The sequence below is a fragment of the Actinocatenispora comari genome (genome assembly GCF_017312725.1).
GTDB classification, from domain to species: domain Bacteria; phylum Actinomycetota; class Actinomycetes; order Mycobacteriales; family Micromonosporaceae; genus Actinocatenispora; species Actinocatenispora comari.
The window spans coordinates 1-57671 of sequence record NZ_BOPO01000101.1; the positions used below are offsets into that span (position 1 = coordinate 1).

Sequence of the window (57671 nt, forward strand, 5' to 3'; positions counted from 1 at the left end):
CCGGCCGGCGCCGCGGCACCGACGAGTGCCGCGCCGAAGCCGGCCGCCGCGAAGCCGGCCGCCGCCAAGCCCGCGGCCGCGCCGACGCCGGTCGACGGTGCCACCAGCAAGACGATCCGCGGCGTCGCCGCCAAGATCGTCAGCAACATGGACGCGTCGCTGACCATCCCGACCGCGACCAGCGTGCGGGCGGTGCCGGCCAAGCTGATGGCCGACAACCGCATCGTGATCAACAACCACCTGGCCCGCTCCCGCGGCGGCAAGGTCAGCTTCACCCACCTGATCGGCTTCGCGGTGGTCCGGGCGCTCGCCGACTACCCGGAGATGAACAACTCCTACGCGGTGGTCGACGGCAAGCCGACCCTGGTCACCCCCGAGCACGTCAACCTCGGGCTGGCGATCGACCTGGCCAAGCCGGACGGGTCGCGCACCCTGATCGTGCCGAGCATCAAGCACACCGAGACGATGGACTTCCGGCAGTTCTGGGTGGCGTACGAGGACCTCGTCCGCCGGGCCCGCAAGAACGAGCTGACCATGGAGGACCACGCCGGCTCGACGATCTCGCTGACCAACCCGGGCGGCATCGGTACGGTGCACTCGGTGCCGCGGCTGACCGGCGGCCAGGGCACCATCATCGGCGTCGGCGCGATGGAGTACCCGGCCGAGTACGCGGGGATGTCCGACGAGGAGCTGTCCAAGCTCGCGATCAGCAAGATCATCACGCTGACCTCGACGTACGACCACCGGATCATCCAGGGCGCGGTCTCCGGCGAGTTCCTGAAGCGGGTGCACGAGCTGCTGCTCGGCGGCGACGGCTTCTACGACGAGGTGTTCACCGCGCTGCGGGTGCCGACCGAGCCGGTCCGCTGGGTGCGCGACACCGCGCGCAGCGTCGACGGCCAGATCGAGAAGAACGCCCGGGTCATCGAGCTGATCGAGGCCTATCGCGTGCACGGGCACCTGATGGCCGACACCGACCCGCTCGAGTACCACATCCGGAAGAACCCGAACCTCGACATCCTGCAGCACGGGCTGACCCTGTGGGACCTGGACCGGACGTTCCCGGTCGGTGGGTTCGCCGGCAAGCAGAAGATGAAGCTGCGCGACATCCTCGGGGTGCTGCGCGACTCGTACTGCCGCCGGGTCGGCGTGGAGTACATGCACATCCAGGACCCGGAGGAGCGGCGCTGGCTGCAGGACCGGGTCGAGGTGAAGCAGCCCGCCCCGTCGACCGACGAGCAGAAGCACATCCTCGGCCGGCTGAACGTGGCCGAAGCGTTCGAGACGTTCCTCGCCACCAAGTACGTGGGGCAGAAGCGGTTCAGCCTGGAGGGCGGCGAGACGCTGATCCCGCTGCTGGACGGGATCCTGCGCGACTCGGCGACCGAAGGCATGGACGAGGTCGTCATCGGCATGGCGCACCGCGGCCGGCTCAACGTGCTCGCGAACATCGTCGGCAAGCCGTACGAGAAGATCTTCAGCGAGTTCGAGGGCAACATCGACCCGAAGTCGGTACAGGGCTCCGGTGACGTCAAGTACCACCTGGGCATGGTCGGCAAGTTCACCACGCCGGACGGGCAGCACTCGACCACCGTCTCGGTGGCGGCGAACCCGAGCCACCTGGAGACGGTCGACCCGGTGCTGGAGGGCATCGTCCGGGCCAAGCAGGACCGCATCGACCTCAAGCTCGAGGGGTACACGGTGCTCCCGGTCGCCGTGCACGGCGACGCGGCGTTCGCCGGTCAGGGCGTGGTGGCCGAGACCCTGAACCTCTCCCAGCTGCGCGGCTACCGCACCGGCGGCACCGTGCACGTGGTGGTCAACAACCAGGTCGGCTTCACCACCTCGCCGGAGTACTCCCGCTCCTCGCTCTACTCCACCGACGTGGCGCGGATGATCCAGGCGCCGATCTTCCACGTCAACGGGGACGACCCGGAGGCGTGCGTGCGGGTGGCGCGGCTGGCCTTCGAGTACCGTCAGACGTTCAACAAGGACGTCGTGATCGACATGGTCTGCTACCGCCGTCGCGGCCACAACGAGGGCGACGACCCGGCGATGACGCAGCCGCTGATGTACAAGATCATCGACAACAAGCGCTCGGTCCGCAAGCTGTACACCGAGGAGCTGATCGGCCGCGGCGACCTGACCCTGGCCGAGGCCGAGGAGGCCCTGAAGGACTTCCACGACCAGCTCGACACGGTGTTCAAGGCGACCAAGGAGGCCGCCAAGACCACCAAGCAGTTGCCCCGCAAGCGCGAGCCGGAGCCGGAGCCGGTGGTCGACACCGCGACCGACGCGGCGACCATCGAGCGGATCGGCCGGATCCACGAGGAGCTGCCGGACGGGTTCGTGCCGAACCCGCGGGTGGCGAAGATCCTCAAGCGCCGGATCGCGATGGCCACCGACGGCAACGTCGACTGGGCGATGGGCGAGCTGATCGCGTTCGGTTCGCTGCTCACCCAGGGCATCGGCGTGCGGCTGTCCGGTCAGGACTCGCGCCGCGGCACGTTCGTGCAGCGGCACTCGGTGGTGGTCGACGCCAACACCGGCACCGAGTTCACCCCGCTGACCAACCTCGGCGCCGACCAGGCCCGGTTCTTCGTGCAGGACTCGCTGCTCAGCGAGTACGCCGCGATGGGCTTCGAGTACGGCTACTCGGTCGAGACGCCGGACGCGCTGGTGGCGTGGGAGGCGCAGTACGGCGACTTCGCCAACGGCGCCCAGTCGATCATCGACGAGTTCATCACCTCCGGTGAGGCCAAGTGGGGCCAGCAGACCTCGGTCACGCTGCTGCTGCCGCACGGCCTGGAGGGGCAGGGCCCGGACCACTCGTCCGGCCGCATCGAGCGGTACCTGCAGATGTGCGCCGACGACAACATGCGGGTGGCGGTGCCGACCACCCCGGCGAGCTACTTCCACCTGCTCCGCCGGCAGGGGCTGACCCCGAAGCGCAAGCCGCTGATCGTGTTCACGCCGAAGGTGCTGCTGCGGCACAAGCTCGCGGTGTCGTCGATCGCCGACTTCACCAGCGGTACGTTCCAGCCGGTGCTGGCCGACCCGGGCATCAAGGGTCAGCCGCTCGACGCGAACGGCGTGAAGCGGGTGCTGCTCTGCTCCGGCAAGGTGTTCTACGACCTGCTGGAGGCGCGCGAGCAGCGCGGCCTGACCGACGTGGCGATCGTCCGCATCGAGCAGCTGTACCCGCTGCCGATCGAGGAGACCCGGGCCGCGCTGGCCGGGTACCCGAACGCGGAGGACTTCGTCTGGGTGCAGGACGAGCCGGCGAACCAGGGCGCCTGGTCGCACATCGCGCTCAACCTGCTGGAGCACCTCGACGGGGTGCGGCTGCGCCGCATCTCCCGCCCGGCCGCCGCGGCGCCGGCCGCCGGCTCGAACAAGGTGCACGGCTGGGAGCAGCAGGCGCTCATCGAGGCCGCGCTGCCGACCCCGCAGTAACCGTGGCCGTCGGCTCCCGCCATCCGCTCGGGTGGCGGGAGCCTTCGCGTAGAGGAAACGACAGCATGTACTTCACGGATCGCGGCATCGAAGAGCTGTCCGAGCGGCGCGGCGAGGAGTCGGTGTCGCTGGAGTGGGTGGCCGACCGGCTGCGCGACTTCGTCGACATCAACCCGGAGTTCGAGGTACCGATCGAGCGGCTGGCCACCTGGCTCGCCCGCCTCGACGACCCGGACGACGACGACTGACCCGGTACGACACTCGGGTGCGCCGGCTGTGCGCCCGCCGGCCAGCCGAACCGACCGCTCGTGCGGTGCGCCGGCCGGTCAACCGAGCCGGGTGGCCGCGGCGCGGTCGGCCCTGGCCAGCGCCGCGGCGTGCGACGGCTCGGTGAGGCTGCCCGCATAGGTGGCAGCCCAGCTGAGATTCCGGTACGAGCCGAGCCCGCGCAGCCTGGCATCGGTCATCGGGCACGGCCAGGTGTGATGCGCGGACGGCTGCAGTACGTGGGTGGGCAGCCGGCACTCGCCCACGGTCCGCTTGTCGGCGGTCAGCCGTACCGTCACGGCGACCGATGCGGTGACGGCTTCGCTGGTGTCGTCCGCCGTGACGACGAAGTCCAGGCGGGCACAGCCGTCGTGGAAGCACGGCCCGGCCTGGGAGTCGCTCGCCGGATCCGCGCTGACGGTGATCTCGTCTCTCGCGCCGGACCCGGCCTCGATGGTGGCGGGCACGGTGTCGGCCACCGCGGTCACCGCCCGGTACTCGGCGCGTGCCTGGGCGAGTGACCCGACCCGGACCGTCAGGGTGGTGCCGGTGACCGGACCCGCGGTGATCAGGTCTGCGGACCAGTCGGCGGCCGGCTGGTCCGGACCGCGGTAGGCGAGGAGTTGGTGCGTCCCGGTGGCGGACACCCAGTAGACGCCGCGTTCGCAGCCGGCCGGCCCCACGAACCGCAGCGCGCTCGCCGGCACGCCGGCCGGTCGCGCCGCACCCGTGCGTACCGAGGTGCGGCCGGCCGCGGCGCGATCGGCCCGGCGCCGTGCGCAGGCGGCCGGGTTGCCGAGTCGCGTGCCGAGCCCGCCGGGCGTCAGCATCGCGAGCTGCAGGCCCTCGAACGGGGGCGGGTCGTCGACCAGCTCGGGATCGCCGGCATCCGACCAACCGCGGGCCATCCGCGCGGCGTCGGCCTTGCTCGCACCCGACGCGCGCCAGAACCCGGCATCGGCGCGGACGAGCATCCGCCCCTGGCCGAACAGCAACCGGGCGCGGTGCCCGGCGACGGTGACGGTACCGAGGCCGTCGCCGCTGCCCAGCGTGTCCAGGTCGACGGCGACGGTACGGTCGGACCACCGCCAGCTCCCGACCCAGTGCAGCATCCGGTCCGCGGACACCGCCCGGGCGACCTGCGCCATGCTGAGCGACGCTCCGCCCGATCCGCCGGTCGAGCACCCGGCCAGCACCAACAGCCCGGCGACCAGCGCACCGGTCAGCCGTCGAGCCCGCATGCTCCCCCCTTCACCAGCGTGATCCGGTGCGCCCCAACCGGTTCAGAACATGGCGTAGTTGGACCAGCCGGTGGTGATCTGGGTCTTGGTCGACCAGGTCGCATGCCCGGTACCGTCGTAGCGCCAGATCGTGCCGGCCGAATCGCGAGCGATCAGGTCCGGCACCGCGTCACCGGTGATGTCACCAATCCCGATGACCGCGTTGTACTTCGCCCAACCGGCACCGACCCGCACCTTCGTGGCGAACCTCCCGTCCTTGGTGCCGCGGTAGAACCACATCACCCCGTCACCGTCCACCGCCATCAGATCCCCGCAGCCGTCGCCGTCCACATCACCGACCCCGATCAGCTTCACGTACTTGTTCCACCCGGCCGTGAACCGCACCCCCGGCTTGAACTGCGACTTACCCGTACCGGCCTTGAAGTACAGCACTCCGGCACTGTTGCGCACCACCAGATCGTCGACACCGTCGTCATTCAGATCACCCGTCGACACGATCGCCGTGAACCCCCCATACCCCGACCCAATCGTCACGTGCTTGCTCACGCCGCGAGCGAAGTAGTTGCCTTCATCTACGTCACCGAGGTAGCCACCGACGTCGCCGGAGTTGTTGCGTACCAACAGATCGTTCAGGCCATCGCCGTCGAGGTCACCGAACGGGATGATCATCGAGTAGCCGCCCTTGCCCAACGGCCAGTACGCCTCGCTGAGGTTCTTGTGCAGCTTTCCGTCACCGTGCCCGGACCACCAGCTCGCCGTGAACGATGGGTCGGTCTTGTCGATCGCCAGCACCGACCCGCCGATGCCGTCGCACTCGTAGTCCCGGTACAGCGGCGTCGTGCAGCGCAGGTGCAGTGTCTCCGAGGTGCCCGGCACGTCCGACACTGTCGTCCCGTCGATGGTCGCCGAGACGTGGGAGTAGTACGTGCCGTCGGGCGCCGGCGAACCGTCGGGCAGCTTCCAGTCCCAGTCCGGCTGCACTCGGCGTCGGGTCGGACCACCGGTCTGCGTGAAGACCGTCTGACCAGTGGCGGCGCGCACGACCGTGACTCGCCAGCTGTCCACCGGCCGGTCGAGGTCGACCTCGTGTCCCCAGGACGGCTGACCTTCCGAACCCGGCTGGTACGAGTACTCCCCCGCGCCGGTTCCCACCAACGGCGATCCGGGCACCCCGGTCGACAGCACGTGCACCGAGTCGTCCGCCGCGACGTAGCCGACGGTGCCGCTGAACCGGTCGACCGCCCAGTCGACGCCGCGGTCGTCGGCCAACGTCGAGGCCGGCATCGAAGCCAGCCGTTGCTTCGGCGCCGCACTGTCCTGGTGCACGTCCACGAAGTCCAGCGAATCGGCGTCCCGGAACACCAGGTAGCCGTCCCCCAGCAACGCCTTCCCGGTCGGCACCGAGAACGCCGCATCCGTGGTCAGGTCGTACACGCCGGCCGTGCCGCCGCACGACCAGTACAGCCAGTGCTGCGCCACCTGCACCTCGTCGGCCGTGCAGTCGGACCCGGTCGAGATAGTACGGGTGACCGACGTGCCACGGTACGAGACCGTCCGGGCCGTGATCGTGCCGGGCCCGGTCGCCTCCCAGAACGTGTCGTGCCACAGCGCGGTGCCACCGAGTGCACCGCTCCACACCGTCTTGCCGCCGCCGTCGACGACGTACAACGTGTCCGCGGCGTCGTCCGCCACCGCGAGCAGCCTCTCGGAGACATCCATCAGCCGACCATCGGGAAATGGCAGGACGGTGTCGGGCCAGGAGGACGCGCCGTTCACCTGGGCGTGGAACGCCGTCGTTCCCGCTGCACCCGTGACTGGAACGACCGGACCGCCCAGGTATCCGTCCATCGCGTGGACGCAACGCCGACCGGGTTCACAGGCGATGGTGCCCGCCGGCAGCGTGCCACCGGCGACTGCACCGTACGGTGCCCCAGTGGGATCCGGGGCCGGCGCGATACCGTGGTTGTACTGGTACAGATCGGTCTTCGTGGTGCCAAGGCGGGGAACGTACTCGAAGTGGCGCAGCTCGCCGCGAGCCATCGCGATGCCGGCGTTCTCCGGAACCACCGGGGACAACGACCGGACGACCTCATCGACCAACTCACCGTCCGCGCCGAGGGTGAATCGATGAATCGCGGTGTGTCCACCATCCGCACCACCCGCCACCAGCACGCCCCCGCCCGCATCGGGCGTCGTCCCCGACATGGCTGCGGTAAGCACCCGGCGAGGGCCACGCCCGTCGAAGGGGAGGTCGTACACCGCATCACCGCGTTCCGCGGCGCCCGCGAGAGGCGCGGCCGCCACCAGATGACCGCCCAGCGCAGCCCACGTCCAGTAGAGATTTCCGGCGGGAAGGGTCACGCTCTTCGGCGCCGAGTCAGCACCGGCAAGGATCTGTTCCTGCGTCAGCATCCGGATGGCATCGCCCTGCCTCCAGGCCACACCCGTTCTGGTGAACTCTGTCGCGTGATTGACACCTTGCATCGCGGTGATCGAGACGGCCACCCCGGTGGCGAGATCGACCAACGCATACCTCTGCCACGGATAGGTGTCCACGTCGTAGCCCAGCAACGCGTGCGAGGCCCCGTCGACCGGAACGTATGTGGTCGGATTGGCATCCGGGACACTGCCCTCCGGCAAACCGACGAGCGGGCTGACGGTCCCGTTGGGGATGTCCAGCAGCTCCATCGACGGCGGGCTCTCCGCGACGCTCGGCCGGATCACCACGGCGTGACGGCCGGCATCGCCGACGGCCGTCACGTAGTAGCCGTCCGGCACCTGATAGCTGGAGAGTGCCGTGTCGTCTGCATGGCCCAGTCCGATCGTTCCACCGGGCGTGTCTGGGTCGAACACGGCGAACTCGTCGCCGCCAGCGGGATGTACATCCTGCTGCCTGACCCCTTCGAGAACGGGTACCCCGTGCGTGGCGCCGGTCGCGTAGTTCGTCCACAGGACACCGTCGAATCCCTGCTCCACATGCAAGAACCCAGTCTCGCCAGCAAACCAGATCTGGTCGCGCGTCGGGGTGTCCGGCAGGCCCGGTGGCACGACGGTGATCTCGGTCGGGGTGGTGGACGCGGCGGCGGGGCCGGTCGGTACGGACACGGTGCCGGCAGTAGCCAGTACCGCGGCGATGCCGGCGGCCACGAGGACGCGCAACACCTTGCGAGGACGGGTGATCACGGCACCAGCTCCCAGCTTCGGGTCGAGGAAAGTGGCACCACCGGGCAACGATGGCGCCGACCCGTCGCTCCACTGTGGAGTAACAGGCGTGGAACGGTCAGAACATGGCGTAGTTGGACCAGCCGGTGGTGATCTGGGTCTTGGTCGACCAGGTCGCGTGGCCGGTGCCGTCGTAGCGCCAGACCGTGCCGGCCGAATCGCGGGCGATCAGGTCCGGGATCGCGTCACCGGTGATGTCACCGATGCCGATGATGCTGTTGTACTTCGCCCACCCGGCACCGATCCGCACCTTCGTGGCGAACTTGCCGTCCTTGGTGCCGCGGTAGAACCACATCACCCCGTCGCCGTCGACGGCCATCAGGTCGCCACAGCCGTCGCCGTCCACATCACCGACCCCGATCAGCTTCACGTACTTGTTCCACCCGGCCGTGAACCGCACCCCCGGCTTGAACTGCGACTTACCCGTACCGGCCTTGAAGTACAGCACTCCGGCACTGTTGCGCACCACCAGATCGTCGACACCGTCGTCATTCAGATCACCCGTCGACACGATCGCCGTGAACCCCCCATACCCCGACCCAATCGTCACGTGCTTGCTGACGCCGCGCTCGAAGTAGCTGGCGCTCCCGCCGAGGTAGCCGCCCACCTCGCCGGAGTTGTTGCGTACCAACAGATCGTTCAGGCCATCGCCGTCGAGGTCACCGAACGGGATGATCATCGAGTAGCCGCCCGCGCCCAGCGGCCACACCGTGTAGTCGTAGCGCCCGCCCGCTTCGTGCAGCTTCCCGTCGCCCGTGCCGCGCCGCCACACCGTGTGGAACGTCGTCTTGTCGACCTTCATGACCGCGGCGTCGTTCAGGCAGTCGTAGGTGCGGAACAGCGTGGTTCCGCACTCCACCCACACCTTTCCGCTGCCGCCCTGCACCGGGAACTCGACGCCGCCGACCGTGGCGTACCACTGCCAGCGGTACCGGCCGCTCGGCGGCATCGATCCGTCGGCGCGCAGGCCGTTCCAGCTCGCCGTGACGTTCTGCCGGGTCGCACCCCCGGACACGCTGTACTCGACGGTGTCGACACCGGGCAGGGAGAACGTGACCCGCCAACTGTCGACCGGACGGTCCAGCTGCAGCGACTCGGACCAGCCGCCCTTGTCCGGGCTGCGGGGATAGACGTCGTGGGTGATGCCGTCGCCGCCGACGGCGGTGACCGGGGAGCCCGGTACGCCGGTGGTCAGCACGTGCACCGAGCCGTCCGCGGACACGTAGGCGACCTGGCCGCTGTAGCGGTCGACGGTCCAGGCGATGTTGCGGTCGTCGGCGACGTTCGACGCGGGCAGCGCGGCGAGCCGCTGCGCCGGAGCGGCGGCGTCGGTGTGGATGTCCACCAGCTGCAACGAATCCGCGTTGCGCAGCACCAGGTACCCGTCGCCGAGCAGTGCCGTGCCGGCCGGCACCCGGAACGACACGTCGCTGGTCAGGTCGTAGACGCCCGCGCTGTCGCCGCCACAGGACCAGTACAGGAAGTGCTGGGTCACCTGGAGTTCGTCGGCCTGGCAGCCGGAGCCGGTGCGGATCGTGCGCGTCACGGTGGCGTCGGTACGGCTGAGGGTCGACTCGGTGATCACGCCGGCGCCGGTCGCCTGCCACAACCGGCTGTCCCACAGCGCGGCGCCGGTGGCCGGCCCGGTCGCCACGACCGACAGGTACCCGAGGTCGACCACGTACTGCTGGCCGGTCGACGCGCTGGTCACCAGCACGTCGTTGCGGGAGGCGTCGACCAGCGTGGCGTCCGGTACGTCGAGGGTCTTGTCTCGGGGGGGCCAGTCGGCGTCGTCGACCTGGCCGTAGACGGTGCTCTTCCCGTCGGCGGACCCCACGAACGCCACGCCCCACTTGTTGCCGTCCACGCTCCGCACGCACGCGACGCCGTCCTGGCACCGGTTCGTGGTCGCCGGCAGCGCGCCGCCGACCACCGCGCCGTACGGGCTGCCGGTCGGGTCGCCGTCGGCGGTCAGGCCGTGGTTGAACAGCCGGAACTCGGTGCCGCCGCCGAACGCCGGGAACGCCTCGATGTGCCGCAGGTTCCCGCGCGCCATCGAGATTCCCGCGGTACCGGTCGGCTGCAGCGGCGGCAGCGCCACCACCGTGTCGTCGGCCAGGCTCCCGCCCCCGGCATCGATGTAGCGGTGCACGCCCGCGTGCGTACCGTCGGCGCCGCCGACCGCCAGCACGCTGCCGTCGGCGGCCAGTACCGGCCCGACCGACCGGACGGCGAGCCGGGTGGCGGGTTGCGGGCTGGCGGCGTCGATGTCCAGCAGCGGCCCGGAGACCGGCCAGTCGTCGTCGGGCCGCAACAGGTGGTTGCCGACCGGAACCCAGGAGCGCTGCTTGTCGCTCGGCACCGGAATGATCGCCGGCTCCGGCTCCTCCCCCGCAAGCACTGCGGCCTGCTGCACCACACCGACCGCCGGACCGACGTCGGTGCTGACCGTCCAGGACAGCTCCGTGGCCGTGAGCGCGATCTCCGGGGCAGGGCTGACACTGGACGGGATGCCATGCACGGTGGTCGACTGACCGGTGTGCAGGTCGACCAACGCGTAGAGCGCTTCGTCCTGTGCCGTCCGGTACGGCAGCACGGCATGGTTCTCGCCGTCCACCAGCACCTTCGTGTTCACCACCCCCCAGAACTGCGCGGGCAGGCCGGCGATGTGCGAGAGCTTGCCGGTCGCCAGGTCCAGCAGCTGGTACCTCGGCTCACCCTCGGTCCGGACACCACCGATCGCCGTGGTGCCGTCGGCGCCGACGCCTTCCGGCGCGAAGTCCGGCGGGCTCCGGTAGGTCGTCAGCGTCTGGCTGTCCGGGTCGGCAACCTGGATCGGAACGCCGAAGTAGCCGGCGTGGAACACGGCGACGTGGTCGCCGCCGCCGAAGTGGATCCGGTCGGCGGCCACGCCGTCCAGTGCCGGCATCGGGTGCGAGGCGCCGGTCGCGTAGTCGGTCCACCGGATGCCGTCGACGCCCTGTTGGACGTGGGCGAAGCCGGTGGCGCCGGCGAACAGGATCGAGTCGGTGGCGGACACGTCCGAGGCGTCCGGCGGTACGACGGCGACCTCGGCAGGTGCGGCGGCACCGGCGGGTGCGGCGGCCGGCATCGCGGCCGCCGGCGTACCGGCCAGCGTGGCCGCCGCGACGAGTGCCGCGGAGCCGGCCGCGAGCCAGCGGAAAGCCTTGCGGGGGCTGGGGATCACGGTGCGGTTTCCTTACCCGAGGCCGCGGTCTCGCGGCCCCGACGTCGTAGAGCCGAGACAGCGCCTCGAATCGGGCGAGGGAGCCCGGTTCGGAGCGGGTGAACCGCGGCCGTCGCCCGGGGCTGGGCGGCGGCCGCGATCCGCGATCAGAACAGCGCGTACTTCGACCAGCCGGTGGCGATCTGCGCCTTGGTCGACCAGGTCGCGTGGCCGGTGCCGTCGTAGCGCCAGATCGTGCCGGCCGAGTCACGAGCGATCAGGTCCGGGATGCCGTCGCCGGTGATGTCACCGACCCCGATGACCGCGTTGTACTTCGCCCACCCGGCACCGATCCGCACCTTCGTGGCGAACTTGCCATCCTTGGTGCCGCGGTAGAACCACATCACCCCGTCACCGTCGACCGCGAGCAGATCCCCGCAGCCATCGCCATCGAGATCACCCGCACCGATCAGCTTCACGTACTTGTTCCACCCGGCCGTGAACCGCACCCCCGGCTTGAACTGCGACTTCCCGGTGCCCGCCTTGAAGTACAGCACCCCGGCGCTGTTGCGCACCACCAGGTCGTCGATGCCGTCGCCGTTCAGATCACCCGTCGACACGATCGCCGTGAACCCGCCGTACCCGGAACCGATCGTCACGTGCTCGCTGACGCCGCGCTCGAAGTAGCCGCCGCCGTCGCCGAGGTAACCGCCTACCTCGCCGGAATTGTTGCGTACCAGCAGATCGTCGTGACCGTCGCCGTTGAGGTCGCCGAACGGAATGAGCATCGAGTAACCGCCTGCGCCCAGCGGCCAGTAGGACGTGGAGGGCCCGGCGTGCAGCCCGCCGTCGCTGGCACCGAGCTCCAGGCCGGCGTCGTAGTTCGTCGTGTCGTCGCGCATCAGCCCGCCGGAGCCGGCGCAGTAGTAGTCGCGGAACACCCGAGCACCGCACAGCACCTGCATCGTGCCGGAGGCACCGGTGAAGGGCATCGACGTGCCGTCGACCGTGCCATACCACTGGAAGCGGTAGTCGCCGTTCGGCGCGTAGGACCCGTCGGGGAGCTTCCCGTCCCAGGAGGCACTGGCGAGCTGGCGGGTGGCCCCGCCGGCCTCGGTGAAGAGGACCTCGCCGGTCGCCTTGCGGGTCAGCGTCACCTTCCAGCCGGACACCGGGCGGTCGAACGTCGCCTGCGACGTCCACGGGTACGACTCGCGGGGCGAGGTGAAGTCGCGGCTCACGGCGCTGCCGGTCGGCGGCGAGGCGGGTACCTCGGTGGCGAGCACGTGCACCGAATCGTCGGCGGACACGTAGGCGACGTCACCGCTGTACCGGTCCACCGTCCAACCTACGTTGCGGTCGTCGGACAGCGCGCCTGCCGGCAGGCTCGCCAACCGGACCGGCTGCGCCGCGGCCTCCGTGTGCACGTCGATCAGTTGCAGCCCAAGGGAATCCTGCTGCACCAGGAAGCCGTCCCCCAGCTCGGCCGGGCCGGGCGGGACGGCGAACGCGACGTTGCCGGTCAGGTCGCGGATCCCGGCGACACCGGCGCAGGACCAGTACAGCCAGTGCTGGGTCACCTGCACCTCGTCGGGCTGGCAGGGCGCACCGACCTGGATCCTCCGTACGAGGCGAGGTTCGGCGGTCGGCGACAGCTCGTACTCGGTGACGACGTTGGAGGCCGTGGCGCGGTAGAGCAGGTTCTGCCAGAGCGCGGCGCCGGTGCTCGGCGCGGTGGACACCAGCGCGTTCGCGGCCGGGTCGAGCACGTACTGGTTGCCGGTCGACGCACTGTCCACCACCACCCAGTCGCGGGACGCGTCCACGACCCGGGCGTCGGCCTTGCCGAGGAAGTAGGAGGTGCCGGTGACAGCGGCGTCGTACAGGTTGAAGACGCTGCTGTTGCCCTGCGTACCCGCGTCGATCACGGTGATGCCGCCGGCCGCACCGTCGACGCCACGCACGCAGGTCTGGTCGGTCGCGCACGGCTGGGTCGTCAGCGGCAGCAGCCCACCGTCGACCGGCCCGTAAGGGGCACCGGTCGGGTCCGCGTCCGGCGCCACCCCGTGGTTGTACAACCGCATCCGGACCTGACCGGTCACGGTCGGGTAGCTCTCGACGTGGCGCAGGTTGCCGTGCGCCATCACGAGACCGGCGTTGCTCGACTGCACCGCCGCCGGCGCCAGCACCGTCTCGTCGGCGAGCGCACCGGAGTCCGCCGGTACGAACCGGTGCACCGCCGCGCTCGCGGCGCTCGCACCGCCCGCCACCACGACGCTGCCGTCGGCGGCCTGCACCAGCATCGACACCCGCGCCGGAAGCAGCGTGTGCGACGCCGTCCCGTCGAACGGGATGTCCAGAACCGGACCGGCGGGAGGCGTGTTCGCGGCCGCGGCCGGGGCCGCGACGAGGTGATCGCCGTCCGGTAGCCATTCGTAGCTCGGGTTGGCCGGGATCGGCACCACGACCGGATCCTGGCTGCCACCGGCCAGCACCGTGCTCTGCCGCAGGACGGCGACGGCCGGCTGGCCGTCCGCGGTGGCCACGGGCCAGGCGATGACCTCCGGGGTCATCGTGACCGTGCTCGACGCGGGCAGGCCCGACACCGGGGACCCGGTGTCGGCGGTCAGATCGAGCAGCAGGTGCTGGACGGTGGTGGCGGTGCGGTCGGTCCGATAGGACAGCAGGACGTGGTCGGCGCCGTCCGCCCGCACCGCCGAGTCGAAGACGACGGTGCTCGGCACGCCACCGATGTCGCTGAGCGCCCCGGTCGACAGGTCGAGCAGCTTCATCGACGGTGGCGCCGAGCCACCGGCTGCGAAGACCACCGCGCGGGTGCCGTCGGCCCCGACCGCGACGACCTGGTACCCGTCGGGCACTGCCCGGCTGGTCAGCGACGCGCTGCCGGGCACGCCGACCGCGACGGTTCCGCCCGTTGCCGTCCCGTACACGGCGATGTGGTCGCCACCGCCGGGGTGGATGGTCGCTGGTGCCACACCGTCGAGCGCCGGCGCCGGTCGGCTGGTACCGGTGCCGTAGTCAGTCCAGGTCAGGGCAGCACCACCGACGCGGTGGTGCAACAACCCGGTCGCACCGGCGAACACGACCGTGTCCGGTGCGGTGACGCCCGGCGAGTCCGCCGGGAAGGTGGCGATCTCGGTCGGGGTCGCGGCGGAGGCGGTGGTGGGTACGGCGGAGACGAGGGTGGCGGTGAGGACCGCGGTGATGCTGGTGGCGAGAAATGCCCGAAAAGCCTTACGGGAACGCGTAAGCACGTCGTCAGCTCCCAGGGGAAAAGTCGAGGAACGATAGCACCACCGGCGGACGTTTTGGGGACAGGGAGTGGCCGGTCGACTACCGTTGTGCACCATTTGTCGTCAAGGCTGGGAATGCCGCACCGCGCCGGGCGTTGTACAACACGGCGCCGGCGCGGTGGGTCCGGCACGACGCGTACGGTCGGGGCAGCCCAGCCCGGCCCGCTGACCACGGCGACCCGAAACGACCACGGCGACCCGGCACCACCACGGCAGTCCGGAACCGCCACCGTGACCGAGTAGGACGACGGCGACCCTGCACCACGAAGACGACCCAGCACCACGAAACGGAGCGAGCGTGACACTGACCGACCTGGTACCCGGCAGCGCGGAGCCGGACGCTGTCTACGAGGCGTTCGAGGGCTGGGTCGGCGAGCAGGGCCTCACGCTGTACCCGGCGCAGCAGGAGGCGCTGATCGAGCTGGTGTCCGGCTCGAACGTGATCCTGTCCACGCCGACCGGCTCGGGCAAGAGCCTCGTCGCGGTCGGCGCGCACTTCGCCGCGCTGGCCGGGGTCGCCACCAGCGGCCGCGCCGGCGGGCAGCGCCGCGGCCGGACCTTCTACACGGCGCCGATCAAGGCGCTGGTGAGCGAGAAGTTCTTCGCGCTGTGCGACACCTTCGGGCCGGCGAACGTCGGCATGCTCACCGGCGACGCGAGCGTCAACCCGACCGCGCCGATCATCTGCTGCACCGCGGAGATCCTGGCGAACCTGGCGCTGCGGGACGGTTCCGACGCCGACGTCGACCAGGTGGTGATGGACGAGTTCCACTTCTACGCCGACCCGGACCGCGGTTGGGCCTGGCAGGTACCGCTGATCGAGCTGCGCAAGGCGCAGTTCCTGCTGATGTCCGCGACCCTCGGCGACGTGTCGAAGTTCGAGGCGGACCTGACCCGGCGCACCGGCCGCACCACCACCGTGGTCAGCTCGGCGGAGCGCCCGGTGCCGTTGACCTTCGAGTACGTGACGACGCCGCTGCACGAGACGCTGGAGTTGCTGCTGGAGGAGCACCAGGCGCCGATCTACGTCGTGCACTTCACCCAGGCGGCGGCGCTGGAACGCGCCCAGGCGCTGATGAGTACGAACGTGAGCAGCAAGGCGGAGAAGGAGGCGATCGGCCAGCTGATCGGCGACTTCCGGTTCGCCGCCGGGTTCGGCAAGACACTGTCCAGGTTGGTGCGGCACGGGATCGGCGTGCACCACGCCGGCATGCTGCCCAAGTACCGCCGGCTGGTGGAGTTGCTGGCGCAGGCCGGGCTGCTGAAGGTGATCTGCGGTACCGACACCCTCGGCGTCGGCATCAACGTGCCGATCCGGACGGTGATCTTCTCCGGGCTGACCAAGTTCGACGGGGTGCGGATGCGCCAGCTCAACGCCCGCGAGTTCCACCAGATCGCCGGGCGGGCGGGCCGGGCCGGCTACGACACCGCCGGTACGGTCGTGGTCGAGGCGCCGGACCACGTGATCGAGAACGAGAAGGCGTTGCGCAAGGCCGGCAACGACGAGAAGAAGCGGCGCAAGGTGGTGCGCAAGAAGCCGGCGCCGGGCACCGTGTCGTGGACGAAGGCGACGTTCGAGCGGCTGGTGGCGGCCGAGCCGGAGCCGCTCAGCTCGCAGTTCCGGGTCAGCCACGCGATGCTGCTCAACGTCATCGACCGCGGCGGCGAGCCGTTCCTATCGATGCGGCACCTGCTGGAGGACAACCACGAGACCCGTACCGCGCAGCTGAAGCACATCCGCCGGACGATCGCGATCTACCGGGCGCTGCGGGCCGGCGGCGTGGTCGAGGAACTGGACGAGCCGGACGAGTACGGCGACACCATCCGGGTCACGATCGACCTGCAGGCCGACTTCGCGCTGAACCAGCCGCTGTCGCCGTTCGCGCTCGCGGCCCTGGAGGTGCTCGACCGCGAGTCGCCGTCCTACCCGCTGGACGTGGTGTCGGTGATCGAGTCCACTCTGGACGATCCCCGGCAGGTACTGTCCGCGCAGCAGTTCGCGGCGCGCGGCGAGGCGGTCGACGCGATGAAGGCCGACGGCGTCGAGTACGACGAGCGGATGGAGCGGCTGGAGCAGGTCACCTGGCCCAAGCCGCTGGCCGACCTGCTCGACGTCACCTACGAGGCGTACGCCAAGGGCCACCCCTGGGTCCGCGACCACGAGCTGTCGCCGAAGTCGGTGGTGCGTGACATGTACGAGAAGGCGATGACCTTCACCGAGTACATCGGCGCCTACAAGCTGGCCCGCTCGGAGGGCGTGCTGCTGCGCTACCTGGCCGACGCGTACAAGGCGTTGAAGCAGACGGTGCCGGACTCGGCCCGTACCGAGGAGCTGACCGACCTGGTGGAGTGGCTCGGCGAGCTGGTCCGGCAGGTCGACTCCAGCCTGCTGGACGAGTGGGAGAAGCTGACCCACCCGGACGCGGTGCCGGAGCAGTCCACTGTGGACGACAAGCCGCCGGCGGTGACCGCGAACGTGCGCGCGTTCCGGGTTCTCGTGCGCAACGCGCTGTTCCGCCGGGTCGAACTGGCCGCGCTGCGCCGGTACGACCGGCTCGGCGAGCTGGACGCCGAGCAGGGGTTCGACGCCGACGCGTGGGCCGACGCGCTGGCGGGCTACTACGCCGAGCACGACGAGATCGGCACCGGCCCGGACGCGCGCGGCCCGAAGCTGCTGCAGATCGAGCAGCAGCCGCAGCGGTGGCTGGTGCGCCAGGTGCTGGACGACCCGGCCGGCGACCACGACTGGTCCATCGACGCCGAGGTCGACCTGCCCGCCTCGGACGAGGCCGGTACCGCGGTCGTGCGGGTCACCGGCGTCCGCCGCCTCGGTTACTGACCCCGGCACCCCGCGCCCGGCGGTGACCGGGCCGCGCGGTGGCGGCACGGCTCGCCGGGGCATCCCGGCTCGCGGTGGCGGCGCGGCGCAGGATCGGGCCGCCGGGGCGCCGTCAGGGCAACAGAAGCGTCTTGCCGGTGACGGCGCGGCGTTCGATCGCGGTGTGCGCCTGCCCGGCGTGCGCCAGCGGGAACGTCTGCCCGATGACCGGCACGATGGACCCCTCGACCGCGGCGGCGAACGCGCGGGCGAGCAGCTCCCGCTGCCGGGCCGGCCCGAACCGGAGGTCGCCGATGCCGTAGCTGGTCAGCTCGCGCGAGCCGTCGACGGTGGCGAACCCGCCGGCGGTGGCGGCGCCGTAGCCGAGGAACGTGCCACCGGCGGCGACCGCTGCGACGGCGGCCGTCCCGACCGCGCCGCCCACCCCGTCGAACACCACGTCGGCGCGCAGCGACGGCCAGTCGGCGGCGCCGGTGTCGACCGCCTCGTCGGCGCCCAGCCGCCGGACCAGGTCGAGCTTCACCTGCCCGCGTGCGGTCGCCAGCACGTGCGCGCCGGCCGCGCGCGCCAGCTGGACGAGCAGGATCGCCGCGCCGCCGGTACCGCCGACGACCACGACCCGCTGGTCCGGCTTGAGGCCGGCCAGCTCCGCCAGCGCCAGCGCGGTCGGCCCGTCGTACGACAGCGCCGCGGACTCGCGCAGGTCCAGCGCGTCCGGTACGTCGATCAGCTCGGCGGCCGGCGCCACCACCTGCTCGGCGTACGAGCCGGCCACGTACGCGGCGACCCGGCGACCCCGCAGCCCCGGGTCGACGTCGGCGCCGACGGCCGCGACGGTGCCGGTGAGCGCGCCGCCCGGCACGTACGGCGGGGTCACCGGGAACCAGTCCCGCGCCTGGCCGGCCCGGATCCGCGTCTCGATCACCATCGTGTCGATCGCGGCGACCTGGACCAGCACCTCGCCCGCACCGACCATCGGCCCCGGCACCTGGTGCGCCACCAGCACGTCCGGCCCGCCGAACCGGGTCGCCTGTACCACCAGCATCATCCGCTCCTTCGCCGCCGTCGAGTCGTCCCGCCCCGGTACCGCCACGTAGCCGGATCGCCGCCAGCGGCCCAGATCCGAGCCCATCCGCTCACGGTTGCAGCAGGATCTTGCCGAGTACCGAACGGGACTCGGTCGCGGCGTGCGCCGCCGCGGCGTCGCTCAGCCGGAAGACGCGGCCGATCACCGGCCGCAGCCGCCCCTCGACCGCCGCCTGGAATGCCTGGGCAGCAAGGGAAGTCACGTCGTAGCGGGCCTGCGACAGCTCCCCGATGCCGTACCGGGTGATGCCGCGCCGCGCCGCCTCCGCCTCGGCGACCGCGGCGAACTCGCCGGTCGGCGCCCCGTAGCCGAAGAACCGGCCGCCGCGGCGAACGGTGTCGAACGCCGCCGTACCGATCTCGCCGCCGACCCCGTCGAACACCACGTCCACACCGCCCGCCTCGCGCAGCCGGGCCGACCAGCCCGGCTCGCCCGGGTCCAGTACCGTGCCGGCGCCGGCCTGCCGCACCAGGTCCTGCTTGCGCTCGCCGCGCGCGGCGCCGATCACCCGGGCACCGGCCGCGGCGGCCAGCTGCACCGCGAGCAGGCCGGCACCACCGTTCGCGCCGAGCACCAGCACCGACTCGTCCGCCCGTACCGCCGCGGTGTGCAGCAGGGTCAACGCCATCGGCCCGTCGTGCGACAGCGCCGCCGCGTCGACCAGCTCCAACTCGTCCGGTACCGGCGCCAGCTGGTCGACGGCGACCACGGCACGCTGGGCGTACGCGTTGACGCTGCCGGTGTAGCCGACCACCCGGCGCCCCAACCAGTCGTCACCGACGCCGTCGCCGACCGCGAGCACGGTGCCCGCGACCCCGTCGCCCGGCACGTACGGCGGGGTCACCGGGAACCACTGCTGGCCCCAGCCGGACCGCACCTGCGCCTCGACGTACAGCACGTCGATCGCGGCGACCTCGACCACCACCTGCCCCGGTCCGGCGACCGGATCGGCCGCCTCCCGGCCCACCAGTACGTCCGGCCCGCCGAACCGCGCCGCCTCCGCCACCAACATCCGAACACTCCCCTCGGTCGTCCCGGGAAGAGTCTCGAACATGAAGCTGACTTCAAGTCAAGCAGGTGGCGTGGATCATGCTTGAGGTTGACCTTGGGTCAGGGTGCACGCTCCGGCCATCGGTACGCCGCACCGCGGCGCCGCATCGAGCCGACCGAGCACGAGGAGACACCATGTCCACCACCCAGATCGGCCAGGACCGCCCGGAACTGCGGAAAGCGCTCGACGACATCGTCGCGTCGGGCATCACCGGGATGACGCTGCGGGTGCACGACGAGCACGGCGAGTGGGCCGGCAGCGCGGGAGTGCGCACGCTCGGCGAGCCGGCCGAGCCGCCCGTCGACGGGCACGTCCGGATCGGCAGCAACACCAAGACGTTCACCGCGACGCTGCTCCTGCAACTGGTGGCCGAGGGCCGGATCGACCTGGACACCCCGGCGGCCAGCTACCTGCCCGAGTTCGCGCTGGACGGGCGGATCACGGTACGGATGCTGCTGCAGCACACCAGCGGCGTCTTCAACTTCACCGGCGAGTACTACCCCGACGGCACGGTCGTACCGGGGATCCCCGCGACCACCGCGGGCAAGGCGTGGGTGGACAACCGGTTCGCCACCTACCTGCCGGCGGAGTTGGTACGGCTGGCGTTGTCCAAGCCGGCACGGTTCGAGCCGGGTACCGACTGGAGCTACTCGAACACCAACTACGTGCTGGCCCGGCTGCTGATCGAGCAGGTCACCGGCCGCCCGGTCGCCGAGGAGATGCAGCGGCTGATCCTCGGGCCGCTCGGGCTGACCGGCACCGTGGCGCCCACCACCCAGACCGATCTCCCCGAGCCGTACGCCCACGCCTACTACCGGTACGAGGAGGGCGGCGAGCAGCACACCGTCGACGTCACCCGGCAGAACCCGTCCTGGATCTCCAGCGGCGGTGACATGATCTCGACGACCCGGGACCTGCACACGTTCATCTCCGCGCTGTGCGGCGGCACGCTGCTGCCGGCCGACCTGCTGGCCGAGATGCGCACGCCACGCCCGACGCCCATCCCGAACATGGGCTACGGACTGGGCGTGTTCGTCCAGGAGACCGGCTCGGGCGGCACCGTGATCACGCACAACGGCGGCGCCGCCGGCCACGCGGCGCTGATGTTCAGCACCCCGGACGGCAGCAAGACCCTGACCGGTTCGCTGAACTACGTGGACGACGCCGCGTTGTCGCTGGCCGTACCGTTCCAGCAGGCGACCCAGCGGCTCGTGGACGAGGTGTTCGGCGGCGAGCCGGCCGGTGCGGCGAGCTGACGGTGCCGCACCGGTCGACGCGGCCGGCAGCCGAACCGGAGCCGCCCCAGGCTCGATCGATCCGGTTCGGCTCGCCGCCCGCCCCGCTCCCGAGCGCCGCCGCCAGGCAAGCTGAGCAGATGCGCAACGGAGTCACGATCGGGCAGGCCGCCGCGTTCACCGACGTCACCGTCAAGACGGTCCGGCACTATCACAAGCTCGGCCTGGTCGCGGAGCCGGAACGGGACAGCTCCGGCTACCGGCGGTACGGGTCGGCCGACCTGCTCCGGCTGGTACAGGTGCGGACCCTGGCCGGTGCGGGCGTGCCGCTGGCCGAGATCGGGCCGCTGCTCGACGCCGACGCCGAGCGGTTCGCCGACTCCATCGCCGGCGTCGAGCGGCAGCTCACCGAACGGATCGAGGAGTTGGCCGCCCGGCGGGACATGCTGCACCGACTCGCCGACGGCAACCGGGCGCTGCTGCCCGACCGCGCCGTGGCGCTGCTGGAACGGCTGTCCGCACTCGGCCTGACCGCCGAGGAGGTCGCCGCCGCCCAAGAGGGGTGGGTGCTGGCCAGAGCGCTCGTCCCGGACGGCTTCGACGAGTACCTCGGCCACGTCGAGCACGCCCTGCACGACGACCAGTTCATCGCGCTGAGCCGGCGCGCCGCGGAGGCCGCGAGCTGGGCACCGGACGACACCCGCATCGAGGCGCTCGCCACCGCCACGGCCGACCACTACCTCGCCCATCCCGAACACCTGAAGATCGTGACCGGCCTGCAGGCGCGCACCGATGCCGCCACCCGGTACCGGCTGATCGCCGATCACAGCGAACCCCTGGCGTCGGGCGCGGCCCGGCTGGTCGCGCTCGTCGAGGACAAGCTTCGCGCCGCCGGCGTCCGCATCCCGGGCCCGGACCCGTACTGACGGCTCGGGCCGGGCCGCGGCCCGATCTCGTCGTCGGGACGTTCGACGGCTCCCCGGTGCGTTCCGGCGCGCCGGCGGGCCGGTGAGAGTTCGGGTCGGTCAGAGTTCGCTGACGCGGCCTTCCGCGACGGCGAGGCGGCGGGTGACGTGGACCGCTTCGAGCAGCCGGCGGTCGTGGCTGACCAGCAGCAGGGTGCCGTCGTAGCCGGCGAGTGCCGATTCGAGCTGCTCGATCGCCGGCAGGTCGAGATGGTTGGTCGGCTCGTCCAGGACGAGCAGGTTCACCCCGCGGGCCTGCAGCAGCGCGAGCCCGGCGCGGGTGCGCTCGCCCGGCGACAGGGTGTCCGCGGCGCGCAGCACGTGGTCGGCGCGCAACCCGAACTTCGCCAGCAGGGTACGGGCGTCGGCCGGCAGCAGCCCGGACGCCGCGGCGAACGCGTCGACCAGCGGTTCGGCGGTGTCGAACGTCTCGCGCGCCTGGTCCACCTCGCCGACCACCACGCCGGGGCCGAGCGTCGCGGTACCGGCGTCCGGCGCGAGCCGGCCCAGCAGCAACGCCAGCAGCGTCGACTTGCCGGCGCCGTTCGCGCCGGTGATCGCGACCCGGTCGGCCCAGTCGATCTGCAGGTCCACCGGTTCCAGCGTGAACCGTCCACGGTGGACGGTCGCGCCGCGCAGGGTGGCGACCACCGCACCGGACCGGGGCGCCGCGGCGATGTGCATCCGCAGCTCCCACTCCTTGCGCGGCTCCTCGACGACCTCCAGCCGCTCGATCGCCCGCTCGGTCTGCTTCGCCTTCGCGGCGAGCTTCTCGCTGCCCTCGATCCGGTACGCTTTGATGTTCTTGTCCGGGTCGGTCTGCTTCTTCGTCGCGTTCGCGACACCCTTGTCCGACCAGGCGCGCTGCTTGCGGGCCCGCGCCAGCAGGTCGTCCTTCTTGCCGGCGTACTCCTCGTACTCCTGGCGGGCCCGGCGCTTGGCCCGCTCCCGCTCCTCCACATAGGACTCGTACCCGCCGCCGTAGGTACGGATCTGTTGCTGCGCAAGGTCGAGCTCGACGACCCGGTCCACGGTGCGGGTGAGGAACTCGCGGTCGTGGCTGACCAGTACGGTGCCGGCCCGCAGCTCGGTGACGAACCGCTCCAGCCGGGCCAGCCCGGCCAGGTCCAGGTTGTTGGTCGGCTCGTCCAACAGGAACACGTCGTACCTCGACAGCAGCAGCGACGCGAGCCCGGCCCGCGCCGCCTGCCCACCGGACAGTGTGGTCATCTCGACGTCCAGGTCGACGGTGAGGCCGAGGTCGGCGGTGACCTCACCGACCCGTTCGGCCAGGTCGGCGCCGCCGAGGGCGAGCCACCGCTCCAGCGCCGTCGCGTACGCCTCGTCGGCGCCCGGCCGGCCCTCGGTCAGCGCCTCGGTCGTCTCGTCCAGCCGGCGCTGCGCCTCGGCCACCCCGGTACGCCGGCCGAAGAACTCCTCGACCGTCTCGCCCGGCCGCGGCTCCGGCTCCTGCGGCAGGTACCCGACGGTCGCGGTCGGCGGGCTCAGCGACACCGCACCGGACTCCGCGGTACCCAGGCCGGCCAGCAGCCGCAGCAGCGTCGACTTGCCGGCGCCGTTCGCGCCGACCAGACCGACCACGTCGCCGGGCGCGACGATCAGGTCGAGCCCGGTGAACAGCACGCGGTCACCGTGCCCGGCGGACAGGTCCTTGGCGATCAGGGTGGCAGTCATCGAACGCCGATGCTAGCTGCCGACCCGTCCCCGCCGGCCACCGATATTGCTCGCGCCGCCGGCCCCGACCGGGTAGCTTGCCCGCGTCGTCCCCCGCCGCGGCCCGGCACCAGCGGGCCACGACCACGATCGGAGCGTCCGTGTCGGACCGCATCACCCTGACCGCCCTCACCGAGACCGGACCGCACCCGCGGCTGGCCTGGCTCGCCGCCGACCCGGACGGGCATCCGGTCGGCTCCGCGTACCTGCGGCTGTTCGACTCCGACGGGCGGCGCCACCTGGGCGAGCTGTCGGTCGCCGTGCACCCCGCCGAGCGCCGGCAGGGCACCGGTACCGCGCTGCTCGCGGCGCTGGTGGCCGCGGCCCGCGCGGACGGCCGGCGCAGCCTGCTCGCCGAGGCGCATGCGGACACGCCCGGCGACGCGTTCCTCGCCGCCCGCGGCTTCCGCCGGGTACTGCAACTGATCTACACCCGGCTGTCGCTCGCCGACGTGGACCGGGCCGCTCTGACGGCCGAGATCGCCACGCCGCACCCCGGGTACCGGCTGGTCAGCTGGCGCGGCACGGTGCCGGACGAGCTCGCGGCGAGCTTCGCCGCGTCCCGCCGTGCGATGGACGACATGCCGATGGACGACACCGACTACGGCACCGTCGTCTGGGACGTGGACGCGGTACGCGAGGTCGCCCGCGCGGTCGCCGACCGCGGCGAGCACCTGGACACCGTCGCGGTCGCCACCGAGGACACCGGCGAGATCGTCGGCTTCACCGAGCTGGTCGTCGGCGCCGACGGCACCGGCGACGGGCAGCACTACGGCACCGGCGTACTGCCGGAGCACCGCGGGCACGGGCTCGCCCGGTGGATGAAGGTCGCCGCGATCGACCGCGCCGCGCACCGGTACCCGCAGCTGTCCGGGCTGCTGGCCGACACCGCGGCGAGCAACGGCCCGATGCGCCGGATCAACGCCGACCTCGGCTACCGACCGGCCCGCGTCAGCCACGAGTACCAGCTCGATCTCTGAGCGGTGTTAGGTCCACCACCGTGCGCGCCGCGGTGGCCGTAAATGACTGCCGGGTCGTCACAGGTCGGTGGCACGATTCGCGGTTGAGATGGCAACTTCCTTCACCACCGCCCCCGCCCCCACCGACGCACCCGGCACGCCGCCGCTGCTGCGCCGGCTGTTCGCGGGCATCGCGTTCTCCGCGCTCGGCAGCGGTATGTCCATGCCGTACCTGTTCGTCTACTTCACCCAGGTGCGGCACCTGCCGACCACCCAGGTCGGGCTGATCCTGTCCTGGATGGGCGTCGTGGCGCTGGTCGTCTCCCCGCTCGCCGGTACGTTGATCGACCGGTTCGGGCCGCGGGTGGTGCTGCTGCTCGGGCTGCTGGGCGAGGCGACCGGCATGGCGGCGGTGGGCTTCATCGACTCCAGCCTGGACGCGATCGTGGTGGCGAGCTGGGTGGCCGTGTTCAACTGCGCCACGTTCCCCGGCTCGTCCGCGCTGCTGACCCGGATGGTGCCGGTCGCGAAGCGGGAACGCGCGTACGGCGTGCAGTTCATGCTGATGAACGCCGGCTTCGGGGTCGGCGGGCTGGTCGCCTCGGCGCTGGTCGACCTGGCCGACCCGCGCACCTTCCAGTGGCTGTACTGGATCGACGCGGCCAGCTACGTCGGCTACATCGTGGTGCTGCTGACCCTGCCGCGCGGCACCGGCAAGCTCGACCCGGCAGCCGCCGACCACGACACCGCGACACCGCAACCCGGCTGGCGCGAGGTGCTGCGCGACCGTACCCTGCTGCTCGTCATCGTGGTCGGCACCCTGCTTCTGACCTGCGCGTACGCCCAGATGGACACCGGCTTCACGGCGTACGCGGTGAACCAGGCGCAGGTGCCGGCGCGCACCCTGGGCTGGGCGTTCGCGGCGAACACGGTGGTGATCGTCGCCGGGCAGCTGGTCACGCTGCGGCTGGTGTCCGGCCGCCGGCGCAGTACCGCGCTGGGCATCGCCGGGCTGATCTGGTCGGCGGCCTGGGTGGTCGTCGCGATCTCCGGCGCCTTCGTCGGCCGGCCGCTCGCGATCGTGGCGGTGGTGCTGGGGCTCGCCGTGTTCGGCGCCGGCGAGACGATCTGGGCGCCGGTGATGCCGGCGCTGGTCAACGGGCTCGCCGACGAGCGGGTCCGCGGCCGGTACAACGCCCTCGCCGGGATGACCTGGACCATCTCCGGCATCGCCGGCCCGGCGCTGGCCGGTCTGCTGATCGCCCGCGCCGACGGCCGGTACTGGGCGGCCCTGTGCATCGGTGGCAGCCTGCTCGGCGGCCTCGCCTTCCTCACCCTCCGCCGCCGCCTCACCCCCACCCAGGACGGCCTCACCCCGCCCCCGAAGGCGGCGGACACCCTGCCCTGACTGCGTCCCGGAGCCGTCCGGCCGCCAGCTTGACGGTGCCGGCTGCGTCATCGACTACCCTGAACGGGTCGGTGCAGTAGCGCTCTGTGCCACGACATGCCCCCGCCGCTACCGGAGGCGATGAAGCGTGACCGCCAATTTCCCAGACTGGATGATCCCGCCCAGGCCGAGCGGCTGGGAGGCGGACGATCTCGACCACCTTCCGCAGGCACCGCGACACACGGAACTCATCGACGGAGCGTTGATCTTCATGATGTCGCCGCAGCGGTCGTGGCACTCCCGACTGGTGGAGAACCTGACGTTCGCGCTGCGGCATGCGGCGCCGGACGGGTTCGACGTCGAACGGGAGATGACCGTGCGGCTGGATCGCCGAAGCCGCCCTGAGCCGGACATCCTCATCACCACCGCTGCCTACGACCCCGACCGCACCTGGTACGCGCCGGAAGACGTCGTCGTCATGATCGAGGTGGTGTCGGCCGAGTCAGCCGACCGGGATCGCTCCCTCAAGCCGTTCAAGTACGCCCAGGCGAGGATTCCGCATTTCTGGCGGATCGAGGATGAGGACGGCGCTGCCACCGTCCACACCTACGAACTCGACCCGATGACGAGTTCGTACGTCCCGACCGGCATCCACCGCGACCGCTTGCGGCTCACTGCCCCGTTCCCGATCGACCTCAACCTCGACACCCTCGTCCCCTAGCCGAAGGCGGCTCCGGCGCCGCCGATGACTCAAGGGATCAGCGCTGGGCGACGAAGTAACCGCGGCCACGGATGGACACGAGCACGCCGTCGTCGACCAGCGCGGTCAACGCGTGGCGCAGCGTGCCACGGGCGACGCCGAGCTCGTGCGCAAGGTCCACTTCCGCCGGCAGCCGATCCGGGTAGGTGCCGTCGGCGATCCGGGCCCGGATCACGTCCCGAGCCTGCTCCCAGGCATAGAGAGGCGAACGCGGGTCGATCATGACACCAGCGTGGACCGCATGCGCCTCGATGGAATCCAGTAGGACTCGGATGAACTCAATGGAGTTCATATGGGCTTGATTGGACAACTCGAGTACGTTCAGTGTTGCCATGAAAGCAGCAGGACCGGGCGGCGCGGCCACGCCAACCCGGTCCCCGACCGATCGCGAAGGGATCGGCTATGCGCGACGCTACAGCTACCTATGTCCTGTCCGCAGACGACATTCGTGGGCGCGAACGGGAGTAGCGGTCAGGGGTGGAGGACGAGTTTGCCGAAGGCGGTGCCTTCGGCGAGGCGGGCGAAGGCGGTGGCGGCGTCGGCCAGCGGGTAGCTGGAGTCGACGACGGGGCGCAGGTTCTGCGCGATGCAGAGGTCGAGCAGCGCGGCGAGCTCGTCCCGGGTACCCATGGTGGCGCCGAGGATCTCCAGCTGCAGGAAGAACACCCGGCGCAGGTCGACGGCGGGCAGGTGGCCGCTGGTGGCGCCGGCGACGACGATCCGGCCGCCCGGCTTGGCGCACTTGAGCGAGTGCTCGAAGGTGGCCTCGCCGACCGTCTCGATCACCACGTCGACGCGCTCGGGCAGCTTCGCGCCGGGCTCGACCGCGGTCGCACCGAGCTCGGCGACCCGGTCACGCTTGGCGGCGTCCCGGCTGGTCGCGTACACCCGGGCGCCGAGTGCCCGGGCCAGCACCACCGCGGCGCTCGCCACCCCACCGCCGGCGCCCTGCACCAGCACCGCACCGCCGTCCGGCAGCCGGCCGCGGGTGGTCAGCATCCGGTACGCGGTGAGCCACGCGGTGGGCAGGCACGCCGCGGCGTCGAAGTCGATCCCGTCCGGCAGCGGTACCAGGTTGCGCGCCGGCACCGCGACCCGCTGCGCCAGCGTGCCCTGGTACCGCTCGGACAGCAGGCTGCGGCGCGGGTCCAGGGTCTCGTCGCCACCACCGACGGCGGGGTCGCCGATCACCGCGTGCACCACGACGCGCCGCCCGTCCGCGTCGGTACCGGCGGCGTCGCAGCCGAGGATCATCGGCAGCGCGTCGGCGGACAGCCCCACCCCGCGCAGCGACCACAGGTCGTGGTGGTTGACCGAGGCGGCCGCGACGTCGACGACCGCCCACCCGTCCGGAACCTCCGGTTCGGGGCGTTCGCCGACCGCGAGGGCCGACAGCGGATCGTCCGGATCGATACGTTTCGCGTACGCGGCCAGCATGCCCCGGAGGCTAGCAGCCGACCGGGGCCGGTAACGGTGCGGATGATCACGTGCCCGGCCGGGCGGGATGCGTTCTAATGGCAGTCGTGCCGTCAGACATCGAACCGGACGAATACCCCGCACCCACCGGGCCGGAGCCCGACGAGTACCGCCGGGTGCTCGGTCACTTCCCGACCGGGGTGACGATCGTGACGGCGCTCGGCCCGGACGGGCCGGTGGGCCTCGCGGTGAACTCGTTCACGTCGGTGTCGCTGCGGCCGCCGCTGGTCGGGTTCTTCCCGGCGCACACGTCCGGGTCCTGGCCGGTGATCCGGCACGCGGGCGGGTTCTGCGTCAACATCCTCGGCCACCACCAGGAGTCGCTGGCCCGCACGTTCGCCTCGCCCGGTACCGACCGGTTCCGGGACGTGGGCATGCGGCCGGCGCCGAGCACCGGCGCACCGATCCTGCTGGGCGCGGTGGCGTGGCTGGACTGCACCATCGAGTCGATCACGCCGGCCGGCGACCACGACTTCGCGCTGGCCCGGGTACGCGCCATCGCCGCCGACTCCAGCCACCCGCCGCTGGTGTTCCACCGCGGCCGCTACGGCACCTGCGACTGACCACACCGGTACGCCCGGTTCCGGCTGGCGCCTTCGGCCACGACCTGCTAGGTTTTCTTGGCATGTGCAGGGTTTCGCTATGACCGAGCCGCCGAGTGGTGACGAGCTGCTGCAGGTACTGGCCACGCTGGCCAACCCGCACCGGTTGCGGGTGGTCGCGACGCTGGCCCGCGGCCGGGCGTACGTGAGTGCGCTCGCGCGCGAGCTCGGCATCAGCCGCGCCCTGCTGCAACTGCACCTCAAGAAGCTCGAGTCGGCCGGGCTGGTCAGCTCGGCGCTGGAGCTCTCCCCCGACGGCAAGGCCATGAAGTTCTACCAAGTCACCGCGTTCGGCTACCAGCTCACACCGACGACGATCGCCGCCGCCGCGTCGAGCCTGACCACACCGCACGCACGTACCGAGGAGGAACCACAGTGATGCGCACGCAGCGGGAAAGCAACGGGGTGCCGGCATGAGCGGGCACGCCGGCGGAGAGATCGCCGGTGCGATCGGCATCTCGCTGGTCGTCGCCTCGGTGCTGACCACGCTCATCTGGCAGTTCGGCGCCACCATCCGGGCCAGAGCGGCGCTCGCTCGGGAGCAGGAGTACCGCCGGCTCGCGGAGAAGTCGGTCGCCGCGCAGGAGGCCGCCGAGCAGCGTCTCGGCGAGCTGACCGACCGGCTCGGCGACATCCGCACCCGGGTCGACTCGCTCGACCGCATCCTCAAGCAGGTCGACTGACCCGAACCGGCGCCCGACCCGGCCGCCGCGACCACCCGATCCCCGCCGTCGAGCGGCAACTCGGCGCCGGGGGAGGCGCTCCGCACCGTCGGGCGGCCACTCGACGACCGGGGCGACGCGCTCTGCGCCGTCGAGCGGCAACTCGACGGTCGGACGGCGCTGGGCCGTCGAGCGGCAACTCGACGGCCCAGCCGAAGAAGCAGTACCTCGCCCACAGGCGAGTTCGCACGGACGCTCCCTCAACCAAAGGACATCACCTCATGCTGCGCAGACGCAAGTCGCAGCCGCTGGTCGAACGGATCGCGGGCTGGTCCACCCGGCGCCCGCTGGTCGCGATCGGGCTCTGGTTCGCGTTGTTGGTGGCCGCGGTGGCGGCCAGCGCCGCGGTCCCCGGCCCCGGCGCGCGATCCGAGGACCCGGGCGAGACCGGGCGGGCCGAGCGGGTCATGGACTCGCAGCCCGGCCACGACGCGGAACGGGAGAGCGTCCTCGTCGCGCGGCGCTCCGGCGGCGGGGAGCGCTTCGTCGACGATCCGACGCTGACCGCGACCACCGGCGAGCTGGTCCGCGCGTTGCGCCGATCCGGTGGGGCGGCGGAGATCCGTACACCACCGGCGGCCGGCCACGTCTCGGCGGACGGCCGGTCCGGGCTCGTCACGTTCCGGCTGCGCGGACCGGACGACGCCCTCGCCGCCCACTACGACGCGACCGTACGGGCGGTGCGTGCGGTCGCCGCGGGACACCCCGGCGTACGGCTCGCGCAGTCCGGCGACCGGAGCCTGACCACCGCCGTCGACGAGAAGGTCAAGCAGGACCTGTCCCGCTCCGAACTGACCTCGCTACCCGTGACGCTCGCCATTCTGCTCGTGGTGTTCGGCTCGCTGATCGCGGCCGGCCTGCCGATCCTGCTCACGCTGACCACCGTGGTCACCACGATGAGCCTGCTGTCGGTGGTCGACCACTGGATACCCATCAACAGCGCCACCTCGTCGATGCTGCTGCTGATCAGCGTCGCCGTCGGCGTCGACTACTCGCTGTTCTACCTGCGCCGGGCGCGGGAGGAACGGGCCGCCGGGCACGACGCGCCGACCGCGGTACGGATCGCCGCCGGTACCTCCGGGCGGGTGGTCGTGGTGTCCGGGCTGACCGTCATGCTGTGCCTGATCGGCCTGCTGTTCACCGGGATCGGCCAGTTTCGCGGGCTGACCATCGGTACCGTCGTCGCGGTCGGGCTGGCCGTGGTCGGCTCGGTGACGGTGTTGCCGGCGCTGCTCGCGACGCTCGGCCACCGGGTCGACCGGGCGCGCATCCCGTGGCTGGGCCGCCGGCGCACCACCGCCGAGCACTCCCGGATCTGGGCCGGGATGGCGCGCCGGGTGGTCCGGCGACCCGTCCGGTACGGCGGGATCGCGGTGCTGGCGCTGCTGTTCCTGGCGGCGCCGATGACGCAGCTGCGGTTGCAGGACGCCGGGCCGACCAACAGCCTGCCTCGGTCGGTACCGGCGGTTGACGCGGCGATCCGGCTGCAGCAGGCGTTTCCCGGTGCGGCGTCACCGACCCGGGTGGTGCTGTGGCGCGCCGACGGCCGGCAGGTCGACTCCGTCGCGCTGCGGCAGGCGATCGGCAGGTTGCGCACCCGGATCGCCGCCGAGCACCTCGCACCGGTCGCGGTGGCCCGGGTCGACCGGATCGTCGTGGTGCGGGTGCCGCTGCCCGGTTCGGGTACCGACGCGACGTCGGTCCGGGCGCTGGAACTGTTGCGGGACAAGGTGTTGCCGGCCACCGTCGGGGCGGTCCCGGGCGTCCGGTACGGGGTGGCGGGGCGCGCCGCGTTCGCGCACGACTTCGTCACCCAGCTGCGCGGACGCATCCCGTACGTGGTGGGGTTCGTGCTGGCGCTCGGCTTCGTGTTGCTGCTGCTGGCGTTCCGGTCGGTGACGATCCCACTGGTCTCGATCGTGCTGAACCTGCTGTCGGTCGGTGCGGCCTGCGGCGTGCTCACCTGGATCTTCCAGGACGGTCACCTGGGCGGCCTGCTGGGATTCACCTCGTACGGCGGGGTGGTCAGCTGGGTGCCGCTGTTCCTGTTCGTGCTGCTGTTCGGGCTCAGCATGGACTACCACATCTTCATCCTGAGCCGGATCCGGGAACGCTTCCGCGCCGGCGTCGGGGCCCGGGCCGCGGTCGTCGAGGGTACCGCCCGCAGCGCCGGCGTCGTCACCACCGCGGCGCTGATCATGACCGCGGTGTTCTCGGTGTTCGTGACGCTGTCCGCGATCGAGGAGAAGATGCTGGGCGTCGGGATGGCGGTCGCCGTGCTGATCGACGCGACGGTGGTCCGCGGCGTGCTGCTGCCGGCCGCGCTGTCCCTGCTCGGCGGCCGCGCCTGGCCTCGCCGACCCGCCACCGCGGCCGGTGCGCCGGTGCCGGACCGGGCGGCGGCGGCGACCGGCTGATCCCTGCGCCCGCGCTACCCGACGGTGGCGCGGGCGCGGTAGGCGGCGGTCTTGACCCGGTTCTGGCAGCGGGTCGAGCAGAACCGGCGGTGCGAGTTGCGGGACAGGTCGACATAGGCGCGGTCGCAGTTCGGCGCCGAGCACAGCCCGAGCCGGCTGCCGGCGTCGCCGCCGATCGCCATCGCCAGGCCGGCCGCGATGCCGGCCGCCCAGCCACGGACGAACGAGTCGTCCGGCCCGTGGAAGTGCAGGGTGTGCCCGCCGTTGCCGTTCGCGTCCAGCTGCGGCCGGGCGTCGCTGCTCCGCAGCATCGCGTTGACCAGCGCGGCGGCCCGGTCGGCGGCGCCGTCGGTCAGCGCGGCGAAGACCTCGCGGGCCTCGGCGGCGCTGGTACGCAGAGCCCTGGCGTCGGCGGCGCTGGGCGAGAAGTCGCGGCCTACGCCGAGCACCGTCTCGGCGACCACCTCGCGCAGCGCCGGCCCGGTCGGCGGCGTCACCGGCCGGCCGCCGTCGAGGCCCGGCGTCAACACGTTCACCAGCCGGACCGTGGTGGTCAGCAGCCGCTCGATGTGACTGTTGAAACGCATCTCGCTAGTCACGTAGCCTCCTCTCATGTCACTGACGTCTGAGAGTACAACAGTCACTCGCTGGCTCGTCCTGATCCGGGTCGTGAACCGGCTCGGCGCGTTCGCGATGGGATTTCTGAGCCTGCGGCTCACCCACGACCTCGGCGCGAGCCTGGCCCTGGCCGGCCTGGTACTCGCCGCCTTCGGCGCCGGTACGATCCCGTCCCGGCTGCTCGGCGGGGTGCTCGCCACCCGGTTCGGCGCCCGTACCGCGATGCTCACCGGGCTGCTCGCCTGCGCCACGGCGCAGGCCACGATCGCGCTCGGCACCTCGGTCCCGGTCGTGATCGCCGGCGCGCTGCTGCTCGGCCTGGCCTACGAACTGGTCGAACCGGCCACCCAGGCGCTGATCGCCCAGTCGGTACCGAGCGAGCGCCGCGCGTCGAGCTACTCGCTGCTGTGGGCGGCGCTCGCGGTGGCCGGCGTCGTCGCCGGCGTGTTCGCCGCGGTACTGACCCGGTGGAGCATCGGCGCGCTGTTCCTCGCCGACGCCGCGACCAGCCTCGCCGCCGCGGCAGTGGTGTGGCGCCGGCTGCCTGCCGACCGGCCGCTGGGCCGCACCGAGGTACGGGCCGCGTGGCGCGCGGTGCTGTCGGCCCGGCTCGCCGCATGGACCGCCGTCGGCAGCCTGTACGCCACGCTCGCCATGCTGGTGGTGTTCATGCTGCCGCTCGCGGTGCAGGCCGGCGGCCACCCCGCCACGCTCACCGGCTGGCTGCTCGCGACCGCCGCCGCGGCCGCGATCGCCGCGCAGCGCGTCGTCGCCGCCACCGAGCGGCGGCTGACACCGGCGACGATGCTGACCATCGGGTACCTCTCGCTCACGGCGGGGCTGCTGCTCTGGTCCGGCGGTACGGTGCCGGAGCTCGTCGCCGGCGCGGTGTTCGAGGGCGCGAGCGGCAGCCTGCTGCTCGGCACCCAGCAGGCGATCGCCTCCCGGCTCGGCCCGCCGAGCAGCGCCGCCACCGTCCTCACCGGGTACGGCCTGTCCTGGGGCGTCGGTACCGTCGTGGCGCCGCTGCTCGGCACGCCACTGCTCGCACACGGCACCGCGACGCTCTGGCTGGCCACCGCCGCCGGCGCCGCGTGCCTCGCCCTCGGAACCGTGCTGTACCAACGGATCGTGCCGCGCCGCCGGGTGGCCGAACTCGCCTGATCCGGTCAGGGCGCGCGGTGCGGCTGGCGGAGCTGGTCGGCGGCCGCGGCCCGGATCGCGGCGGCGGTGCGGTCCAGCGCGTCGGTACGCAGCGTCCACTGCTGCCAGTGCAGCAGCACGTCCAGGTGCGCGCCGGGGTCGAACTCGACCAGCTGACGTCGCCGGCGCTCCGGCCGCAGCTGCTGGTCGGGCAGCATGCCCCAGCCCATCCCGAGCCGTACCGCGGTACCGAAGTCGGCGGTGGCCGGCACGTAGTGCCGCGGCGGGTCGAGCCGGCGCCGGGTGCGTCGCCGCAGGTACGCGTCCTGCAGGTCGTCCCGGCGGTCGAAGGTGAGCACCGGCGCGACCGCCAGCGCGTCGAGCGTCGCCCCGTCCGGAAACCAGCGCCGGACGAACGCCGGCGACGCCATCGGCCGGTACCGCATGGTGCCGAGGCGGGTGACCGTGCAGCCCTGCACCGGCTGCGCCGCGGTCGTGATCGCGGCCATCACCACACCCTGCCGCAGCAACGCGGCCGAATGGTCCTGGTCCTCCCGCCGGATGTCGAAGCGCACCGCGTCGGCGAGCGGCGCCAGCGCCGGCAGCACCCAGGTGCCGAGCGAGTCGCCGTTGACCGCCAGCGCCACCACCGGTGACTCGCCCGCCTCGCCGTCGCCGGCGACCGCCTCCGCGGTCAGCGCCTGGATCTGCCGCGCCAGTCGCAGGTACGCCTGACCGGGACCGGTCACCGTGATCGGCTTGCTGCGCAGCAGCAGCACCTGGCCGGCGGCCGTCTCCAGCGCCTTGATCCGCTGGCTGACCGCGGACGGGGTCAGGTGCAGCGCCCGGGCGGCCGCGTCGAAGGAGCCCTCGTCGACCGCCGCGACCAGCGCCCGCAACTGCGGCAGGTCCACCTCCACATCAGCAATTCTAATCCACCGACAGAACGATGAACTTCACTGTTGCGCTGCCGGCGGTCAGGCTGGAACCGTGATCGTCGCCGTCGTGTCCGGACTCGGGTTCGGGCTGTCCCTGATCGTCGCCATCGGCGCGCAGAACGCCTTCGTCCTGCGCCAGGGGCTGCGCCGCGAGTACGTCGCCGCCATCGTGCTGGTCTGCACCGCCTCCGACGCGGTACTCATCTCCGCCGGGGTCGGCGGCCTCGGCGCCCTGGTCGAGGCGGCACCGGTGATCCTCACCGTGGCCCGGCTGGCGGGCGCCGCGTTCCTGCTCGGGTACGCGATGCTCGCCGCCCGGCGCGCACTGCGTCCCGGCGCCCTGACCGCGACGGTCGGCGGTGCGGCGGCCGCGGCACCGGCCGTACTCGCCAGCTGCCTCGCCCTGACCTGGCTCAACCCGCACGTCTACCTGGACACCGTGGTACTGGTCGGTTCGGTGGCCAGCGCGCACGGATCGCTGCGCTGGTGGTTCGGGCTCGGTGCGGCGATCGGCAGCGCGATCTGGTTCAGCGCGCTAGGTTTCGGCGCGCGGCTGCTCTCACCACTGGCCCACCGCCGTACCACCTGGCGGGTGCTCGACGCCGGCATCGCGCTGATCATGCTCGGCTCCGCCACCACGTTGCTGCTCGGCCTGCGCTGACCCGCGCCACGAACCCGAGCCGGCGCAGCCCGCCGACCGCGCACCGCCCGACGGCGCGGGCGCCGAGATCACGCTGGTGCGCGGCCGATCCGGCCGGCGGTCACGGCTGCGACGACAGGCCGCGGAGCCACTCGCGTACGACGGTGAAGTCGCGCTCGGTCAGCCCGTGCCGGGCGTCCACCCGGTGCAGCAGCGCCGGCCCGGAGTGGTGCGCGTCGACCCAGGCCCGGTCCGCGTCGGTGATCTCGTCGTCCAGCCAGGCGAACGGCCGGCCGGCGGCCTGGTCGACCAGCGCCCTGGTCTTCCAGCTCAACGCGGCACCGGCGGCGCTCAGCGACCAGCTCGGATCCTCGGCGGCCGGCACCTCGCCCAGCTCCGCCACCGGCAGCTCGGGCAGTCCCAGCCGCGGCGCGACGAGCTCGTTCGCGTCGGCCATCCAGGCGGTGGCCCAGACCAGCTCGCACGACAGCGCCAGGAGTCGGGGACCGTGCGCCGGCGACAGCCGCGCGAGCAGCGGGTTCGCGTCGGTCTGCCAGCTCTCGTCCCAGGCCACGCTCGGCGCGTCACCACCGACCGGCAGCAGCGTGCCGTCGACGTCCAGGAACAGCAACGGGCGGTCCACGGGGTCGAGCACGCGCGCAGGATAGCGGGATCCGGTCGACCGACGGAACCGCTTTGCCGCCGGTCGGCGCCGGGCGCACACTGGTCGACCGTGACCGACGTACTCTCCTGGGCCGCCGAGCAGCTCGGCTGCCCGGTGCGCCGCCTCCGCCCGCTGACCGGCGGTACCCACGCCCGGACCGAGCTGCTCGCCACCGGCGACGACCGCGAGGTGGTACTGCGTGTCTTCCCAGCCGGCGATCCCGCGGTGCGGCGGGAGACCCGGGTGTTGCCGCTGCTCGACGGGCTGGCCGGGCTCGCCCCGCGGCTGCTGGCGGCCGATCCGGACGGTGCCGCCACCGGCCGGCCGACCCTGCTGGTCAGCCGGCTGCCCGGGGACGGCTGCCTGGCACCGGCCGACCCGCCGTCCTGGGCCCGTCAGCTCGGCCGCACCCTGGCCCGGATCCACGCCGTACCGGTGGGCATCGAGCTGCGTGACCCGCTCGCGGCGGGGCCGACCGGCGCGGGTCCGACCGGACCGACGGTACGGGAGCACTGGCACCGCCTCGTCGCGCAGCCGCGGGTGCTCACCCACCTCGACTACTGGTCCGGCAACACGCTGTGGGTGGGCGACCGGCTCACCGGCGTCGTCGACTGGTCCGGCGCGGCGTACGCACCCCGCGGCTTCGACGTCGCCTGGTGCCGCCTGGACCTGATCCTGTTGTACGACAGCCGGATCGCCGACGTGTTCACCGACGCCTACCGGTCCGCGGCCGGGTCACTCGACGACGTCGAGCTGTGGGACCGCAGCGCGGCGATGCACGCGTACGGCCAGATCGAGACCTGGGCGCCGAACTACGCCGGGCTGGGCCGCCCCGACCTGGACGGCCCGGCCCTGCGCGACCGCCTCACCCGCTGGACCGACACCCTCGCCTGACCCGCTCCGCGCCGTCGCCGGGCCCACCCTCGTCGGCCGGTCGGGGTCAGCCGGCGGCGGCGGCGACCGCGGTGGCGACGGCCGGGGCGACCCGCGGGTCGAGTGCGCTGGGCACGATCCGGTCGGCGCGCAGGTCGTCCGCGGCGACCGCGGCGATCGCCTCGGCCGCGGCGAGCTTCATCGGCTCGGTGATCCGGGGTGCGGACGCGTCGAGGGCGCCGCGGAAGATGCCCGGGAACGCGAGCACGTTGTTGATCTGGTTCGGGAAGTCGCTGCGGCCGGTGGCGACGATCGCAGCGTGCCGGTGGGCGACGTCCGGGTGCACCTCGGGCGTCGGGTTGGCCAGCGCGAACACGATCGGGTCGGCCGCCATGCCGGCCACCGCGGCCTCCTCGATGTGCCCGCCGGACACGCCGATCAGCACGTCGGCGCCGCGCAGCGCGTCGGCGATCGTACCGGTGACGCCGCGCGGGTTCGTCTGCCGCGCGAGGTCGGCCTTGACCGGGGTCAGGCCGCCACGGGAGGCGTGCAGCACGCCGCGGGAGTCGCAGACGATCTGGTCGGTGGCGCCGGCCGCGGCGAGCATCCGGCTGACGGCGACGCCGGCCGCACCGGCACCGGAGATGACGATCCGCTGGGTCGCCAGGTCGCGGCGCAGCAGCCGGACCGCGTTGCGCAGCGCGGCCAGCACGACGACCGCCGTACCGTGCTGATCGTCGTGGAACACCGGGATGTCGAGCCGCTCGTCCAGCCGGCGCTCGATGTCGAAGCAGCGCGGCGCGCTGATGTCCTCCAGGTTGATGCCGCCGAACGAGGGGGCGAGCCGGGCGACGGTCGCCACGATCTCGTCCGGATCGGTGGTGTCCAGGCAGATCGGCACCGCGTCGACGCCGCCGAACTGCTTGAACAGCACCGCCTTGCCCTCCATCACCGGCATCGCCGCGGCCGGGCCGATGTCGCCGAGGCCGAGCACGGCGGTGCCGTCGGTGACCACCGCGACCGTGTGCGACACCCAGGTGTACCGCCGGGCGAGCGTCGGGTCCGCCGCGATCGCCCGGGACACCTCCGCCACCCCCGGCGTGTACGCCTTGGACAGGTCCTCGGGGGTCTGGATCGGCGAGGTGGCCGCCACGGCCAGCTTGCCGCCCTCGTGCAGGGCGAAGATCGGATCATCGGTACGAATCGACAGCGCGGTCACGGGCGTCTCCTTGCCGGTCAGCTCAACATGCTTGGGTGCCGTCGGCGGCGCCGGCCGTGTCGTGTCGCGGCACGGCCGCGGCGGGCCGGCACGTGCCGGAAGCGGGGTGGCTCGAACCGCTCGGCACGGGGCTCGGCCCCGGCCGCTCGGCTCTGGGCCCGGCTCGGCACGGTCGACTCGGCACGAGACCACCGAGGCTCGCCACGGCGGTCGGCCGGACGCGGAACATACCGGGCGGTGGGTGCACCCGATGACGCTGGAGTCTAGCCAGCGACCGCGCATTCGTCATGCGCAATCCGCCGCCGGTCGGCCGCCAAACGTTGTCCCGTTTCCCCGGTTCCACGTGGCGAAACGAACCGCGCACCGCGCTGCGCGAAGATCCGGTCGGTTCTCGGCGTCAGCGCCCGGCGCGGAAGTAGCGGAGGCGGACCCGGCCGAGGACGTCGGCCACGCCGTACCGGCGGGAGTCGTCGGTCACCGCCGGGTTGTCGCCCTGCAGCCACCAGCCGTCGCGGTACGGCCGGACCGCCCGCTTGACGACCAGCAGGTCGGGACGCGCCCGGAACCGGGCGATCACCACGTCGCCGGGGTGCACCCGCCGCGCCGGGGACGCCAGTACCGCGTCGCCGTCCCGCAGCGTCGGAACCATCGACGGCCCGGACACCGCGACCGCCCGGGTACGCCCGGCCGCCCAGCCGGCCGCGGCACCCGCCACGGCGACGACCAGCCCGACCCCGACCACCCGGCGCGTCCGTCTCACCCGCCCGACCCTAGAGGTACGACCCGCGCCGGCCGCCGACGCCTCCGCGGGCGCAAGACGTGAAGCTCGGTTCAGACACTCGGTGGACTGCTTCGCCCGGCGGACCGTGATCAAGGTCGCTCCGGTACTTCCCCGGTTTCGGGCCGGACCCCGGGGGTAGGGTCCTGCTGTGGGGAGATCCAGGCCGATGGCACGGTGTCTCCCTCCGTGCGCGGATTGACCACCCGCGTAGCCATAGCCATGTTTGTTTGACGGAGGACCGAATGCGACTGCCGCGTTTCCTCGCTCCTCGTCTCGTCGCGCACGCACACTGCGACCTTCCGTGCGGTGTGTACGACCCTGCGCAGGCGAGGATCGAGGCCGAGTCGATCAAGGCCATTGCGGAGAAGTACCAGGCGAACGAGGACCCCGAGTTCCGCACCCGGTGCGTGATCATCAAGGAGCAGCGCTCCGAGCTGGTCAAGCACCACCTGTGGGTGCTGTGGACCGACTACTTCAAGCCGCCGCACTTCGAGAAGTACCCGCAGCTGCACCAGCTGGTGAACGAGGCGACCAAGCTCGCCGGCGCCACCGGTACCAAGGGCTCCGTCGACCCGGCGGTCGCCCAGCAGCTGCTGGACAAGATCGACGAGATCGCCAAGATCTTCTGGGAAACCAAGAAGTCCTGACCTGCCTCGGTGCCCCGGTCGGCCGCGTGCCGCCGGGGCACCGTCGTGTCCGCCCCCTGCGGTACCCGACCGAGCGCGCGCCGGGCATGCTGCGGGGATGAGTGAGACGCAGATCCGGCCGGTGGAACCGGCGGACGTGCCCGCCGTGGTGGCGATGGTGTACGAGCTGGCCGCGTACGAGAAGGCGCCGGAGTCGTGCCGGCTGACCGAGACGCAGCTGCACTCCTGCCTGTTCGGCGACCACCCGGCGCTGTACGGGCACGTCGCGCTCGACGCGGCCGGTACCCCGGTGGGCTTCATGCTGTGGTTCCTCAACTTCTCCACCTGGGAAGGAACACACGGCATCTACCTGGAGGATCTGTACGTGAAGCCGGCGGCGCGGGCCGGCGGGATCGGCCGGCGGCTGCTCGCCACACTCGCCGGCATCTGCGTCGACCGCGGGTACGCCCGGCTCGACTGGTCGGTGCTCGACTGGAACCCGGCCCGCGAGTTCTACGCCGCGATCGGAGCGTCCGCGCAGGAGGAATGGGTGCCGTACCGGCTGACCGGGACCGCTTTGACCGGACTCGCCGAATATCGATGACCGTCACCGTCACGACCCGGTTACCGGAGAGTGGCAAACGTCCGTCGGTCGGGTACGAGGCATGGGCGAACGCACCGCTGAGCCTCTAGAGTGCAGACGTGACGCAGGCGCTCCCCGAACCCGACGTGGACGACGAGGATCTGGTCGTCCTCACCGTGCCGGCGGACGGCGCGTACCTGTCGGTGCTGCGTACCGCCACCGCCGGGCTGGCCGCGCGGCTGCACTTCACCCTCGACGAGATCGAGGACCTGCGCATCGCGGTGGACGAGGCGTGCGCCATGCTGCTCGCCGCCGCTCCCGCCGAGGCCGAGCTGACCTGCCGGTTCGAGGTGGCGGAGCAGACGCTCACCGCGGCGGTCAGCGTGCCGAGCAACGGGCAGCGGCTGCCCGGTACCGAGACGTTCGCCTGGATGGTGCTCGCGGCGCTCGCCGGCAGCGTCCGCTCCGACGTGTCCGGCGGGCGGGCCACGATCTGGCTGACCAAGAAGCGGGACGGTTCGCGGTGAGCGCCGCGCCCCGCCGCCCGCCGTCCACCCGCACCGCACCGACCCGGACCCCGGCACGAGTGATCCCGCGGCCGTCCCCGGCGTACGCGGAGCAGGCGCCCACCGCCGAACTGCTGGCCCGGCTGGCCCGCAGCCGCCCCGGCGAGCCGGAGTGGTCGACCCTGCGGGCCGAGCTGTGCCGGCGGCACCGGTCCCTGGTCCGCGCACTGGCCTGGCGGTTCCGCGACCGGGGCGAGGACCTGGACGATCTGGTCCAGGTCGGCATGGTCGGGCTGCTGCACGCGATCGACCGGTTCGACCCGCAGTGCGGCGCCGAGTTCACCACCTACGCGACGCCGACGATCGTCGGCGAGCTCAAACACCACCTGCGCGACCGGGCCGGTACGGTCCGGGTACCGCGCCGGCTGCAGGAACGGCACGCCGCCGTGTCCGCCGCGTCCGTCCGGCTCTACCAGCGGCTCGGCCGCTCCCCCACGGTGCACGAACTCGGCGAGGTCACCGACCTGACCGACGAGGAGGTGCTGGAGGCGCTGGAGGTCGCGCAGGCCAGTACCACGATCCCGTTGGACGGCAGCGACTCCGGCGCCGACACCGCCGCGCTGGACAGTGCCGAAGCCCTCGCCGGGGTGGAGAACCGGGCAGCGCTGCGTCCGCTGCTCGACCGGCTGCCACCGCGCGACAAGCGCATCATCGTGCTGCGCTTCTTCGCCCACCGCACCCAGTCCGAGATCGCCGCCGAACTGGGCATCTCCCAGGTCCAGGTCTCCCGCCTGCTCACCCGCACCCTCACCACCCTCCGCACCGCCCTCGCCGACTAGCCCGGGCCGGCGTCGGCGGTACCGGAGCGGGCCGGGACCGCCGACGTGGCAGGATCAGCAGGTGATGGAGCCGCCGTTGGCGGGGTGGTGGGTGGCGGCGGTGAGGACGTCGTGGAAGTTCGCCCGGTACGCCTCGGCGATCGTCGGGTCCTCCAGTTGCAGGATCGTCTCGTCGGACTGCCGCAGCGAGTTGGTGGACAGGTTGGCGCTACCGGTCCAGACGAGCCGCCGGTCCGGTACGCCGTAGTACTTGCCGTCGACGGCCAGGTACTTCGAGTGCGTCCACACCGAGTCGGTACTGCAGAAGTAGCCGACCACCACGCCGTTGTAGGCGCTGGAGGTCTTCTTCAGCAGGTCGGACAGCGACTCGTGGGCGAGGCCGGTGTCGCCGGCGGCGAAGTTCTCGACCACCTCGACGTAGCAGCCGGCGGCGTCCAACTCGGCCAGCTTGGTGGCCAGGTACGGCCGGCTGAAGATGTGCGTGTTGACCCGGATGACGGTGCGGTGGTTGTCGGCCGTACCGACCTTGGTGTTGCCGAAGCACGAGATGTGGTCCAGGACCGTCTCGATGGTGTCCTCGGTCGGGTCACGGTAGACGTTGGCGCCGCTGGACTCCTGCCGCGGGAAGAAGTGGATCTTCGCGTTGCCGGAGGTCACCGGCGGCCGGCCGGTGTCGTAGTAGTTGTTGTTCGTGGTCATCCTCGCCAGATCGTCGAAGTAGCCGGAGTAGGCGTCGTAGATGTCCGGCTTGCCGGTGAGGATCAGCGCGTTGTTCCAGCCCTTCGTACCGTCCCGGCCGTTGTGCAGGTTCGCCGACGACTGCACCACCACGTCGCTCGCGCCCTCGGTCGAGGAGAAGAGGAAGAACTTGTTGTGGTTGATCGAGTAGACGCTGGACAACTGCCGGTTGCCGACGCACCCGCGGTTCTGCGGGCAGGTGATCGCGTACGACGCCTTCGACTTGTCCGTGCCCAGCGCACCGGTCAGGCTCGACCACAACGTCTCGCCGGTCTCCTTGTACGAGAAGATCACCTGCACGTTCACCCCGCGCTGGTGCGCGGCGATCAACGCGTTCGGGATCCTGACGTCGTCGGCGTAGAACATCGACATCCGAACCCGGGACCCGGCCGGCGCCGCGTCGATCAGCTCGACGACCTTGTCGACGATCGCCGACTGGGCGGACGCGCTCCCACCCGGATCGTTGAAGATCGCCTGGGTGGTGAGGGTCGCGGCCGCCGCGGGCGGGCTGCCGGCCAGCATGCCCGCGACGAGACACACCGCCGTGGCGGCCACCGAGAGCAAGCGAACAGGAAGTTTCATGATCGCTCCAGGGTCCGAAGGAAATTCCCGGAGTAGGCAGCTTATCGGACAAACCCCCAACCAGCCACGCTTCACCGCATTGGCGACCACGGCGGGAGACGGCGCCCACCAGCACCCACGACCGCCGCGACCGCAGAGCACGCGTCGTTTCGCCGGCCCGGCCGCAGTTACCTTGCGCCACAACCGGATCGGCCAACGACACGGTGCGGCCCGGCGACCGTGACACGCGCCGCCGGGCCGTCGGTGCCGACTCGATCAGGCCTCGTCGGCGTGCGCCAGCATGTCGATCTCAGGGTCGCTGAGCACACGGCTCGTCTGGAGGGACGCGAGTGAGTCCGAACCAAGATCCACTCTGTGGGGCTGGTTGGTTGCGATTCGTGCTGGTTCGTGCGTTCTACGCTGCGCGAGTTTCCCTGTCACGACAACCCGAGGTGCGCTCTTCCATGACCTATCCCCCACAGCCCGTCTCGTCCGGTACCGGTGACCCCGGGCAGGGCGAGCAGACCTACGGGGCGCCGGCCCGGCCGGCGAACGACAAGATGAACCCGATGGCGATCGTTAGCCTGGTGTTCGCGCTGACCGGCTGCCTGTCGCTGTTCGGCATCGTCGCGGGCGTGCCCGCGCTGCGGCAGATCAAGCAGGACGGCGGACGCGGTCGCCCGCTCGCGATCACCGGCATCGTGATCGGCACCGTCATCAACGGCGGCGCGCTGGTCCTGACCGGTCTGTCCTTCCTGTTCGGCAACTGACCGCAAGCCGGGAACCCTTGCCCGGCAAGGGTTCCCGGCGTTGTCGCCACGCCGCCGGCGGTGCCGCGGTCAGTGCTGGAGGGTGCGGCCGGGGCCCCGGGCGGCGGAGGTCGCGCCGGCCGGCCGGCGCGACAGGACGAGCAGCGTGCCGCCGAGGGCACCGAGCAGCAACGCGACGGTCTGCGGGCCGAACGGGTCGGTGATCATCGTGCCGGTCGTGATGACCAGCAGCAGCGCGGCGAGCAGGCACCCGATCCCGGCGTACCCGGCGATCGCCCGGCCCGACCGCGGCACCCGCGGCGCGCGCAGCTCGACCCGGCCGAACACCCGGACCAGCACGGCGGTGAGCGCGATCAGCACCCCGTACCAGAGCGGCCGGGTCGCCCACCAGTCCGCGGACCAGGCCTCGGGCAGCTGCCGGTGCAGGCCGAACAGGACGGCGCCGATCAGCACGAACATCGCGGTCAGGTGCCACAGGTAGAGCGTCATGCTGCGGGCCTGGACGAACGCCACCGCGCGGCCGACCGGCCGGTACGCCAGCGCCCGCAGCACCGGTCCGCGCACCAGCAACGCGAGCGGAAGCTGGAACCCGGTGACGAGCAGCAGGCAGATCGTCGGCGGGTTCATGTTCGACATGGTGTCGCCGGGCAGCCCGACCATGCTCGCCGGGTACGGGCCGGCGGCGACGAGCAGCGCGAGCACCAGCACCGACGCGGCGGCGACCGCCACCAGGGCACGGCGGGACACCCCGCGGAACCGGCCGTCGGCGTAGCCGAACCCGAGCAGGTAGGGCACCACCCAGACGAACAGCACGTTGAGGTACCCGAGCCAGGACGGGCCGCCGAGCAGGAACCGCGCCCCGTCGATCGCCACCGCCGCGCCGGCGAACGGCAGGATCAGGCCGAGGCCGTACCGGTGGAAGGCGCGCAGCAGCCACGGCGTGACCAGCGACAGCAGCAGGTAGACCGCGACGAACCAGAGCAGTTGCGGCGCGATCGACGCACCGCGCGCCACCGCGGCCGCCGGTACCCCCAGGGCGAGCGCGGCGGGTGCCAGCACCACCGCCCAGGCCAGCACGAACGCGACGACCGGCGGCAGCAGCCGGCCCAGCCGCCGGCGCAGGAACCGTACCGGTCCCGCTGGGGAGCGGGACCACCAGGCCGCGGCGCCGGCGGCGAAGAACATCAGCGGCATCACCTGCAGCGGCCAGGTGACGAGCCAGCCCTGCCCGGACGACAGCGCGTTGCCGATGGCGAGCCCGTGCCCGTCCCAGGCGACGACCGGGATCAGCCAGTGCAGCAGCATCACCACCACGGTGCCGAACGCGCGGACCGCGTCGACGAACCGGTCCCGCCCGGCGGCGGGCACTCCGGCGCCATGATCCGGCGTTTTCGCTGGTAGTGGCGTCAGCAGTGCCATCGTCAGCCTCTTTGGAGTCGGGGGTGGTTCGCTGACTCCAGGCTTCCGTCCGGACGACCGGTGCCCAATCCGGCGACCGGTAGCATCCGGCGCGGACAACCACCGCAGGCGCGGTGGGGTATACCCCCGGAACGTCCGGGTGGCGCGGTCCGGCGGCGCCGCCGCTCGGCCCGCCCGGACCGGCCGACGCCGGGTCATAGACTCCCGGTGACAGGCGACGACGTGGGAGGAGCCCGGGTGCGGAAGGTGCTGATCGCCAATCGGGGCGAGATCGCGGTGCGGGTGGTACGGGCCTGCCGGGACGCCGGTCTGACCAGCGTCGCGGTGTACGCGGACGAGGACCGCGACGCGCCGCACGCCCGGCTGGCCGACGAGGCGTACGCGCTGGGCGGCGTCACCGCCGCCGAGACGTACCTGAACATCGGCACACTGATCGACGTCGCCGCCCGGGCCGGCGCCGACGCGGTGCACCCCGGGTACGGCTTCCTGTCCGAGAACGGCGACTTCGCGCAGGCGGTGCTGGACGCCGGGCTGACCTGGATCGGGCCCAGCCCGCAGGCGATCCGCGACCTCGGCGACAAGGTGACCGCCCGGCACCTCGCCGCCCGCGCCGGCGCCCCGATGACCCCCGGTACCCCGGACCCGGTGTCCGGGCCGGACGAGGTCGTCGCGTTCGCCGAGCAGTACGGGCTGCCGGTGGCGATCAAGGCGGCGTTCGGCGGCGGTGGCCGCGGCCTCAAGGTGGCCCGCGACCTCGACGACATCCCCGAGCTGTACGCGAGTGCGGTGCGCGAGGCGCAGGCGGCGTTCGGCCGCGGCGAGTGCTTCGTGGAGCGGTACCTGGACCGGCCGCGGCACGTGGAGGCGCAGGTACTGGCCGACACGTACGGCACGGTGATCGTGGTCGGCACCCGCGACTGCTCGCTGCAGCGTCGGTACCAGAAGCTGGTGGAGGAGGCGCCGGCGCCGTTCCTGTCCGACGAGCAGCGCGCCACCATCCACTCCGCCGCCAAGGCGATCTGCGCGGAGGCCGGCTACCACGGCGCCGGTACGGTCGAGTTCCTGGTCGGCGCGGACGGGATGATCTCGTTCCTGGAGGTCAACACCCGGCTGCAGGTCGAGCATCCGGTCACCGAGGAGACCGCCGGCATCGACCTGGTCCGCGAGCAGTTCCGGATCGCGGACGGTGAGCGGCTGCGCATCACCGAGGATCCGACGCCGCGCGGGCACGCGTTCGAGTTCCGGATCAACGGCGAGGACCCGGGCCGCAACTTCCTGCCGGCCCCCGGTACGGTCACCCGGTTCGTCGCGCCGGCCGGCCCCGGGGTGCGGCTGGACTCCGGGGTGGAGACCGGTTCGGTGGTCGGCGGCAACTTCGATTCGCTGCTGGCCAAGCTGATCGTCGTCGGGGAGACCCGGCAGCAGGCGTTGCAGCGCGCCGCTCGCGCCCTGGACGAGCTGCAGGTGGACGGGATGGCGACGGCGCTGCCGTTCCACCGCGCGGTGGTCCGCGACCCGGCGTTCGCGCCGGCCGACGCGGCCGAGCCGTTCGGCGTGCACACCCGCTGGATCGAGACCGAGTGGCACAACACCGTCCCGCCGTACGTGCAGCCGGCCGCACCGGCCGAAGCCGAGCCGCGCCAGACCGTCGTGGTGGAGGTTGCCGGGAAGCGGCTGGAGGTGACGCTGCCGGAGGGCCTCGGTACCGCATCGGCCGCGCCGGCCGCCGCCCGGCGGTCCGCGCCGAAGCGGCGGGCGGCCGCCCAGCACGCCGCCCCGGCCGGCGCCACCCTGGCCAGCCCGATGCAGGGCACCGTGGTCAAGGTCGCGGTGGCCGACGGCGACCTGGTCGCCGAGGGCGACCTGGTGCTGGTGCTGGAGGCGATGAAGATGGAGCAGCCGATCACCGCGCACCGCGCCGGTACCGTCACCGGGCTGTCCGCTACGGTCGGCGCCACCCTCACCGCCGGCGCCGCGATCTGCGACATCACCGACTGAGCCCGGACGCCGAGGCTTCGCATGGTCGCCGCGATCGAGGTGTACTTCGACGGCGCCGCCCAGGCCCGGCTACGCCGGCTGTGGGATGCGTTCGAGCAGGCCGGGATCCCGAGCCTGCGGGAGCACACGCACCGGCTGCACCGGCCGCACCTGTCGTTCGCGGTGGCCCGCCGGTTCGACCCGCAGCAGGTGGCGGACGCGGTGTCCGGCCTGCTGCCACCGGAGGGTGTCGAGGTCGAGTTCAGCTCGGTCGGCCAGTTCCCCGGCCGGGTGCTGTGGCTCGGTCCGGTACCCCACGCCGGGCTGCTGGCCAGGCACGATGCGGTACACCGGCGGCTGGCCGAGGCCGGCATCGAGGTCGACGCGGTGTACCGGCCGGGTGCGTGGGTCCCCCACTGCACCGTGTCCCAACAGGTACCGTGGGCCGACCTGGCGCGGGCGGTCGGGCTGTGCCTCGATGCGTTGCCGATCACCGCGTCGTTGCGTTCCGCGGCGGTCGCCGACCACTCCCGCGGGTTGTACCGACCGATCGGCTGACCGGCACCACCTGGTCGCCGTGCGCAGGAAGGGCGAGCATGAACGAGGACGTGGCCTGGTGGCTCGGTGACGGCGACTGGTACGACCGCCGGCAGCGGCAGCAGATCGAGGACCTGGATGCCGCCATCTCCGGCGCGTACGCGCAGTCGTCCCGGCTGCGCAGCCGGCTGTCGGCGATCGAGGGCAGCCTGTCGGCGAAGGTCGACCGGATCGCCGCCGCGTTCGACGCCTTCGTGGAGCTGTCCGACATCCGCGCCGAGCTGATGGTGTACAGCAAGCCGGCGGTGGTGCGGCACGCGGTGCGCGAGCTGATCGGCCAGCTGTCGGCGGGCAGCACCGTGGTGCCGCCGGACCTGCCGGAGGTGCCCGGGTACTGGCTGGTGCCGGCGACCCACGCGCTGTACGCGCAGCTGACCGACGACGACGCGACCGCCGCCCGGCACATCGAGCAGGCCACCGAGCTGGACGGCCCGCGTACCCGCTACTTCCTGACCGCGGCGCTGCGGCTGGCCGGCCCGGTCGACCTCAGCGCGGTGCAGCTCGCCGCGCTGCTGCCGGCGCCGGGCGCACCGGTGACCCGGTCGGCGCGGGCGATGTGGCGCGCCACCGCGGCCGGCGCGTTCGGCGCACCCGGTACCGCGCTGCTGGTCAGCGCCCTGGTCAGCGCGCTCGGCCGGCCGGACGCCGACCCCGCACCGGTGGTGCCCGAGCCACGCAGCGGTGACGACTCGGCGGGCTCCACCGGCGGAGCAACACGGCCGGACTCCACCGGCGGAGCAACACGGCCGGACTCCACCGGCGAGGCGGCACGGCCGGACCGGCTGCCGGCCTGGCTCACCGCGATCGGCGGCTCCGGCAACTCCGCCGGGTCGGTGGCGGGCGCGCTCGCCGGACTGGCCAAGCGGTGCGCGCCGGCGGCGGACGAACCGGCCGAGACGGCGGACCCGGCCGAACCGCTGCGCGAGATCCTCGCCGCGCTCGTCGACGAGGGGCACGAACCGGAGCGGCCGCTGCTGCGCCGGGCCGAGAAGCTGCGCTCGCTGGTGGAGTCCGGGCTGCCGCGACCCGAGTTCGAGCCGTGGGACGAGCCGGTCGGCTCGGTCGACGAGCTGGTCCGGCACGACATCTTCGGCTCCGACGCCGGCCCGCTGCGGGCCCCCGCGGTACGCGCCGCGCTGCCCTGGCTCACCCACGCCGCGGACACCCTGGTCGCCGGCGTCTCCGCGCCGCCGCGGGCCCGTACCGCCCGGATCCGGGGCCGGGAGGTCACGGTCACCGCGTCCGGCGCCGACGCCACCGTGCTCGATCAGCTGCGTACCGAGTCCGACGCGTCGCACCAGACCTCGTCGACCCGGCTGATCGCCGGCCTGGTGGTCGGCGCGGTCGGTCTGGTCGCCGGCGTGCTCGGTGCCGTCGCCAGCAACACGTTGGTGATCGTGCTCGGCGTCCTGGCGCTCGTCGTCGGCGTCGGGGTCGCAGTCTCCGGCTGGCGCAGCAACGCCGAAGCGAAGCGGTACGCCGAGATGGACCGGGACGCGCTGGAACGGTCGATCCAGAGCCAGGTGGAGACGCTGCGGCAGACGGTGGAGCAGGACAACCGCGACCGGGCGCTGCTGGACCGGGCCCGGGCCGACCTGTCCGAGGCGCTCGCCCAGCCCGCCGCCACCCGCTGACCGCGCCCCGCTCGCCCAGCCCGCCGCTGACCGCGCCCGCCAGACTCGCCCAGCCCGCCGCTGACCGCGCCGCACTCGCCCAGCCCGCCGCCACCCGCCGACCGCGCGGCGCGGTCTGTCCACCATGGACGGACTACGGCGCGCCGCGCACCCGTCGCCCATTGTTCATCGCGCCGGCTTTGAGCTGTTTGCCAGCCATCGCCGACTCTTTCGGTGTCCCCTCATTTCACCGAAAGAGGCGAGATGTCCCCTCTCAGTCGTCGCCGCCTGCTCGGAACCGCCGCCGGGGTCGCCGGTGGCGCCGCAGCCGCCACCCTGCTCCCGATCGAGGTCCAGCAGGCGATCGCCGAGCCCACCCCAGCGGGCTCGTCGCTGCGCGACGTCGAGCACGTCGTGCTGATCATGCAGGAGAACCGGTCCTTCGACCACTACTTCGGCACGCTGCGCGGCGTGCGCGGACTCAACGACCCGGACGCGCTCACCCTGTCCACCGGGCGTTCGGTGTTCCACCAACCGGATCCGGCGAACCCGGACGGCTACCTGCTGCCGTTCCACCTGGACACGCGCACCACCAGCGCGCAGGCCATCCCGTCCACCAGCCACGCCTGGTCGGTCCAGCACGACGCCTGGCACGGCGGGAAGATGGACAACTGGCTGCCCGCACACCGGGCGGTCGAGCCCGCGAACGCCCCGTACGTGATGGGCTACCACACCCGGGCGGACATCCCGTTCCAGTTCGCCCTGGCCGAGTCGTTCACCTTGTGCGACAACTACTTCAGCTCGGTTCTCGGGCCCACCTGGCCGAACCGGATGATGTGGATGACCGGCACCGTCAACGCCGGCGGTACCGGCGGCGGCCCGATCATCAGCAACAAGGCGCCCGCCGGCGGGTACACCTGGACCACGTACGCGGAACGGTTGCAGGCCGCCGGCGTCAGCTGGCAAGTGTACCAGCAGGAGGACAACTACGGCTGCAACATGCTGGAGAACTTCGCCGCCTTCCGCGCCGCCGAGCCCGGCGATCCGCTGTACGACCGAGGTGTCCGCAAGGGACCGGAGGGCGCGTTCGAGGCGGCCGCCCGCGCCGGTGCACTGCCGACCGTGTCCTGGCTGATCCCCACCTCGACGCAGTCCGAACACCCCGACTACCTGCCGGCCGCCGGCGCGGACTGGGTGGCGAGCAAGCTCGCCGCGATCGCGAGCAACCGGGACCTGTGGCGCAGCACCGTGGTGATCATCAACTACGACGAGAACGACGGCCTGTTCGACCACGTACCGCCGCCGACCCCACCCGCCGGTACCGCGGGGGAGTTCGTCGGTGGGCTGCCGGTCGGTGGCGGCTTCCGGGTACCGGCGATCATCGTGTCACCGTGGACGGTCGGCGGCTGGGTCGCCACCGACCCGTTCGACCACACCTCGTGCCTGCGCTTCCTGGAGCACGTCACCGGCGTCGCCGAGCCGAACATCTCGGCCTGGCGGCGCGCCACGTTCGGCGACTTCACCTCGGCGTTCCCGTTCCGCGAGGGTGCCCGGCGGCCGCCGCGGCTGCCGGACACCAAGGACGAGCTGGCCCGGGCCGAGTGGGAGGTGGCGCACCTGCCGAAGCCGACCCTGCCCGGCGCCGACCAGCACCCACCGCGGCAGGAGCCCGGCCGGCGCCGCCAGATCCGCCCCGACACTGACCGTCGCCGCCCGGCCGGCGCCGCACCGCGCCGGCTTCGGTGCCGGCCACGATGGCTCGGTGCCGGTCGGAGTCGCTCGATGCCGGCCGAGGCGCGCAGTGCCGGTCGGGGCGCTCAGTGCCGGCCGGGGCGTTCGGTGCCGGTCGGGGCGCTCAGTGCCGGACGGCGGCGAGCGGTTCGAGCAGCGCCGTCTCCCACATGTCCGCGTACGGCTGGGGCTCCTCGACCAGCACCAGGTGCCGGGCCAGCCGCTCGGCGATCACCTCGGTCGCCTCGCGCAGGCTGCCCACGTCGGCCAGGTGCTGCCTCAGGTAGCGCACCTTCAACCCGGGCACCGTCGAGCGCGGATAGCCGAGCTTCTCGGCGTTGTGGGCGGTCACCCGCACCACGTTGTACCCGTTGATCGGGTCGAGGGTGTCCCACTCCTTCCCGAGGGTCGGCCCGTGCAGCACGGTCGGCTCGTCCGACCTGGGCTCCGGCGGTGTGGACATGATCAGCGCTCCCGTTCGACCAGAACCATCCGTCGACGACCCGTACCGCCGCCCACACATCGACAAACGCCGCACTCGGCGGCCCCTCAATTCATACCCGGAGCGATCAAGGCGCGCACCCCGTCGTCGGGCGACCTGCCCGGACGGTAACCGGTCCGGGCGCGTCCCGCACCGGCCGCTTCAATAGGCGACAGACGCCGGCACTCAGTCGAACTCGTGCTGCATCAGCTGGCGGGCCGCCTCGGCCAGCGAGCCGGACAGCGACGGGTAGATCGTGATGGTCTGCGCGAGCTGCTGCACCGACAGGTGGTGCTCGATCGCCATCGCGATCGGCAGGATCAGCTCGGACGCCTTCGGCGCCACCACGACGCCGCCCACCACCAGCCCGGACGCCGGGCGGCAGAACAGCTTGACGAAGCCGTCCCGGATGCCCTGCATCTTCGCCCGCGGGTTGGTCCGCAGCGGCAGCATCACCGTGCGGGCCGGTACCTTGCCCGAATCGACCGCCGCCTGGGAGGCGCCGACGGTGGCGATCTCCGGGTCGGTGAACACGTTCGCCGACACGGTGGACAGCCGCAGCGGCTGCACCGCCTCGCCCAGCGCGTGCCACATCGCGATCCGGCCCTGCATGCCGGCGACCGACGCGAGCATCAGCAGCCCGGTGCAGTCACCGGCCGCGTAGATGCCCGGCACGTTGGTGCGCGACACCCGGTCGACGGTGACGAAGCCGCCACGGCCCAGCGCCACGCCGTACTCTTCCAGGCCCAGGCCGGCCGTGTTCGGCACCGAACCGACCGTCATCAGCGCGTGCGAGCCGTGGATCACCCGGCCGTCGGTCAGCTCGACCCGTACCCCGTCGCCGTCGCGCCGCACGCTCGCCGCGCGGGACCGGTGCAGGACGGTCATGCCCCGGTCGCCGAACACCTGCTCCAGCGCCGTGGCCGCGTCGGTGTCCTCGCTCGGCAGTACCCGGTCGCGGCTGGACACCAGGGTCACGTCGACGCCCATCGCGAGGTACGCGGAGGCGAACTCGGCGCCGGTCACGCCGGAGCCGACCACGATCAGCTTCTCCGGCAGCTCGGGCAGGTCGTACACCTGGCGCCAGGTCAGGATCCGCTCGCCGTCCGGGCGGGCGTCCGGCAGCACCCGCGGCGTCGCGCCGGTGGCGAGCAGCACCACGTCCGCGTCCACCTGGTACTCGGCGCCGTCTGCCGGGGTGATCCGGACCCGGTGGGTGTGGCCGAGGGTGTCCTCGGCGAGCCGCGCGGTCCCGGTGACGATCTCGACGCCGGACTTCGCCACCTTGTCGTGGATGTCCTCGGACTGCTTCGCGGCCAGCCGCTTCACCCGGCCGTGCACCGCCGCCGCGTCCACCGTGGCCCGCCCGGCGCGCACCCCGAGGGCCTCGGCGCCGCGGAACGTGGTGACCACGTCGGAGGAGGCGATGAACGTCTTGCTCGGCACGCAGTCGTACAGCACGCAGGCGCCGCCCGAGCCGTCCCGTTCGACCAGGGTGACCTCGGCGCCGAGCTGCGCGGCGACGAGCGCCGCCTCGTACCCGGCCGGGCCGCCCCCGACGATGACGATGCGTGCCACCACTGACTCCGATCTGCGACGTCGCGTTCGAGTAGCTCCTGCCTGCGGATTCTCCTCCTCTTCCGGCCGCGCCGCCGCAGCCGGGGTACCGCCCGCGTACCGAAAAGTGGGACGTACGCATCATCGTGCGGCCAGTCGCCCCGGGACGGGCGCGTGCCCGACTAGTGTTGCCTTCCGTGTCGCTGTATGCCGCGTACGGCTCGAACCTCGATCCCGCCCTGATGCGGGAGCGCTGCCCGCACTCCCCGCTGGTCGGTACCGGCTGGTTGGAGGGCTGGCGGCTGACCTTCGGTGGCGCCGAGCTCGGCTGGACCGACGGCCCGCTCGCCACCATCGTCGAGGACCCGGCCGAGCGGGTCTTCGTCGCGCTGTACGACCTGCACAAGTTCGACGAGCCCGCGCTGAACCGGTGGGAGGGCCTGGAGAGCGGCCTCTACCGCAAGCTGCGCCTGCGGGTCGAGACGCTGGAGGGCGACCAGCTCGCCCGGGTGCACGTGCTGCACGGCTACGAGGGCGGGCTGCCCTCGGCGCTGCACGTGCAGCTCGTCGCGGACGCCGCGGTCAAGGCCGGTGCCCCGGACGACTACGTCAAGGCGATCCGCGCCCGCCCCTCACTCTGACGACCGCTCACGGATCGGTCCCGGCGACACCCGTGCGATTAAGACCTACTATTCAGATAGAATCGATAGGGAATTGGAGGTCGGGTGATTCTGCCGGTGGTGGTCGTCGGGGACGGCGCCAGCGCGACGCTGGCGACCGTCGCGCTGACCCGCCGCGGCATCGGTCCCGTCCTGCTGATCGGCTCTGGAGCCACACCGGGAGCCGGCCTCGCCTACCGCACCACCGAACCCCTGCACCTGCTGAACTCGCGCGCCGCGACGATGAGCGCGGACAGCACCCGGCCCACCGGCCTGATCGACTGGTGCCGCGCCGTCGGCCGCCCGATCGGCCCATCCGGCTTCCTGCCCCGCCGCCGGTACGGGCGTTACCTCGCGGCGACGCTGGACGCGACGGGCTACCACGACCTGGTGCCCGGCCGCGCCGTCGCCGTGCGCCACACCGGCGACCAGGTCGAGATCACGCTCGGCGACGGCCGACGGATCGCCGGCCGGGCCGCGGTCCTCGCCACCGGCCATGACGCCCCGGCGCCGCCCCTGCCCGGCCCCTGGGACCACCCGCGGGCGAGCCTGGACCCGTGGCGGCCCGGCGCGCTGGACCGGGCCGCCACCGCCGACCGGGTACTGCTGGTCGGGACCGGGTTGACCGCCGTCGACGCCGCACTGGCGATCCACCGGCGGCACCCGGACGCCCGGATCGTCGCGATCAGCCGGCACGGACTGCTGCCCACCGCGCACCGGGCCGAACCCGCCCCGCCGGTACGGCTCGACCGCGTGCCCCGCGGCCTGCCCGACCTGCTCGCCGCGGTACGGGCGGCGATCGCCGCCGGTGCCGACTGGCGCGCCGTCGTGGACGGGCTGCGGTGCGACGCCGACCGGATCTGGGCCACCCTGCCGCCGCCGGCGCGGCGCCGGTTCATCGCACACGTCGACCGGTACTGGCAGGTGCACCGGCACCGGATGGCGCCGCCGGTGGCCAGGGCGGTGACCGGGTTGCGCGAGAGCGGTGCGCTGACCGTACTGGCGGGGCGGCTGGACCGCTTCGGGCCGAGCGGGGACGGGCTCGTCGCCGTGACCGACCGCGGGCGGGAACTGCCCTGCGGCGCGCTGCTGAACTGTACCGGGCCGGGCCGGTGGGCCACCGGAACCGATCCGCTCGCGGCATCGGTCCGGTCGGCCGGCCTCGCCCGGCTCGACGACACCGGCGTCGGCCTGTGCTGCGACCCGGCCGGGCGAACCACCCCGTCGTCGCCGCTGTTCGTCCTCGGCCCACCGCGGCTCGGCGGTTCGTGGGAGACGACCGCGATCCCGGAGATCCGCGCCCAGGCCGACGCCATCGCCGACGCGCTCGCCACCGCCGCCGTCCGGCAACCCGTGGCCTGATCCCGGCGACCGGCAGGCCGCCGGCCGATCCGGGAGACGGGTGGCCCGCGGCCGATCCGGGAGACCGGCAGGCCGCGGGGTGATCCGGCGACCGGCGGTTCGCGGGCCGACCACCGGACCGCCCGTCCCGCCGGTGCCGGCCCGCCCCGCTGGGCGAGCTGGACCGGCTGGCACCCCTCCGGCGAGCACCTCGTGCACCGGAACCGGCGCCGGCCGCCGAGTTCCGCGCCACCCACCGCCGCCCGCGGCGGTCCCGAACCACGACAAGGAGTACCCGATGACCACGACCACCGGGATCGATCCCGCCGAGCTGGCCCGCCGGTACGCGGCCGGCGACCACACACCCGTCTTCGACCCGCGGCAACGCTGGTACCGCCGGCTGCACGGCACCGCCGACCACGAGGCATGGCTGTTGACCTGGCTGCCCGGGCAGGGCACCGACCTGCACGACCACGGCGGCGCGAGCGGCGCGTTCACCGTACTGAGCGGCACCGTCGCCGAGGACGTCGTCGCCCCGGCCGGGCTCACCACGGTGCGCTGGGACGTCGGCGCGGTGCGGTCGTTCGGGCCGCACCACATCCACCGGGTGCACAACGACGGCCACGAGCCGGTCGTGACCCTGCACGTGTACGCGCCGGGACTGACCGCGATGTCGCAGTACGACTACGTGGACGGGCAGCTGCGGCTGCTGCGCACCGACCAGGCCGGGGTGGACTGGTGACCGCCGCGATCGACACGATGCTCGCCACCGCGCGACGCCGGCTGCACCGGCTCACCCCGGCGCAGGCGCACCGCGCGGTCCTCGACGGCGCGCTGCTGGTGGACATCCGGCCGGCCGCGCAACGCCGGGCCGAGGGCGGCGTCCCCGGCGCCCTGGTGGTCGAGCGCAACGTGCTGGAGTGGCGGTTCGATCCGACCTGCCCGGCCCGGCTTCCGCAGGCCACCGGGCCCGACGTGCCGGTCGTGATCCTCTGCTCGGAGGGGTACACCTCGTCGCTGGCCGCGGCTAGCCTGCAGGAACTCGGCCTGTACCGGGCGACCGACGTGATCGGCGGCTACCGGGCCTGGCGCGCCGCCGGGCTGCCGGTCGACTGAACCGCGACCGCCCCGCGATCGGCTCCGGCCGCGGGGCGGCCGGTCACAGCGACGGGTCGGACAGCGCGGCCAGGGCGGTGTGCACCAGCACCCGCACGCCGTGCCCGATCGCCGCCTCGTCCACGTCGAAGTTCGGCTGGTGCAGGTCGAGCTGCTCGCCGGGCCGGCCCACGCCGAGCCGGGCCATCGCCCCCGGCACGTGCTCCAGGTACCAGGCGAAGTCCTCGCCGCCCATGCTGATCGGCGCCTCCACCACGTGCTCGGGGCCGAGCGCGGCGGCCGCCGCGGCACCGAACACCGCCGCCGCCGTACGGTCGTTGACCACCGGCGGCACGCCGCGGCTGTAGTCCACCTCGACCCGGGTACCGGTACCGGCCGCGGCGGCGTGCACCAGCTCCTCCACCAGCGCCGGGGCCTCGCCCCACGCCGCGCGGTCGAGCACCCGCACCGTCGCCTCGGCCGTACCCTCGCGCGGGATCGCGTTCGCCGCCTGCCCGGCGTGTACCGCGCCGAACACCACCGAGATGCCCGAGCGCGGGTCGGCCCGGCGGGAGACCAGCGCCGGCACCTCGACGACGACCTTGGCCAGCGCGTGCACCAGGTCGGCGGTCAGGTGTGGCCGGGCGGTGTGGCCGCCGGCGCCGGACAGCCGGATCCGCATCATGTCGGCCGCCGCGGTCAGCGGCCCGGACCGGACGCCGACCAGCCCGGTCGGCAGCTTCGGGTCGCAGTGGAACGCGAACACCGCGCGGGCGTCGGCCAGCCCGCCGGCGGCGACCATCTGCGGCGCGCCGGACGGGAACTTCTCCTCGGTCGGCTGCAGCAGCAGCCGAACCCGGCCGGGCAGCTGGCCGCGCGCGGCCAGTTCGGCCAGCGCCAGCCCGGCGCCGGCCACCACGGTGGCGTGCACGTCGTGGCCGCACGCGTGGCAGGCGCCGGCCACGGTCGACCGGTACGGCACGTCCTTGACGTCGTCCATCGGCAGCGCGTCGATGTCGCCGCGCAGCGCGATCAGCGGCGTGCCCGGCTCGTCCGGGCCGACCTCGCAGAGCACCCCGTTGCCGGTCGGCAGCAGCCGCGGCGTCAACCCGGCCGCGGTGAGCACGCCGGCCAGGTGCGCCGCCGTGTTCTGCTCGTGCCCGGACAGCTCCGGATGGGCGTGCAGGTGCCGGCGCAGCGCGACGAGGTCGGCCTGGTGCCGGCCGAGCCAGTCGTCGAGCAGGTCGGGCAGCGGGTCGGCGCCCGACTCGCACGGGGTGGGCAGGTCGGCGCTGAGCGTGGATGCAGTCACGGTCGGATCGTCTCGATCTCGGGTCGACGGACAGTTACGGAACGCACTCGCACCGGGTGTGCGGACAGCGACCCGGCGGTACCGGCCGGATCGGCGTCGAGATCCCCGGTGAACGCGAGAATCCTAGACCTGCCCGATCGCCCCTCAGCGACCGGAACACCGACCGTCCCACCCATCGTCCGAGCCTGTTTGCAGGGAAAATCCCCGAATCCGGGCCGGACACCGGTCGCGGCGGCCGGCCCGGGTCGCGGGTCGGGCCGCACGGTCCGGCCAGCCGGCGCCGTCGGGATGCCGCGCCCGCCCGGCCACCACCGGCTACAACGCCGTACCGGTACCGGTGGTGACGCTGCGGGGTCGCCCGTCCGTGCGGCGGGTGACGCGGCGGTCCGTCAGAACCGTTCGGCCGGGCGGTACGTGCCCCAGACATCGCGCAGCGCATGGCAGACCTCACCGACCGTGGCCCGGGCAG

General features: G+C 72.6%; 47 protein-coding genes (1 of these 47 running past the window's edge). 28 read left to right on the forward strand and 19 right to left on the reverse strand.

What is annotated here, in order from left to right; all coding sequences use genetic code 11:
* Positions 1-3456, forward strand: a 3456-nt coding sequence (locus NUM_RS24505; RefSeq protein ID WP_207127277.1) for a multifunctional oxoglutarate decarboxylase/oxoglutarate dehydrogenase thiamine pyrophosphate-binding subunit/dihydrolipoyllysine-residue succinyltransferase subunit, incomplete at its 5' end; no start/stop codon positions are given.
* 65 nt (positions 3457-3521) lie between these two features.
* Entirely contained in the window at positions 3522-3704 is a 183-nt protein-coding gene (locus tag NUM_RS24510; RefSeq protein ID WP_207127278.1) for a DUF6104 family protein, read from the forward strand.
* 78 nt (positions 3705-3782) lie between these two features.
* On the opposite strand, the gene NUM_RS24515 is transcribed toward NUM_RS24510, so the two are convergent.
* The 4 genes from NUM_RS24515 to NUM_RS24530 form a co-directional block, all read right to left on the reverse strand.
* Positions 3783-4964 (reverse strand): hypothetical protein, encoded by a 1182-nt coding sequence (locus tag NUM_RS24515; protein WP_207127279.1) that lies wholly within the window; start codon positions 4962-4964, stop codon positions 3783-3785.
* A gap of 42 nt (positions 4965-5006) precedes the next feature.
* On the reverse strand, positions 5007-8147 hold the full coding sequence (locus tag NUM_RS24520; protein WP_207127280.1) for an FG-GAP-like repeat-containing protein: 3141 nt from the start codon (positions 8145-8147) through the stop codon (positions 5007-5009).
* Between the two features lie 97 nt (positions 8148-8244).
* The gene (locus tag NUM_RS24525) at positions 8245-11394 is read right to left on the reverse strand and encodes an FG-GAP repeat domain-containing protein (RefSeq protein ID WP_207127281.1); all 3150 of its coding nucleotides are present in this window, start codon (positions 11392-11394) and stop codon (positions 8245-8247) included.
* Positions 11395-11540: 146 nt separating this feature from the next.
* Positions 11541-14648, reverse strand: coding sequence for an FG-GAP-like repeat-containing protein (locus NUM_RS24530; protein WP_207127282.1), 3108 nt, complete (start codon positions 14646-14648; stop codon positions 11541-11543).
* Positions 14649-14985: 337 nt separating this feature from the next.
* On the opposite strand from NUM_RS24530, the gene NUM_RS24535 reads away from it, so the two are divergent.
* Positions 14986-17526, forward strand: coding sequence for a DEAD/DEAH box helicase (locus NUM_RS24535; protein ID WP_207127283.1), 2541 nt, complete (start codon positions 14986-14988; stop codon positions 17524-17526).
* A 112-nt stretch (positions 17527-17638) separates the two neighbouring features.
* Here the strand turns inward: NUM_RS24535 and NUM_RS24540 are convergent, their stop codons facing one another.
* Positions 17639-18658 carry a zinc-binding dehydrogenase gene (locus NUM_RS24540; protein ID WP_207127285.1) on the reverse strand — a complete coding sequence of 340 codons (1020 nt, stop codon included), beginning with the start codon at positions 18656-18658 and terminating at the stop codon, positions 17639-17641.
* 4 nt (positions 18659-18662) lie between these two features.
* Positions 18663-19625 carry a zinc-binding dehydrogenase gene (locus NUM_RS24545; protein ID WP_207127287.1) on the reverse strand — a complete coding sequence of 321 codons (963 nt, stop codon included), beginning with the start codon at positions 19623-19625 and terminating at the stop codon, positions 18663-18665.
* Positions 19626-19798: 173 nt separating this feature from the next.
* Between NUM_RS24545 and NUM_RS24550 the strand changes: the two genes are divergently transcribed.
* Together NUM_RS24550 and NUM_RS24555 are read left to right on the forward strand one after the other, a co-directional pair.
* The gene (locus tag NUM_RS24550) at positions 19799-20920 is read left to right on the forward strand and encodes a serine hydrolase domain-containing protein (protein WP_207127289.1); all 1122 of its coding nucleotides are present in this window, start codon (positions 19799-19801) and stop codon (positions 20918-20920) included.
* Between the two features lie 119 nt (positions 20921-21039).
* Positions 21040-21825: a MerR family transcriptional regulator gene (locus NUM_RS24555; protein ID WP_207127291.1), complete on the forward strand. Its 786-nt coding sequence runs from the start codon at positions 21040-21042 to the stop codon at positions 21823-21825.
* Between the two features lie 99 nt (positions 21826-21924).
* On the opposite strand, the gene NUM_RS24560 is transcribed toward NUM_RS24555, so the two are convergent.
* The gene (locus tag NUM_RS24560; protein ID WP_207127292.1) at positions 21925-23559 is read right to left on the reverse strand and encodes an ABC-F family ATP-binding cassette domain-containing protein; all 1635 of its coding nucleotides are present in this window, start codon (positions 23557-23559) and stop codon (positions 21925-21927) included.
* Positions 23560-23699: 140 nt separating this feature from the next.
* On the opposite strand from NUM_RS24560, the gene NUM_RS24565 reads away from it, so the two are divergent.
* From NUM_RS24565 to NUM_RS24575, 3 genes are all read left to right on the forward strand, one after another.
* Positions 23700-24578: a GNAT family N-acetyltransferase gene (locus tag NUM_RS24565; RefSeq protein WP_207127293.1), complete on the forward strand. Its 879-nt coding sequence runs from the start codon at positions 23700-23702 to the stop codon at positions 24576-24578.
* Positions 24579-24666: 88 nt separating this feature from the next.
* A complete protein-coding gene (locus tag NUM_RS24570; protein ID WP_207127294.1) occupies positions 24667-25965 on the forward strand; it encodes an MFS transporter in 1299 nt (432 codons plus the stop codon).
* 127 nt (positions 25966-26092) lie between these two features.
* A complete protein-coding gene (locus tag NUM_RS24575; RefSeq protein WP_225918827.1) occupies positions 26093-26665 on the forward strand; it encodes a Uma2 family endonuclease in 573 nt (190 codons plus the stop codon).
* A 37-nt stretch (positions 26666-26702) separates the two neighbouring features.
* Here NUM_RS24575 and NUM_RS24580 read toward each other — a convergent pair whose 3' ends face one another.
* Both NUM_RS24580 and NUM_RS24585 read right to left on the reverse strand, forming a co-directional pair.
* On the reverse strand, positions 26703-27038 hold the full coding sequence (locus NUM_RS24580; RefSeq protein WP_207127295.1) for a GntR family transcriptional regulator: 336 nt from the start codon (positions 27036-27038) through the stop codon (positions 26703-26705).
* A 137-nt stretch (positions 27039-27175) separates the two neighbouring features.
* Entirely contained in the window at positions 27176-28141 is a 966-nt protein-coding gene (locus tag NUM_RS24585) for a zinc-binding dehydrogenase (RefSeq protein ID WP_207127296.1), read from the reverse strand.
* An 86-nt stretch (positions 28142-28227) separates the two neighbouring features.
* On the opposite strand from NUM_RS24585, the gene NUM_RS24590 reads away from it, so the two are divergent.
* From NUM_RS24590 to NUM_RS24605, 4 genes are all read left to right on the forward strand, one after another.
* Positions 28228-28743: a flavin reductase family protein gene (locus NUM_RS24590; protein ID WP_225918828.1), complete on the forward strand. Its 516-nt coding sequence runs from the start codon at positions 28228-28230 to the stop codon at positions 28741-28743.
* A 79-nt stretch (positions 28744-28822) separates the two neighbouring features.
* Positions 28823-29161 (forward strand): ArsR/SmtB family transcription factor, encoded by a 339-nt coding sequence (locus NUM_RS24595; protein WP_207127298.1) that lies wholly within the window; start codon positions 28823-28825, stop codon positions 29159-29161.
* A gap of 34 nt (positions 29162-29195) precedes the next feature.
* Complete coding sequence (locus tag NUM_RS24600; protein WP_207127299.1) at positions 29196-29465, forward strand: hypothetical protein; 270 nt, start codon at positions 29196-29198, stop codon at positions 29463-29465.
* Positions 29466-29725: 260 nt separating this feature from the next.
* Positions 29726-31921: an MMPL family transporter gene (locus tag NUM_RS24605; RefSeq protein WP_207127300.1), complete on the forward strand. Its 2196-nt coding sequence runs from the start codon at positions 29726-29728 to the stop codon at positions 31919-31921.
* Between the two features lie 14 nt (positions 31922-31935).
* On the opposite strand, the gene NUM_RS24610 is transcribed toward NUM_RS24605, so the two are convergent.
* Positions 31936-32520: a CGNR zinc finger domain-containing protein gene (locus NUM_RS24610; RefSeq protein ID WP_207127301.1), complete on the reverse strand. Its 585-nt coding sequence runs from the start codon at positions 32518-32520 to the stop codon at positions 31936-31938.
* Between the two features lie 13 nt (positions 32521-32533).
* Here NUM_RS24610 and NUM_RS24615 point away from each other — a divergent pair, with 13 nt between their 5' ends.
* Entirely contained in the window at positions 32534-33703 is a 1170-nt protein-coding gene (locus NUM_RS24615) for an MFS transporter (protein ID WP_207127302.1), read from the forward strand.
* 5 nt (positions 33704-33708) lie between these two features.
* On the opposite strand, the gene NUM_RS24620 is transcribed toward NUM_RS24615, so the two are convergent.
* Entirely contained in the window at positions 33709-34602 is an 894-nt protein-coding gene (locus NUM_RS24620) for a LysR family transcriptional regulator ArgP (protein ID WP_207127303.1), read from the reverse strand.
* 70 nt (positions 34603-34672) lie between these two features.
* Between NUM_RS24620 and NUM_RS24625 the strand changes: the two genes are divergently transcribed.
* Entirely contained in the window at positions 34673-35281 is a 609-nt protein-coding gene (locus tag NUM_RS24625; RefSeq protein ID WP_207127304.1) for a LysE/ArgO family amino acid transporter, read from the forward strand.
* A gap of 100 nt (positions 35282-35381) precedes the next feature.
* Here NUM_RS24625 and NUM_RS24630 read toward each other — a convergent pair whose 3' ends face one another.
* Positions 35382-35915, reverse strand: coding sequence for an HAD domain-containing protein (locus NUM_RS24630; protein ID WP_207127305.1), 534 nt, complete (start codon positions 35913-35915; stop codon positions 35382-35384).
* Between the two features lie 78 nt (positions 35916-35993).
* Between NUM_RS24630 and NUM_RS24635 the strand changes: the two genes are divergently transcribed.
* Positions 35994-36818 carry a phosphotransferase family protein gene (locus tag NUM_RS24635; protein WP_207127306.1) on the forward strand — a complete coding sequence of 275 codons (825 nt, stop codon included), beginning with the start codon at positions 35994-35996 and terminating at the stop codon, positions 36816-36818.
* Between the two features lie 46 nt (positions 36819-36864).
* On the opposite strand, the gene NUM_RS24640 is transcribed toward NUM_RS24635, so the two are convergent.
* Both NUM_RS24640 and NUM_RS24645 read right to left on the reverse strand, forming a co-directional pair.
* Positions 36865-38016, reverse strand: coding sequence for an NAD(P)-dependent malic enzyme (locus NUM_RS24640; RefSeq protein WP_370467048.1), 1152 nt, complete (start codon positions 38014-38016; stop codon positions 36865-36867).
* A 397-nt stretch (positions 38017-38413) separates the two neighbouring features.
* Complete coding sequence (locus tag NUM_RS24645; protein WP_263975142.1) at positions 38414-38743, reverse strand: S26 family signal peptidase; 330 nt, start codon at positions 38741-38743, stop codon at positions 38414-38416.
* Positions 38744-39039: 296 nt separating this feature from the next.
* Between NUM_RS24645 and sodN the strand changes: the two genes are divergently transcribed.
* From sodN to NUM_RS24665, 4 genes are all read left to right on the forward strand, one after another.
* Positions 39040-39444: a superoxide dismutase, Ni gene (gene sodN / locus NUM_RS24650; RefSeq protein WP_030445026.1), complete on the forward strand. Its 405-nt coding sequence runs from the start codon at positions 39040-39042 to the stop codon at positions 39442-39444.
* 97 nt (positions 39445-39541) lie between these two features.
* Positions 39542-40027: a GNAT family N-acetyltransferase gene (locus NUM_RS24655; RefSeq protein WP_207127307.1), complete on the forward strand. Its 486-nt coding sequence runs from the start codon at positions 39542-39544 to the stop codon at positions 40025-40027.
* 98 nt (positions 40028-40125) lie between these two features.
* Positions 40126-40533 (forward strand): ATP-binding protein, encoded by a 408-nt coding sequence (locus NUM_RS24660; RefSeq protein ID WP_203960098.1) that lies wholly within the window; start codon positions 40126-40128, stop codon positions 40531-40533.
* The gene (locus NUM_RS24665) at positions 40530-41351 is read left to right on the forward strand and encodes a SigB/SigF/SigG family RNA polymerase sigma factor (protein WP_207127308.1); all 822 of its coding nucleotides are present in this window, start codon (positions 40530-40532) and stop codon (positions 41349-41351) included. The genes NUM_RS24660 and NUM_RS24665 overlap by 4 nt, the downstream gene beginning before the upstream one ends.
* A 54-nt stretch (positions 41352-41405) precedes the next feature.
* On the opposite strand, the gene NUM_RS24670 is transcribed toward NUM_RS24665, so the two are convergent.
* A complete protein-coding gene (locus NUM_RS24670; RefSeq protein WP_207127309.1) occupies positions 41406-42671 on the reverse strand; it encodes a phospholipase D-like domain-containing protein in 1266 nt (421 codons plus the stop codon).
* Between the two features lie 443 nt (positions 42672-43114).
* On the opposite strand from NUM_RS24670, the gene NUM_RS24675 reads away from it, so the two are divergent.
* The gene (locus NUM_RS24675; RefSeq protein WP_207127310.1) at positions 43115-43420 is read left to right on the forward strand and encodes a DUF4190 domain-containing protein; all 306 of its coding nucleotides are present in this window, start codon (positions 43115-43117) and stop codon (positions 43418-43420) included.
* A 69-nt stretch (positions 43421-43489) separates the two neighbouring features.
* On the opposite strand, the gene NUM_RS24680 is transcribed toward NUM_RS24675, so the two are convergent.
* Entirely contained in the window at positions 43490-44839 is a 1350-nt protein-coding gene (locus NUM_RS24680) for an acyltransferase family protein (protein WP_207127311.1), read from the reverse strand.
* Between the two features lie 237 nt (positions 44840-45076).
* Here NUM_RS24680 and NUM_RS24685 point away from each other — a divergent pair, with 237 nt between their 5' ends.
* The 4 genes from NUM_RS24685 to NUM_RS24700 all read left to right on the forward strand — a co-directional run bounded on the left by NUM_RS24685 (position 45077) and on the right by NUM_RS24700 (position 51132).
* Positions 45077-46837: an acetyl/propionyl/methylcrotonyl-CoA carboxylase subunit alpha gene (locus tag NUM_RS24685; RefSeq protein WP_207127312.1), complete on the forward strand. Its 1761-nt coding sequence runs from the start codon at positions 45077-45079 to the stop codon at positions 46835-46837.
* Positions 46838-46858: 21 nt separating this feature from the next.
* The gene (locus NUM_RS24690) at positions 46859-47374 is read left to right on the forward strand and encodes a 2'-5' RNA ligase family protein (RefSeq protein ID WP_207127313.1); all 516 of its coding nucleotides are present in this window, start codon (positions 46859-46861) and stop codon (positions 47372-47374) included.
* Between the two features lie 38 nt (positions 47375-47412).
* On the forward strand, positions 47413-49047 hold the full coding sequence (locus tag NUM_RS24695) for a hypothetical protein (protein WP_207127314.1): 1635 nt from the start codon (positions 47413-47415) through the stop codon (positions 49045-49047).
* A gap of 243 nt (positions 49048-49290) precedes the next feature.
* Positions 49291-51132: a phospholipase C gene (locus tag NUM_RS24700; RefSeq protein WP_225918830.1), complete on the forward strand. Its 1842-nt coding sequence runs from the start codon at positions 49291-49293 to the stop codon at positions 51130-51132.
* Positions 51133-51424: 292 nt separating this feature from the next.
* Here the strand turns inward: NUM_RS24700 and NUM_RS24705 are convergent, their stop codons facing one another.
* Entirely contained in the window at positions 51425-52816 is a 1392-nt protein-coding gene (locus NUM_RS24705; protein ID WP_207127315.1) for an NAD(P)H-quinone dehydrogenase, read from the reverse strand.
* Between the two features lie 176 nt (positions 52817-52992).
* Here NUM_RS24705 and NUM_RS24710 point away from each other — a divergent pair, with 176 nt between their 5' ends.
* The 4 genes from NUM_RS24710 (at position 52993) to NUM_RS24725 (ending at position 55911) form a co-directional block, all read left to right on the forward strand.
* Complete coding sequence (locus NUM_RS24710) at positions 52993-53436, forward strand: gamma-glutamylcyclotransferase family protein (protein WP_207127316.1); 444 nt, start codon at positions 52993-52995, stop codon at positions 53434-53436.
* 84 nt (positions 53437-53520) lie between these two features.
* Positions 53521-54816 carry an FAD/NAD(P)-binding protein gene (locus NUM_RS24715; RefSeq protein WP_207127317.1) on the forward strand — a complete coding sequence of 432 codons (1296 nt, stop codon included), beginning with the start codon at positions 53521-53523 and terminating at the stop codon, positions 54814-54816.
* Between the two features lie 277 nt (positions 54817-55093).
* Entirely contained in the window at positions 55094-55537 is a 444-nt protein-coding gene (locus NUM_RS24720; RefSeq protein ID WP_207127318.1) for a cysteine dioxygenase, read from the forward strand.
* Positions 55538-55554: 17 nt separating this feature from the next.
* A complete protein-coding gene (locus NUM_RS24725) occupies positions 55555-55911 on the forward strand; it encodes a rhodanese-like domain-containing protein (RefSeq protein ID WP_207127359.1) in 357 nt (118 codons plus the stop codon).
* Positions 55912-55954: 43 nt separating this feature from the next.
* Here NUM_RS24725 and NUM_RS24730 read toward each other — a convergent pair whose 3' ends face one another.
* Together NUM_RS24730 and NUM_RS24735 are read right to left on the reverse strand one after the other, a co-directional pair.
* Positions 55955-57202 carry an amidohydrolase gene (locus tag NUM_RS24730; protein ID WP_207127319.1) on the reverse strand — a complete coding sequence of 416 codons (1248 nt, stop codon included), beginning with the start codon at positions 57200-57202 and terminating at the stop codon, positions 55955-55957.
* Positions 57203-57591: 389 nt separating this feature from the next.
* Positions 57592-57671, reverse strand: partial view of an acyl-CoA mutase large subunit family protein gene (locus NUM_RS24735; protein ID WP_207127320.1) — the final stretch only. The gene runs 1504 nt beyond the window's last position; only the last 80 of its 1584 coding nucleotides appear in the window; its start codon lies beyond the right edge, outside the window; it ends in the stop codon at positions 57592-57594.

What these genes read in the sequence shown, in the direction of transcription:
- NUM_RS24510 (WP_207127278.1), top strand. Translation starts at nt 3,522, where the DNA reads ATGTACTTCACGGATCGCGGCATCGAAGAGCTGTCCGAGCGGCGCGGC.
- NUM_RS24515 (WP_207127279.1), bottom strand. Translation starts at nt 4,964, where the DNA reads ATGCGGGCTCGACGGCTGACCGGTGCGCTGGTCGCCGGGCTGTTGGTG.
- NUM_RS24540 (WP_207127285.1), bottom strand. Translation starts at nt 18,658, where the DNA reads ATGGGCTCGGATCTGGGCCGCTGGCGGCGATCCGGCTACGTGGCGGTA.
- NUM_RS24545 (WP_207127287.1), bottom strand. Translation starts at nt 19,625, where the DNA reads ATGTTGGTGGCGGAGGCGGCGCGGTTCGGCGGGCCGGACGTACTGGTG.
- NUM_RS24550 (WP_207127289.1), top strand. Translation starts at nt 19,799, where the DNA reads ATGTCCACCACCCAGATCGGCCAGGACCGCCCGGAACTGCGGAAAGCG.
- NUM_RS24555 (WP_207127291.1), top strand. Translation starts at nt 21,040, where the DNA reads ATGCGCAACGGAGTCACGATCGGGCAGGCCGCCGCGTTCACCGACGTC.
- NUM_RS24560 (WP_207127292.1), bottom strand. Translation starts at nt 23,559, where the DNA reads ATGACTGCCACCCTGATCGCCAAGGACCTGTCCGCCGGGCACGGTGAC.
- NUM_RS24570 (WP_207127294.1), top strand. Translation starts at nt 24,667, where the DNA reads ATGGCAACTTCCTTCACCACCGCCCCCGCCCCCACCGACGCACCCGGC.
- NUM_RS24580 (WP_207127295.1), bottom strand. Translation starts at nt 27,038, where the DNA reads ATGGCAACACTGAACGTACTCGAGTTGTCCAATCAAGCCCATATGAAC.
- NUM_RS24585 (WP_207127296.1), bottom strand. Translation starts at nt 28,141, where the DNA reads ATGCTGGCCGCGTACGCGAAACGTATCGATCCGGACGATCCGCTGTCG.
- NUM_RS24595 (WP_207127298.1), top strand. Translation starts at nt 28,823, where the DNA reads ATGACCGAGCCGCCGAGTGGTGACGAGCTGCTGCAGGTACTGGCCACG.
- NUM_RS24600 (WP_207127299.1), top strand. Translation starts at nt 29,196, where the DNA reads ATGAGCGGGCACGCCGGCGGAGAGATCGCCGGTGCGATCGGCATCTCG.
- NUM_RS24605 (WP_207127300.1), top strand. Translation starts at nt 29,726, where the DNA reads ATGCTGCGCAGACGCAAGTCGCAGCCGCTGGTCGAACGGATCGCGGGC.
- NUM_RS24615 (WP_207127302.1), top strand. Translation starts at nt 32,534, where the DNA reads ATGTCACTGACGTCTGAGAGTACAACAGTCACTCGCTGGCTCGTCCTG.
- sodN (WP_030445026.1), top strand. Translation starts at nt 39,040, where the DNA reads ATGCGACTGCCGCGTTTCCTCGCTCCTCGTCTCGTCGCGCACGCACAC.
- NUM_RS24655 (WP_207127307.1), top strand. Translation starts at nt 39,542, where the DNA reads ATGAGTGAGACGCAGATCCGGCCGGTGGAACCGGCGGACGTGCCCGCC.
- NUM_RS24670 (WP_207127309.1), bottom strand. Translation starts at nt 42,671, where the DNA reads ATGAAACTTCCTGTTCGCTTGCTCTCGGTGGCCGCCACGGCGGTGTGT.
- NUM_RS24675 (WP_207127310.1), top strand. Translation starts at nt 43,115, where the DNA reads ATGACCTATCCCCCACAGCCCGTCTCGTCCGGTACCGGTGACCCCGGG.
- NUM_RS24680 (WP_207127311.1), bottom strand. Translation starts at nt 44,839, where the DNA reads ATGGCACTGCTGACGCCACTACCAGCGAAAACGCCGGATCATGGCGCC.
- NUM_RS24690 (WP_207127313.1), top strand. Translation starts at nt 46,859, where the DNA reads ATGGTCGCCGCGATCGAGGTGTACTTCGACGGCGCCGCCCAGGCCCGG.
- NUM_RS24695 (WP_207127314.1), top strand. Translation starts at nt 47,413, where the DNA reads ATGAACGAGGACGTGGCCTGGTGGCTCGGTGACGGCGACTGGTACGAC.
- NUM_RS24700 (WP_225918830.1), top strand. Translation starts at nt 49,291, where the DNA reads ATGTCCCCTCTCAGTCGTCGCCGCCTGCTCGGAACCGCCGCCGGGGTC.
- NUM_RS24720 (WP_207127318.1), top strand. Translation starts at nt 55,094, where the DNA reads ATGACCACGACCACCGGGATCGATCCCGCCGAGCTGGCCCGCCGGTAC.
- NUM_RS24725 (WP_207127359.1), top strand. Translation starts at nt 55,555, where the DNA reads ATGCTCGCCACCGCGCGACGCCGGCTGCACCGGCTCACCCCGGCGCAG.